42 protein-coding genes, 1 tRNA gene and 1 pseudogene are annotated in these 52751 nt (G+C 66.1%); 27 read left to right on the forward strand and 17 right to left on the reverse strand.

Annotated features, from left to right (window positions below; genetic code table 11):
* Nucleotides 1-1430: 1430 nt before the first annotated feature.
* The 3 genes from HLH27_RS15915 (at nucleotide 1431) to HLH27_RS15925 (ending at nucleotide 6108) form a co-directional block, all read left to right on the forward strand.
* The gene (locus tag HLH27_RS15915) at nucleotides 1431-2108 is read left to right on the forward strand and encodes a hypothetical protein (RefSeq protein ID WP_182951030.1); all 678 of its coding nucleotides are present in this window, start codon (nucleotides 1431-1433) and stop codon (nucleotides 2106-2108) included.
* Nucleotides 2109-2527: 419 nt separating this feature from the next.
* Nucleotides 2528-4462, forward strand: coding sequence for an ATP-dependent nuclease (locus HLH27_RS15920; protein WP_338029936.1), 1935 nt, complete (start codon nucleotides 2528-2530; stop codon nucleotides 4460-4462).
* Nucleotides 4459-6108: a UvrD-helicase domain-containing protein gene (locus HLH27_RS15925; RefSeq protein WP_182951032.1), complete on the forward strand. Its 1650-nt coding sequence runs from the start codon at nucleotides 4459-4461 to the stop codon at nucleotides 6106-6108. Before HLH27_RS15920 ends, HLH27_RS15925 begins: the two co-directional genes overlap by 4 nt.
* 367 nt (nucleotides 6109-6475) lie before the next feature.
* Here HLH27_RS15925 and HLH27_RS15930 read toward each other — a convergent pair whose 3' ends face one another.
* Both HLH27_RS15930 and HLH27_RS15935 read right to left on the reverse strand, forming a co-directional pair.
* The gene (locus HLH27_RS15930; protein WP_182951033.1) at nucleotides 6476-7018 is read right to left on the reverse strand and encodes a cupin domain-containing protein; all 543 of its coding nucleotides are present in this window, start codon (nucleotides 7016-7018) and stop codon (nucleotides 6476-6478) included.
* A gap of 190 nt (nucleotides 7019-7208) precedes the next feature.
* Nucleotides 7209-8120, reverse strand: a complete 912-nt coding sequence (locus tag HLH27_RS15935) for an AraC family transcriptional regulator (protein WP_182951034.1) — start codon at nucleotides 8118-8120, stop codon at nucleotides 7209-7211.
* Between the two features lie 68 nt (nucleotides 8121-8188).
* Between HLH27_RS15935 and HLH27_RS15940 the strand changes: the two genes are divergently transcribed.
* From HLH27_RS15940 to HLH27_RS15950, 3 genes are all read left to right on the forward strand, one after another.
* Nucleotides 8189-9043, forward strand: coding sequence for an oxidoreductase (locus HLH27_RS15940; protein WP_246375958.1), 855 nt, complete (start codon nucleotides 8189-8191; stop codon nucleotides 9041-9043).
* Nucleotides 9044-9244: 201 nt separating this feature from the next.
* The gene (locus HLH27_RS15945) at nucleotides 9245-11617 is read left to right on the forward strand and encodes a TonB-dependent siderophore receptor (RefSeq protein WP_182951035.1); all 2373 of its coding nucleotides are present in this window, start codon (nucleotides 9245-9247) and stop codon (nucleotides 11615-11617) included.
* Nucleotides 11618-12294: 677 nt separating this feature from the next.
* Entirely contained in the window at nucleotides 12295-13344 is a 1050-nt protein-coding gene (locus tag HLH27_RS15950) for an MIP/aquaporin family protein (protein ID WP_182951036.1), read from the forward strand.
* 48 nt (nucleotides 13345-13392) lie between these two features.
* Here the strand turns inward: HLH27_RS15950 and prpB are convergent, their stop codons facing one another.
* The 3 genes from prpB to HLH27_RS15965 form a co-directional block, all read right to left on the reverse strand.
* Nucleotides 13393-14313, reverse strand: a complete 921-nt coding sequence (gene prpB / locus HLH27_RS15955) for a methylisocitrate lyase (RefSeq protein ID WP_182951037.1) — start codon at nucleotides 14311-14313, stop codon at nucleotides 13393-13395.
* Entirely contained in the window at nucleotides 14310-15470 is a 1161-nt protein-coding gene (gene prpC, locus HLH27_RS15960; RefSeq protein WP_182951038.1) for a bifunctional 2-methylcitrate synthase/citrate synthase, read from the reverse strand. The genes prpB and prpC overlap by 4 nt, the downstream gene beginning before the upstream one ends.
* A gap of 146 nt (nucleotides 15471-15616) precedes the next feature.
* Entirely contained in the window at nucleotides 15617-17143 is a 1527-nt protein-coding gene (locus HLH27_RS15965) for an MmgE/PrpD family protein (RefSeq protein WP_182951039.1), read from the reverse strand.
* 119 nt (nucleotides 17144-17262) lie between these two features.
* Here HLH27_RS15965 and HLH27_RS15970 point away from each other — a divergent pair, with 119 nt between their 5' ends.
* From HLH27_RS15970 to panB, 3 genes are all read left to right on the forward strand, one after another.
* Nucleotides 17263-18684, forward strand: a complete 1422-nt coding sequence (locus HLH27_RS15970; protein ID WP_182951040.1) for a helix-turn-helix domain-containing protein — start codon at nucleotides 17263-17265, stop codon at nucleotides 18682-18684.
* Nucleotides 18685-18813: 129 nt separating this feature from the next.
* A complete protein-coding gene (locus HLH27_RS15975; protein ID WP_182951041.1) occupies nucleotides 18814-19374 on the forward strand; it encodes a GNAT family N-acetyltransferase in 561 nt (186 codons plus the stop codon).
* 39 nt (nucleotides 19375-19413) lie between these two features.
* Nucleotides 19414-20241 carry a 3-methyl-2-oxobutanoate hydroxymethyltransferase gene (gene panB, locus HLH27_RS15980; RefSeq protein ID WP_182951042.1) on the forward strand — a complete coding sequence of 276 codons (828 nt, stop codon included), beginning with the start codon at nucleotides 19414-19416 and terminating at the stop codon, nucleotides 20239-20241.
* A gap of 101 nt (nucleotides 20242-20342) precedes the next feature.
* On the opposite strand, the gene HLH27_RS15985 is transcribed toward panB, so the two are convergent.
* Nucleotides 20343-21242 (reverse strand): LysR substrate-binding domain-containing protein, encoded by a 900-nt coding sequence (locus tag HLH27_RS15985; protein ID WP_220790454.1) that lies wholly within the window; start codon nucleotides 21240-21242, stop codon nucleotides 20343-20345.
* A 95-nt stretch (nucleotides 21243-21337) separates the two neighbouring features.
* On the opposite strand from HLH27_RS15985, the gene phnX reads away from it, so the two are divergent.
* From phnX to HLH27_RS16000, 3 genes are all read left to right on the forward strand, one after another.
* Nucleotides 21338-22174 (forward strand): phosphonoacetaldehyde hydrolase, encoded by an 837-nt coding sequence (gene phnX / locus HLH27_RS15990; RefSeq protein ID WP_338029934.1) that lies wholly within the window; start codon nucleotides 21338-21340, stop codon nucleotides 22172-22174.
* Nucleotides 22171-23286, forward strand: coding sequence for a TIGR03364 family FAD-dependent oxidoreductase (locus HLH27_RS15995; protein ID WP_182951043.1), 1116 nt, complete (start codon nucleotides 22171-22173; stop codon nucleotides 23284-23286). Before phnX ends, HLH27_RS15995 begins: the two co-directional genes overlap by 4 nt.
* 156 nt (nucleotides 23287-23442) lie before the next feature.
* Complete coding sequence (locus HLH27_RS16000) at nucleotides 23443-24576, forward strand: acyltransferase family protein (protein ID WP_182951044.1); 1134 nt, start codon at nucleotides 23443-23445, stop codon at nucleotides 24574-24576.
* 40 nt (nucleotides 24577-24616) lie between these two features.
* Here the strand turns inward: HLH27_RS16000 and HLH27_RS16005 are convergent, their stop codons facing one another.
* Nucleotides 24617-26809, reverse strand: coding sequence for a TonB-dependent siderophore receptor (locus HLH27_RS16005; protein ID WP_246375959.1), 2193 nt, complete (start codon nucleotides 26807-26809; stop codon nucleotides 24617-24619).
* Nucleotides 26810-27173: 364 nt separating this feature from the next.
* Here HLH27_RS16005 and HLH27_RS16010 point away from each other — a divergent pair, with 364 nt between their 5' ends.
* Complete coding sequence (locus HLH27_RS16010) at nucleotides 27174-29429, forward strand: TonB-dependent receptor (protein ID WP_408870864.1); 2256 nt, start codon at nucleotides 27174-27176, stop codon at nucleotides 29427-29429.
* A gap of 42 nt (nucleotides 29430-29471) precedes the next feature.
* On the opposite strand, the gene HLH27_RS16015 is transcribed toward HLH27_RS16010, so the two are convergent.
* The 4 genes from HLH27_RS16015 to HLH27_RS16030 form a co-directional block, all read right to left on the reverse strand.
* Nucleotides 29472-29855, reverse strand: coding sequence for a hypothetical protein (locus HLH27_RS16015; protein ID WP_182951045.1), 384 nt, complete (start codon nucleotides 29853-29855; stop codon nucleotides 29472-29474).
* 122 nt (nucleotides 29856-29977) lie between these two features.
* Nucleotides 29978-30337 (reverse strand): hypothetical protein, encoded by a 360-nt coding sequence (locus tag HLH27_RS16020; RefSeq protein WP_182951046.1) that lies wholly within the window; start codon nucleotides 30335-30337, stop codon nucleotides 29978-29980.
* Nucleotides 30338-30374: 37 nt separating this feature from the next.
* The gene (locus HLH27_RS16025; RefSeq protein WP_182951047.1) at nucleotides 30375-30650 is read right to left on the reverse strand and encodes a hypothetical protein; all 276 of its coding nucleotides are present in this window, start codon (nucleotides 30648-30650) and stop codon (nucleotides 30375-30377) included.
* A gap of 33 nt (nucleotides 30651-30683) precedes the next feature.
* The gene (locus tag HLH27_RS16030; RefSeq protein ID WP_182951071.1) at nucleotides 30684-31169 is read right to left on the reverse strand and encodes a hypothetical protein; all 486 of its coding nucleotides are present in this window, start codon (nucleotides 31167-31169) and stop codon (nucleotides 30684-30686) included.
* A 330-nt stretch (nucleotides 31170-31499) separates the two neighbouring features.
* Here HLH27_RS16030 and HLH27_RS16040 point away from each other — a divergent pair, with 330 nt between their 5' ends.
* On the forward strand, nucleotides 31500-31736 hold the full coding sequence (locus tag HLH27_RS16040; RefSeq protein WP_182951048.1) for a helix-turn-helix transcriptional regulator: 237 nt from the start codon (nucleotides 31500-31502) through the stop codon (nucleotides 31734-31736).
* A 161-nt stretch (nucleotides 31737-31897) separates the two neighbouring features.
* On the opposite strand, the gene HLH27_RS16045 is transcribed toward HLH27_RS16040, so the two are convergent.
* Together HLH27_RS16045 and HLH27_RS16050 are read right to left on the reverse strand one after the other, a co-directional pair.
* Nucleotides 31898-31974, reverse strand: a tRNA-Arg gene (locus tag HLH27_RS16045).
* A gap of 53 nt (nucleotides 31975-32027) precedes the next feature.
* Entirely contained in the window at nucleotides 32028-33110 is a 1083-nt protein-coding gene (locus tag HLH27_RS16050) for an alpha/beta fold hydrolase (RefSeq protein ID WP_182951049.1), read from the reverse strand.
* Between the two features lie 58 nt (nucleotides 33111-33168).
* Here HLH27_RS16050 and HLH27_RS16055 point away from each other — a divergent pair, with 58 nt between their 5' ends.
* The 8 genes from HLH27_RS16055 (at nucleotide 33169) to HLH27_RS16090 (ending at nucleotide 42674) form a co-directional block, all read left to right on the forward strand.
* Nucleotides 33169-33399, forward strand: a complete 231-nt coding sequence (locus HLH27_RS16055; RefSeq protein WP_182951050.1) for a zinc-finger domain-containing protein — start codon at nucleotides 33169-33171, stop codon at nucleotides 33397-33399.
* An 11-nt stretch (nucleotides 33400-33410) separates the two neighbouring features.
* A complete protein-coding gene (gene polA, locus HLH27_RS16060) occupies nucleotides 33411-36230 on the forward strand; it encodes a DNA polymerase I (protein ID WP_182951051.1) in 2820 nt (939 codons plus the stop codon).
* Entirely contained in the window at nucleotides 36230-36841 is a 612-nt protein-coding gene (locus HLH27_RS16065; RefSeq protein WP_182951052.1) for an SCO family protein, read from the forward strand. Before polA ends, HLH27_RS16065 begins: the two co-directional genes overlap by 1 nt.
* Nucleotides 36842-36904: 63 nt before the next feature.
* Nucleotides 36905-38575, forward strand: a complete 1671-nt coding sequence (locus tag HLH27_RS16070; protein WP_182951068.1) for an ABC transporter substrate-binding protein — start codon at nucleotides 36905-36907, stop codon at nucleotides 38573-38575.
* Nucleotides 38576-38673: 98 nt separating this feature from the next.
* Nucleotides 38674-39708 carry an ABC transporter permease gene (locus HLH27_RS16075; RefSeq protein WP_182951053.1) on the forward strand — a complete coding sequence of 345 codons (1035 nt, stop codon included), beginning with the start codon at nucleotides 38674-38676 and terminating at the stop codon, nucleotides 39706-39708.
* Nucleotides 39708-40682 (forward strand): ABC transporter permease, encoded by a 975-nt coding sequence (locus HLH27_RS16080; protein ID WP_182951054.1) that lies wholly within the window; start codon nucleotides 39708-39710, stop codon nucleotides 40680-40682. Before HLH27_RS16075 ends, HLH27_RS16080 begins: the two co-directional genes overlap by 1 nt.
* Nucleotides 40672-41682, forward strand: coding sequence for an ABC transporter ATP-binding protein (locus tag HLH27_RS16085; protein ID WP_182951055.1), 1011 nt, complete (start codon nucleotides 40672-40674; stop codon nucleotides 41680-41682). The genes HLH27_RS16080 and HLH27_RS16085 overlap by 11 nt, the downstream gene beginning before the upstream one ends.
* Complete coding sequence (locus HLH27_RS16090) at nucleotides 41679-42674, forward strand: ABC transporter ATP-binding protein (RefSeq protein WP_182951056.1); 996 nt, start codon at nucleotides 41679-41681, stop codon at nucleotides 42672-42674. Before HLH27_RS16085 ends, HLH27_RS16090 begins: the two co-directional genes overlap by 4 nt.
* Here the strand turns inward: HLH27_RS16090 and HLH27_RS16095 are convergent.
* Nucleotides 42653-43495 carry a LytTR family DNA-binding domain-containing protein gene (locus HLH27_RS16095; RefSeq protein WP_220790456.1) on the reverse strand — a complete coding sequence of 281 codons (843 nt, stop codon included), beginning with the start codon at nucleotides 43493-43495 and terminating at the stop codon, nucleotides 42653-42655. The genes HLH27_RS16090 and HLH27_RS16095 overlap by 22 nt on opposite strands.
* A 147-nt stretch (nucleotides 43496-43642) precedes the next feature.
* Here HLH27_RS16095 and HLH27_RS16100 point away from each other — a divergent pair, with 147 nt between their 5' ends.
* A complete protein-coding gene (locus tag HLH27_RS16100) occupies nucleotides 43643-44614 on the forward strand; it encodes an alpha/beta hydrolase family protein (protein ID WP_182951057.1) in 972 nt (323 codons plus the stop codon).
* Between the two features lie 48 nt (nucleotides 44615-44662).
* Here HLH27_RS16100 and HLH27_RS16105 read toward each other — a convergent pair whose 3' ends face one another.
* Nucleotides 44663-45058: a DUF5367 family protein gene (locus tag HLH27_RS16105; RefSeq protein WP_246375960.1), complete on the reverse strand. Its 396-nt coding sequence runs from the start codon at nucleotides 45056-45058 to the stop codon at nucleotides 44663-44665.
* A 90-nt stretch (nucleotides 45059-45148) separates the two neighbouring features.
* On the opposite strand from HLH27_RS16105, the gene HLH27_RS16110 reads away from it, so the two are divergent.
* A complete protein-coding gene (locus HLH27_RS16110; RefSeq protein ID WP_182951059.1) occupies nucleotides 45149-45736 on the forward strand; it encodes a TetR/AcrR family transcriptional regulator in 588 nt (195 codons plus the stop codon).
* Nucleotides 45737-45770: 34 nt separating this feature from the next.
* On the opposite strand, the gene HLH27_RS16115 is transcribed toward HLH27_RS16110, so the two are convergent.
* The gene (locus HLH27_RS16115) at nucleotides 45771-48674 is read right to left on the reverse strand and encodes a ligand-binding sensor domain-containing diguanylate cyclase (RefSeq protein ID WP_246375965.1); all 2904 of its coding nucleotides are present in this window, start codon (nucleotides 48672-48674) and stop codon (nucleotides 45771-45773) included.
* Between the two features lie 172 nt (nucleotides 48675-48846).
* On the opposite strand from HLH27_RS16115, the gene HLH27_RS16120 reads away from it, so the two are divergent.
* From HLH27_RS16120 to HLH27_RS16130, 3 genes are all read left to right on the forward strand, one after another.
* Entirely contained in the window at nucleotides 48847-49938 is a 1092-nt protein-coding gene (locus HLH27_RS16120) for an alpha/beta hydrolase (RefSeq protein ID WP_246375961.1), read from the forward strand.
* A 355-nt stretch (nucleotides 49939-50293) separates the two neighbouring features.
* Nucleotides 50294-51400 carry a DNA polymerase IV gene (gene dinB, locus HLH27_RS16125; protein WP_182951061.1) on the forward strand — a complete coding sequence of 369 codons (1107 nt, stop codon included), beginning with the start codon at nucleotides 50294-50296 and terminating at the stop codon, nucleotides 51398-51400.
* A 102-nt stretch (nucleotides 51401-51502) separates the two neighbouring features.
* On the forward strand, nucleotides 51503-52429 hold the full coding sequence (locus tag HLH27_RS16130; protein WP_182951062.1) for a 2-hydroxyacid dehydrogenase: 927 nt from the start codon (nucleotides 51503-51505) through the stop codon (nucleotides 52427-52429).
* Nucleotides 52430-52582: 153 nt separating this feature from the next.
* Here the strand turns inward: HLH27_RS16130 and cpsB are convergent.
* A pseudogene (gene cpsB / locus HLH27_RS16135) lies at nucleotides 52583-52751 on the reverse strand (mannose-1-phosphate guanylyltransferase/mannose-6-phosphate isomerase); the annotation flags it as partial.

The raw sequence follows: 52751 nt of genomic DNA on the forward strand, positions 1-52751 counted from the left end.
AATGCCAGCCTGGCCGCTCGGTTCCGCTACGCTTCACCTCCCGGCCAGGCTGGCATCAGAAGCGCATATCAACTAACTATGAAACCGGACCAGTCATCGCAGGCAGCCCAATCGATGACGTAAACTTGAGTTAGGTTCTCGTTCGCCCAATTCTCAAGATCGGTAATTAAGGCCTTATTCTCCGCCTTCTTCTCCGCTTGAAGAAAGAAAAAACTGCTAGACATGCTGTGATTCCTTGTCGAGACGCCCGCTCGCCCTAAAGCGTGATCACCGATCCTAGCTGGTCGCCTCCCAGCATCAAGGGGGGGCGACACATTTGCGCTAGCGGTGCCCTTCGGCAGGTAAGAGGCGCATTGAGGCAAGCTGCCAGCCTTCAAACGGCCATTCCTGCCCGTCGGCTAGCGCCGGATGCTGTCTTTGAGAACAACCGGTGTACGGTTGAAAGCTGCCATTTCGATGCAGGCGCAAGAATGGCAGCAATGTACCGAAAGGCGGGCTTTAAAGGGCTATGGCATAGATGTTGTTCTCATCTGGTTCCGGCGCGGCCCGTCCGCCGAGATTCGAACCTCGACTGGATAGAATGCGTGCACAAGTCCGCTATCCGCCTTGTCAGGTAGAGCGTCGAATGATTCATGTCAGCTTTCGGGAAACTCTCCCAATCGCTTGGATGTCCGACATGAGGCGACTACGGCCTGTCTGCTGCCATTCACTGAGCGGACGGGCAATTGGCTATCGGGTAACCGTCATACCCGCGTAGGTGTCAGTAATGAGGCGACTGCCGCCTGTCTGCCAGACTTCCCAGGAACCGCTGGGCAGCGCCACGCTCACCCCTCCTACGGTTTGCTGGCTTGTCTGGGAGAAAGACGATACGCGAATCTTTGCACGGTGCCCGACCGCCCCTGGGGCGGAACATAGCCATAATACCGTCCATCGGTGCTAGGCAAGAAATTGAAAGCCTCGTGGCCCTCGCCACCGTCGGAAATCCAAGCATAGTTCCCGTCTACCGCATCTCCTTGATAATAGTCCGCCCATCCATGTTTTACCCAAATCACGTTCGCCAATTGATAGCTCCTAACCGCTCCTCAATTTATGTGCGAATTATGTGCGGAAGATTTTCTCAACACCAGAGATCAGATGCTGTCCAGAAACGGTTTCGGTTGCGGAAACGTCTGCAATCGCCGTTTGCCCCACAAAATCGACGTTCCGTTATCAGCCCAACTCGGTCAAGATACATCTTGCTGCTTATGCCCGTTCTGCGGAAAGCTCTTCATCGGTACGTATGTCCGCCAAGAGGCGACCGCTGCCAGTCCACTCTGTTTCCGTTGAACTGACCGGTGAAAATCTGGGGGAGATTCAGGTATATAAACAGCCAATAACGTGTTGCGGCATGGCTTTTCCATTTTCTATAGATAGAATGTAGAAATTAAAAAATGCGTGAAGAATCTGTGGTTACAATTCAATACGACCGATTATCAGGAGATTTTCAGTCGCCGGTTGGTGTCTTGTCTGAAGTGGACGAGAGCATATGTGTCCGGCTTAACCGCGAGTTGTCTGATATTCGCTCGTGGCTTCACGTAAAACGGAATCATGGACTATTTTCTCACCGGTTTTTGGTCGAACTGACTTTCAGCGCCCTGGACCAACGTTTTCCCTTACATGCGGTTTATGATGAGATTGGAAAACTCGAAGGGACTGACGAACAACCCAGTATGACCAAGAAGCCCCGACAGATGAGAAAACCTCTAAAGGGTCTTTGGCACAAGCACTATTTTGGTCCCAACTTCATGATGCGTAATTTAATTGATGAGACAGAAAGAATGGCAAAAGATGGCCGTTGGGATGCTATGTTTTCTCCTCACATCGGCAAATTCCTAAGTGAATTTATGCCGCAGGTATCACATGAAATGGTGATGGGAGCTTTTCAAACCCGAGCGTGTGAAAGAAGAGTCACGGGAGAATTTCTCGTCTATGAGCGAAGGCCTGATGGCTCAAATTATTATTTGACGCTCGGCATGCATGGTGATTGGGATGCCATTCGTACAAGAGTTGATGAATATAAGGAATTTGATGAGGGGACCCCGTGGCCTCATAACAATAGTCTCAAATAGGATCGACCACGCGAAAGCGCGTTTTATGTAAGCTTTTGGTGAACACTTGCCGAACCATCAATCAACACCCGTCAAGCCCAAATTTAGGATGTTGCCTCTTCATGAACTAGACAGCGATTAGAGAAGACCAACCTTCGCACGTCGCGCGTTTATGTTCGCTTACTGGAAACAAGAACCAGCCTGCTAGGTCTGAAAAGAGGGCGCAAACCGACAATTACGCGCAATAATGAGACAATCAGGTAAACTGGCAAATCTGGCCGACAGCGGTATGTCTGTTCTGCTTCATCCTACTCTATCTCGCTCTGGCTGGCGGAGGGGGGGCGCCGTTGATAGGTTGAACGAAGTGGATGCATTCGATGTGACCAAAGCTTGGGCGCTAGGATTGCGCGCATTGAATAAAGGGGATTGTCTTGAAGTTGGTGAAGTTAAGACTGTCGAATTTCCGCTGCTTCGGACCGGAAGCCACAGAGATTTCGCTCGCAGATACCACCTTCATCCTCGGCCCTAATGGCTCAGGCAAGACGGCGGTCCTTCAGGCGCTCGGAAGAATGTTCAGTCTCGACCCAGCGCAGCGTAAGATTCGGACGTCGGATTTCCACATCGCAGCGGATGAAGACCCGGAGAACGCTCCTTCGACGCGAGATCTGTGGATTGAGGCGGACTTTGAGTTCCCCGAGTTGGCCGATGCGGGTGAGGCGGAAGAAGGCACGATGCCCGCCGTCGCAGGCAACTTCTCCCATCTCCAGATGGAAACAGATGACGCGTCGGTTCGAATGCGCTTCCGCCTTCATGCCTGCCTCGACGAGGACGGGGACATCGAAGAGAGCTTCACCCATGTCACGCAGGTCGATGATGACGGAATTCCAACCGTCCAAGGCAGGGTTTCCAAGCAGGACCGCGCCGCAGTGCAGGTCCATTACCTGCCGGCCCGGCGCAATCCGGCAGACCATATCTCTTACGCCGCCAACGCTCTGCTCGGCCGTGCCCTTCGTGCCGCCAACTGGTCGGCGGAGCGCCAGACGATCTCGGCACTCACGGAGCAGATCAGCGCAGCGCTCGTCAGCAACGCGTCGGTTAAAGGGATCGGCGACGAGGTCACCAAGCTCTGGGAGTCGCTCCACAAGGGAAAGTTTTACGCCAACCCGACCTTGTCGTTCGCGCAGAGCGAAGTCGAAAATCTGCTGCGGCACCTCAGCCTGAGCTTCGCGCCCGGTCACGATACTCCGCAGGTCGATTTCTCCCGGCTGAGCGACGGGCAGCAATCCCTGCTGTACATTACGCTCGTCCTCGCGATGCGGGCCGTCGGCAGCGCGGTGCTTGCCGGCGACACCGATGCATTCGACATCGACAAGCTGCGCCCACCGCTTTTCACACTTGTCGCGGTCGAAGAGCCCGAGAACAGCCTTTCCCCGCACTATCTTGGCCGTGTCCTGCGGACGCTGAGCGAGTTCGCGGAAGACGGCGATGCACAAGCCGTCATCGCGACCCATGCTCCGTCGCTGCTGCGCCGCGTCGAACCGGAGAGCATCCGCTACCTGCGCCTCGACGAGGAGCGGCGCACCACGGTGTCACGGATCACGATGCCAAGCGGGGCCGATGCGAACAAATATGTTCGCGAAGCGATCCAGGCTTTCCCCGAACTCTACTTCGCGAGACTGCTGATCTTGGGCGAGGGAGACAGCGAGGAAGTGGTATTGCCGCGCCTGCTCGCTGCGCGCGGGATTTTGGCCGACGATGCTTCAATCTCGGTCGTTCCGCTGGGCGGACGCCATGTGAACCATTTCTGGCGCCTGCTGAGCGATCTGGGCATTCCCTTCGTAACGTTGCTGGATCTTGATCTCGCACGCCATCAGGGCGGTTGGGGCCGGATTAAATATGCGGCCAAGCAGCTGTTGCGATTCGAGGACGATCTCGTGAATTTCGACAGGGGGGATGCTGACGCCATTCCCAAATGGGATAGCGAGCAGGGGCTGATGATCAAGGACGATGGTTGGATCGCCAAGCTGGAAAAGAATGCGGTGTTCTTTTCCTCTCCGCTCGACCTCGACTTCATGATGATCGAGGCGTTTCCCGAAGCCTATGGCCTGACCGATGCCGAACTCGAGGATCCCGACGACGGCACGATCGACGCTGTGCTCGGCAAGTCCCACGACGCAATCGGTGGTCAATATGACGATGCCCAGCAGCAGCTGTTTGTGGCGTATCAGGAACGCTTCAAGCTCGGCAGCAAGCCGAGTTGGCACATCCAAGCGATGGCGAAGCTCAACGACGACGCGCTGCTCGAAGACATGCCCAAGGTTCTTGACCGGATGTTTGACCTTATCGAGGAGAAGCTCGCGGAATTGCCGGAATGATTTCCATTGCGCGCTGGGTGCCATCCGAAGGCCTGGTCCTGGAGCCGAACGCGCTGGAAGCGGCGAAGGAGACGGCCCGCAATCTCGCGCTTACTGCCGGCCCCGGTGCCGGCAAGACCGAGATGCTCGCCCAGCGCGCCGACTTCCTGCTGCGCACCGCGACCTGCCGCTATCCGCGCCGGATCCTCGCCATTTCTTTCAAGGTCGACGCGGCCCAGAATCTGCGAGCCCGAGTACGACGGCGCTGCGGCCCAGATCTCGCGGCGCGGCTGGACAGCTATACCTTTCACGCCTTCGCGAAGCGTCTGATCGACCAATTCCGCCCGGTGCTAAAGGGCGCGAACGCGCTCGACCAGGACTACTCAATCGGCCAGCGGCGCGTTCAGCGAACATCGATCACCTTTGCCGACATGGTGCCGCTCGCCCAGACGATCATCGAGAATAGTCGCATCGCCCGCGACGCCGTTAGGCAGACCTACAGCCATGTCTTTCTGGACGAGTTCCAAGACTGCACAGCCGATCAATATGCGCTCATTACCGCCTGCTTCGGCGGATCCAAATGTCTGCTGACCGCCGTCGGCGATACCAAACAGAGCATCATGGGCTGGGCCGGCGCGCTTGAAGGCATTTTCCAGACGTTCGCGGACGACTTTGCTGCACACCCGCTCAATCTCTACCAGAATTTCCGTTCCGCGCCGACTCTGCGCCGGATGCAGAATGCGATGGTGCGGGTGATGGACCCGCCTGCCGCCTTGGACGATGCCGACATCGTCGGGGACGAAGGGGCGATCGCTATCCTCAATTTTGCGGACGACGAAGAAGAGGCCGACGGCATCGCGGCCCGGGTTCAGCAACTCGCCGACAATGACGGCGTTTCCCTGTCGGAGATCGCCATCCTCGTCAGCAAGCAGCAGCAGCTATATTGCCAAAAGCTGATTGCGGCCTTCGACGCCCACGGCATTGCCTATCGGGAAGAGGACTCAACTCAAAATCTGGCTTCGGAGCCCGCGGCGCGCCTCATCGTGGACTTTCTCCTGGTCACGAGCAGCCCCCGGCAGCCGGGAGCGCATCGCCGCCTTCTGGATCTCGTCGTTTTCAACCAAGGGGTCGACGAGGAACGCGAGTATCAGCTTCGCTCGAAGTGGAACCGGCTGCTCGGCGAGACGCGCAAGGCAATCGCGACCGGCAAGATCAATCTGGCACACAAGCCGGATCTCGAAAAGCTGGTGGAGACACTGCTTGACACGGTCGGCAGCGAAGACATCGTAGCGATGTCCTCGGCATATGCGCAAGGGGACATGCTGGCGACCTGCATCGTCGAAACCGTGGATCGTGCGCACGAGTTGCTGTCCGGCGGAGCAGATCCAGCCACAGCGCTCTCGTCCTTTTCAGGAGACCGCGCAGTACGCATCATGTCGATCCACAAAAGCAAGGGACTCGAATTCGATACGGTGTTCATGCTTGGCGTCGAGGAGGAAACCTTCTGGGGAAAGCAGGCGGACGAGCGTTCGGCGTTCTTCGTCGGCATATCCCGCGCTAAGCTCCGCCTGTTCCTCACGGTCTGCGAGAAGCGCTCCAGACCCACGGGCGCTAGACGCTGGACCGTTACACGGCGACCCCATGAGGAGTTCCTAAGCTATGTTTGATCGCACGGCACGGGGGCTTGCGGCCTGCACAGTCGCCCCCCTGCGGACGTTCGCCAGTCTTTCTTGATGGATGGCAGCTTAGCGCGCGTTTGCTCGCCACAAGCTGACTGTTCGGAACGTTCGACAGCCCGACCTTGCAGAAAGGGCTTTAGCGAATCTATGGTTGAGCGTTGTCAGCGTAGCCGGACGCTCTACCTGTCGTAGTGCCGAACGGCAGGAATGTCCCAAACGCGTTCTATCGCGGTTCGCCTAACAACGTCGGCTTTCGGGCAACCGCCATCACCACTTTGATGTCTTACTTGAGGGCGGAAGCTGCCGTGACGTGGCCTGATCCGACCCCCAGCCCAGGGCAACCCCCGCACGCCGTTCAGACGGGTATGTCGCGGCCGTGTGTCAGAAGCGGCGTAGGTTGTGGCTGCCCTTCGTAATAATCGGCTTCGCGCAGGAAGCCGTGGCGATCGAGGCCATCGATCACGAGCGCGCCGCTGTCGGGATAGGTGCAGACGTCGGCGGGCGGCTCGGCGCCTATCGCGAGGTAGACCAGGTCGCCCGTGCTGTCCGGGGTCGCGGGGTTGGCGATCTGATGGGCGATTCCCGTGTCGGCCGGACAGGAAATGCAGTCTCCGGGGCCGATCTCATGTACGCGATCGCCATAGCGAAATAGACCTTGCCCTTCGAGCACGACGAAGATCTCGTCGGCCTGAAGATGCGTGTGCGCTGGACACGCGCTGTGGCCGGGGGGCACCCGCACGGCCCGCATGCCGAGACGGCCCATCCCGAAACGCCCAGGCCCCGCCTCCTTCATCGCAGGCGTCAGCGCGCGCCGGAAATGCGTCCAGGCGGCGGGCACGTCGGCGGCGATTTCCGGCGCCGTGTGCATGTTGACGATCGTCGGTGCTTTCTCGACCATGTTGTCCTCTCGTATCCGCGCCAGACAAGCGCGGGCTGCTCTTCCGGCATGGACGCCGCAATCACCATGTTTGATGTCTGCTGTCGGGTCGTGCAAGTCACCGCGCCCTATGCCGGGGATGACGGCGACTACCGTCTGTCTGCCAAGCGTCATCAAACAGGTAGGTGACCTGGGGAGCGGGATTTTCGCTTCAAGCTTGGGCCGTTTCCCCAAGATGCTCCCGCGTCCACTTGGCCTCTTCAATGGGGCTGCGACGGAAATGGCGCTTGAAGTCTCGGCTGAACTGGGCGGGGCTGGCATAGCCGACTTCGGCGGCAATAACGGCAAGCGATCCCTGACGCCGTGCGATCATCAGCCTGGCTTCGTGCAGCCGCAGGGCCTTGATATATTGGATCGGGGTATTCCCGGTAAGGAGCTTGAAGCCGGCGTGATAGGAAGGAACGCTCATACCGGCCGCTGCCGCAAGTTCCGGTACCGATAATCCTTCATTGTAGCGTTCGCGGATCAGTGACAGGCTTTGCACGATCCTGCCTGTCGTTTCATTGCGACGCAGCGCTGCCATCAGCGCGCCCCCCTGAGGGCCTGCCAGGACGCGATAATGCAACTCACGCAGCAGCCCCGGACCGAGAATGGCGAGTTCCTGTGGATGATGGAGCGCATGAAGCAGGCGTTGGAGCACATCGACAATGGTCGGTACCATCCGACTTGAAACCAGGCTTCTCGCCCGCACTCTTTCGGCATGATCGACCTGCTCCTCCAATGTAGCCGCTATTTCAGCGGCAAGATGCAGGTCGAAATCGAAGTAGATGGCGAGCAGAGGCTGACCGGGACTGGCCTGTGAGGCCATTCGAAAAGGCACCGGGACCGAAACGGCAAGATAATGGTCGGCGTCATATCGGTAGATTTCGCCATCGAGGAAGCCCTGCTTGGACCCTTGCAATACGAAGACCGCACCGGGGCGATAAAGGACCGGCACATCTTCGAGGACGGTCTCGGAACGCAGGATCCGAATATTCGGCAACGGCGTGGCGTTGTAGCCAGGTCGCGGTGCGAGTTCGGCGGCCAGCGCGAGAAGCGGAGAGGATATGGGTGGAGAATTCATAGGATCGAGCAAGAAGATTAGAGGAACTGCGATAGAGAACGTACCAAGGTGATATTATTGGTCAAGGCATGAATGCAAGCAAGCAGAGCACAGCCATGCCGAAACGGACTTTTTTCATCACAGGCGCCAATTCAGGGTTTGGGTTGGCCATTGCCCAGGCCGCCCTTGAAGCAGGTCATCGGGTGATTGGTACCGTCCGGTCGCAAACCGCAAGAGCGTCGTTGCTGGAGCGACTGCCAGATATCTGCGCAGTCCTTTGTGACGTCACCGAGTTCGACCGCATTCCCGCCATCGTCGCACAGGCAGAAGAAGATCACGGCCCGGTCGACGTGCTCATCAACAATGCCGGCTATGGACATGAAGGTATCCTGGAGGAATCTCCTCTCGCGGAAATGCGCCGCCAGTTCGACGTCAATGTCTTCGGTGCGGTTGCGGTTGCCAAGGCCTTCCTGCCGCGCTTTCGCGAACGTCGCAGGGGCTTCATCGTGAACGTGACATCGATGGGCGGCCTGATCACCATGCCCGGCATAGCGTATTACTGTGGCAGCAAATTCGCCTTGCAGGGTATTTCGGAGGTCATGCGCGCAGAAATGGCGCCTTTCGGAGTTCATGTCACGGCGTTGTGCCCCGGATCATTCCGCACGGACTGGGCCGGCCGTTCGATGGTCAGGACCGAGCGCTCGATTGCAGACTACGACGCTCTGTTCGATCCGATCCGCGCCGCGCGGCACGAGAAGGACGGCAAGCAGTTGGGCGATCCGGCGAAACTCGCCGCCGCAGTGCTTCAGCTTGTTGCGTCGGATGCGCCCCCACCGCAACTCCTCCTGGGCAGCGACGCTCTGCGGCTGGTTCGTGAACGTATCTCTCGCCTGGAAAGAGAAATTGCCGATTGGACGGAACTGACCCGATCGACGGACGGCTGATGCTTCCGGGGAACGGTGGATGCGAATCATGACCACCGCACGCCGCTCCTGGGGAACCACTGTATTATTCCGGCAACAGGTGGTGATTATATCCCGTCATATACAGGTCTATGTACGGCGATATATAGACAGGCCCGTCGCGGGGGTGGCAAAAAGGACACATATCCTGTTCCTTGTTCACACACCGGATGCGCCAGATCGATGCACCATCGCTTTTATCCCTTCTTCGTCGCCGGAACATTTGGCGCCCTTCTGCTGGCGGGTTCGGCGCTGGCCGCGCCGCCCGCGCCAGCCCCCGCGCAGCAGGGCAAGACGGGCAAGCAGGCCACTGCCAAGGCCGCCTCCAAGGCGGCACCCGCCGGAAAGCCGGCCCGGGCCGCGGCCGGCACCGCCCCCATCGCCGGCATACTGGATGGTTCGAACGGCGAGACCGTGACCGTCCATGGCCGTCATGCGGCGGACGGCACGGCCGCCAAATACATGAACAAGAGCGTCTATCTCGGCCCGCTGGGCAATCGGGACACGCTGGACACGCCCTATTCCGTCATGGGCGTCCCGCATGATGTCGTGGTCAACCAGCAGATCCGCAACATTAACGACATGGCGCAGTATCTGCCCTCGGTGCAGCTGGAAATCCGGGGCGATCCCAATACGTCCCGCCCGCAATCGCGCGGGTTCGAGGCCGATGTGGTCGCCAATTCCCGCCTCGACGGGCTGAACGTGGTCTCCACCACCCCCTATCCGGCGGAATGGATCGATAACCTGCAAGTCCTCAACGGGCTGGCCGGGGCGATGTACGGGCCGGAAAACCCGGCGGGCGTGTTCGAATATACGCTCAAGCGCCCGACCGACCGGCAGACCGAACGGCTTTCGGTCGGTGCGGATTCCATCGGCACCCCCATCGTCAACGGCGATATCTCCGGCCGCGTCGGCCGGAACGGCTGGTTCGGCTACCGGCTGAACATGCTGCATGCCAACGGCACGGGCTATGCGTCGGGAAGCTGGATCCGGCGCGAGATGGTCAGCGCCGATTTCGATATCCATCTGGACGACAAGACGGTTATCGAAATCGATGCCAGCCATTATACCTACGCCGCGCGCGGCCTGGCGCCCGGATTCGGCATTCCCGCCGGCACCGCCGCCAACCCGACCGGCATCGGCGGGCAACTGCCCGAGGCGCCGGACCTGGGCAAGCGCCTGGCACCGGGCTGGAGCGGCTACAACATGGAGACCAACACGTTCCTGGCCAAGATCCGGCACGAGATCAACGAGGACTGGAGCTTTACGCTGGGCGGACTGTACCAGGATGCGCAGCGCCAGTCCTTCGGCATCAGCGATACGCTGACCGCGACCGGGGGCACGGACGGATTCTATTCCTCGAAGGCCACGGCGACGACGACGGCCGACGATTTCCGCGTCGGCAGCAACATGGCGTATTTCAACGGCCGCGTCTTTACCGGGCCGATCCGCCACGACCTGGTCATCGGCACTAACGGCTACATGATGGGCAACTACAACCCGGTCAGCGCGGTCACGCCGGCGCAGAGCCTGGGGACGTACAACATGTATGGCGCCGCACCCACCAGCGGCACGCAGCCTTATTATCAGGGCCGCTATAAATCCAGCACCATCACCAGCCAGTCCTTCATCGTCGGCGACACGCTGACGATCGACAAGCACTGGTCGATCATGGGCACGCTGGCCTGGAGCTGGATCGACCAGGCCGGTGCGCTCAACGCCACCAGCGCCCTGAAGCAGACTTTCCAGGCCAATGCGGCATTCAGCCCGACGGCCAGCGTGATGTACAAGCCGACCGACAACCAGACCCTCTATTTCACCTATGGCCGGTCGGTGGAGGCAGGGCCCGTTACGCCCAACAGCCAGTATTACACCAACACCAATATCGCGCTGCCGATCGCACGCTCGGTCGAGTACGAAGTCGGCTACAAACTGCGTTACCAGAAGATGCAGTTCAACGTTGCCGGTTTCCGCATGACCTCGCCCTATGCGATGTATGTCAGCGCGGCGAACGGCACGTGCGCGGGTGGTTCGACCTGCCAGACCTACACATATGGCGGCACGCAGCGTAATTACGGCGTGGAAGCCCAGATTTCGGGCGAGGTGCTGCCCAACCTCTCCGTCCTGGCCGGCATGACCTGGCTGGATGCGGAGCTGGTCGACAGCAAGACCGCCGCCTATAACGACAAGGAAATCGTGGGTGCCGCACCCTTGCAGGCCAGCCTGCTGCTGGACTACCGCCTGCCGGCGTCCCTGGGCCGCTTCGCGTCGGGCTGGGCCTTCAATGCCGGGGTCCATTACATGGGCAACCGCGCGGCCAACGTGACCAACACGCTGCATACCGGATCGTACACGACGCTGGAACTGGGCTCGCGCTATGCCTTCCATGTCGCCCGGTTCCCGTGGGTCGCGCGCTTCGGCGTCAGCAACGTCACGAACGAGCGCTACTGGGCCTCGGTCTATACGGGTGCGCCCAGCGGCACGTCCGGCGCGGCATCGACCCTGTATGCGGGACTGCCGCGCGTCTACCACTTCACGCTGTCGGCGGAGTTCTGACGGCCCGGTTCCGGGCCACCGGACAGGCAGGGAAACGGGAAGGCCGGGGGAAACCCCGGCCTTTCCTGTATGCGGGGCACGCAATCCCGCACCGGGCGGTCTGCCCGGCGCGCATGGCAGACCGGTGATAAAGGGCCGGGAACAGGCCTCCCGTTATCGTATGCTTCGCCGCCAGGCCGGCATGAAGACCGTACGCGCATCGATGGCGCCTTGGTCTGTCTTTTTCCAGACCCGCGCATGGTGCCGTGCAGGAAACGGGGTTTCTCGTCCGCTTTCTCCGGCGGGGAATCTGTCGCGAACATTCCCGGAAGAGATAGAAGCGCTCTTCCCCCTGTTTTCGTTCGCATAAATTCGGGGGGTATGCCGTCCCCCCACGACGCTTCCGTGCTTTTGGGGCTGTGAATCAGGGGCCGAACGCGGAAATCCATGTCGATTTCTCATGAGTCGAGAACCATCTGCGGCATCGGATGGATCCAATAAATAAAAAATATATAGAATATGTATTAATGCAGGAAAGAAATCATATTAACGGGTTTCTGGAGATACAGGATCGCAGTCGCAAAAATGTTATATTGAATTTCCCCCATTCAATACCGAGATATGGTGAGGTGATTGTATGCGGGATCGCTAGATGACCATTTAGGCGTGAACAATGTTCGAGGATGGTGAGCCAGAAAATGTCACGAGACGACAGGAAGCATGGAGATTGGCATATCCATCTGCCCCATCTTCATTTGCCGCACTTTCATCTTCCCCATGTCCGATTGCCGCACATTCACTGGCCGCATTTTCATATCCATTTCCACGACCGGCCCCTGGCGGGTGAGCCGCATCCGGAGCGCCCGTTTCACTGGCGGCTGTATCTGTGCGAGATGGTGGCCACGGCGGTGTTGATGGTGATCGGCCTGGGCTGCGTCATCGTTCTTTCGGCACCCGGGACCCTGATGGGCAGGCTGCTGGCCTTCCATCCGGCCTTTCAGGCGGCCCTGTGCGGCCTGTGCTTCGGCATGGCGGGCACGGCCGCGGCGATGACGCCGTTCGGCAAGGTCAGCGGCGCGCACCTGAATCCGTCGGTCACGCTGGCCTTCATGCTGTCGAAGAAGATCGTGTGGATCGATGCCCTCGGCTATGTCGTATCGCAGGTCTTGGGCGCGGTTCTGGGAACGGCGGCTGTCTATGGGGCGGGGTACGTCTTCTCGTCGTGGAAGATCCATGCGCTGGCCACCCATTACGGCGCGACGGTGCCGTATACGGGCATTTCCGTCTGGTTTGCGCTGGGGTCGGAGATCCTGGTCACGGGGCTGCTCATCGCCACGCTGTACTGGCTGGCGGCGCATCCCAAGCATAAATGGCTTACGCCCTGGATCGGCGGCATCTTCTTTTTCGTGATGAACCCGCTCACGGCCTGGATTTCCGGCAACAGCGCCAATTTCGCGCGTTCGTTCGGGCCGGACCTGTTTGCCGGCAACTGGACCGGGCTGTGGATCTATCTGCTGGGCCCGTTCATCGGTTCCTGCCTGGCGGTGATGGCGATCAAGGCCGACCTGCTCGGCAAGATCCACCTCATGGAAGCGCGCCTGATCAATTTCGGGCATCACGGCCGGGTGCCGCATATGGAGGACCCGCATTTCGTTCACGCGGCCCCCGAGCATTACGAGGAATACAAGCAGCATCTGGAAACAATCCAGATGCTGCAAAAAGCCCCCGAAAAAGCCGCCAGCTCGTAAGAGCTGCCGGCTTCAGTGAATGGGGGTGCAGGGCAGCGCCCTGCGCCCTCACACCGGTTCGCTGACCACAGGCAGGACCGTCTCCACGATCGACTGGTCCAGCGCCTCGTATTCATGATAGCGCAGGGTGCGATACAGGGCTTCGCGGGTCTGCATATGGGGCAGCATGGCCTCGGTGCTGCCGTCGCGGCGCAGGGTGGCGTAGAGGTCTTCCTGCGCCTTGTTGGCGGCGCGCAGCGAACTGACGGGCCAGATGACCATGCTGTAGCCCATCTCCTCGAACTCGCGGGCTGTGAAGAAGGGGGTGCGGCCGAATTCCGTCATGTTGGCCAGCAGCTTGACGCCCGGCATGCGGCGGGCGAACTCGCGGAACATCTCGGCGGTGGTCAGGGCCTCGGGGAAGATCGCGTCGGCCCCGGCCTCGATATAGAGCCTGGCACGGGCGACGGCACCGTCGATCCCTTCGCTGGCGGCGGCATCGGTGCGGGCGATGACGACCAGGTCGCGCGCGGCCTTGCGGGCGGCGCCGACCTTCAGGGCCATGTCGTGCGGGGTGGCGAGTTTCTTGTTGTTCAGGTGCCCGCATTTCTTGGGCAGGATCTGGTCTTCCAGATGCACGGCGGCGGCACCGGCATCCTCGAAGGTGCGGACCATGTTCATCACGTTCAGCACTTCGCCATAGCCGGTATCGCCGTCGACCAGCAGCGGCAGGCCGGTGGCGTTGACGATCTGGCGGATGAAGAACGTCACCTGCTCGATGGTGATGATGCCCAGGTCCGGCAGGCCCATGCTGGCCGTCATGGCCGCGCCCGAAAGGTAGAGCGCGTCGAACCCCGCATCCTTCGCCTGGAGCGCGGCCTGGCCGTTATGGGCACCGGGCAGTTGCAGGATGCCGGGCGACTGGAGCAGCGCGCGGAAGCGCCGCCCCGCCGGTACGCCGTCAGTGGCGCCGCCTGTCAGGTAGATCATGCTGCTTTCTCCAGTCCGCCCCGCTGGTGCAGGGGCGTGAAGGGCCGCTTGTCGGGGCCGATATAGTCCGCCGAGGGGCGGATGATCTTGCCGTTCTCGCGCTGTTCGATGACGTGGGCGCTCCAGCCGGTCAGGCGCGCGATCACGAAGATCGGCGTGAACATGGCGGTGGGGATGCGCATCATGTTGTAGGAAACGGCGCTGAACCAATCGAGGTTGGCGAACATGTTCCGGTTGTCGGCCATCACCCGCTCCACCCGTTCCGCGACGTTGTAGAGCCGCATGGAGCCGCAGCGCGCCGACAGCCGTTCCGCCCATTGCTTGATCACGGCGTTGCGCGGATCGGCGATGGTATAGACCGGATGGCCGAATCCGATCACGACCTCGCGGTTTTCCAGCCGGCGCAGGATGTCCGCCTGGGCCTCGTCGGGCGTCTGGTACCGCTGCTGGATTTCCAGCGCCACCTCGTTGGCGCCGCCGTGGCGCGCGCCGCGCAGCGCGCCGATGCCGGCGGTCACGGCCGAATACATGTCCGACCCCGTGCCCGCCACCACGCGGCAGGCGAAGGTCGAGGCGTTGAATTCGTGCTCCGCGTACAGGATCAGCGAGGCATGCATGGCCCGCACCCAGTCGGCGGGCGGCGCATGGCCGTGCAGCATGTGCAGGAAATGGCCGCCGATGGTCTCGTCATCGGTCTCGACATCGATGCGCTTGCCGTTGGTCGAGAAATGATACCAGTACAGCAGCACCGACCCCATCGAGGCCAGCAGCCGGTCCGCGATCTCGCGCGCGCCGACCGGGTTCATGTCCCGTCGTTCGGGCAGGATGCAGCCCAGGGCGGAAACGCCGGTGCGCATCACGTCCATCGGGTGGGCGGCGGCCGGAATATCCTCCAGCAGGCGGCGCAGGCGCACGGGCAGGCCGCGCAGCGACCGCAGGCGCTCCTTGTATTCCGCCAGTTCGGCGGCGTCGGGCAGATGGCCGTGGATCAGCAGGTGGGCGACTTCCTCGAACTCGCAGGATTCCGCCAGGTCCTTGATGTCGTATCCGCGATACTGCAACTCGTTGCCGGCATGGCCGACGGAACTCAGCGCGGTCTCGCCGGCGGCGATGCCGGACAGGGCGACCGATTTCTTGGGCTTGGACGCTTGGGTCATGTCACGTCTCCTTTTTTTGGTGCCGCTTCGCAGGGCTCTGCCCTGCACCGGAAGGGGACAGTTGTCCCCTTCACCCCTGTTCGTTAAGGAGGTGCAGGAGGCGAGCCTCCTGCCGGGGTGTCGAGGCAGAGCCCCGACGAAAGGCCTCACGCCGAAAAATTGAAAATCCCTGTCTTGTCCGTAGCTTTCAGCGCATCGACGGGCAGCGTGATTTCAAGCTGGCGCAGTTCGTCGGCGCGCAGGGTGGGTAGGCGCTGTGCTACGTCCAGGAAGCGCTCGATTTCGGCGGGGGTCAGGATGCCTTCGGTCAGGACACGGAATTTCCGGATGTAATCGGGCCGGGTCCAGGGCGTGGCGCCCAGCGGGTGGGCGTTGGCCACCGCCAGTTCGCCATCCAGCGTGGTGCCGTCATTGAAGGTGATGGCGATGCGGCCGCCGAAGGCCTTGATCGCCGGATCGTCGGCGTGATAGCGCGCCGTCCATTTCGGGTCTTCCACCGTATGGATCTTGCGCCACAGCCGCACCGTGTCGGCCCGCTGCGCACGCTCGGGCAGGTAGGAGCGCACATGGTGCCAGGCGCCATCCTGCAAGGCCACGGCGACGATATACATGATCGAATGGTCCAGCGTCTCGCGCGAGGCCTGGGGGTCGAATTTCTGCGGGTCGTTGGAGCCGGTGCCGATCACGTAATGGGTGTGGTGGCTGGTCTCGATCAGGATATCCTTCACATCGTCCCAGTCGCGGCCCGAGGCCCGGACGTCGGCGCCGAGGCGGAAGGCGAGGTCGATCAGCGCCTGGCTCTGATATTCCGCCGAATGTTCCTTGGTGTAGCTGTCCAGGATCGCGCGCTTGGCCTCGCCGGCCTCGGGCAGGGCGACGCGGTAATGGGCGTCCTTGCCGTCCAGCATCCAGGCGATCACGCCATCCTCGCCCTCATAGATCGGGCTGGGCGAGGTCTCGCCCAGCATGGCGCGGTCGACGGCCTCGACCGCCATCTTGCCGGCATGGGCGGGGGCGTAGGCTTTCCAGGACGAGATCTCGCCCTTGCGGCTCTGCCGGGTCGCGGTGGTGACATGCAGCGCGTGCTGGATCGACTGGTAGATGGTCTCGGCAGGCAGGCCCAGCAGGGTGCCGATGCCGGCCGCGACCGAGGGGCCCAGATGCGCGACATGGTCGATCTTGTGCCTGTGCAGGCAGATCGCGCGCACCAGGTCGATCTGGATTTCGTAGCCGGTCGCGATCCCGCGCACCAGTTCGGCGCCCGAACGGCCGCATTGCTGGGCCACGGCGAGGAGGGCGGGGATATTGTCGCCCGGATGGGAATATTCGGCGGCCAGGAACGTGTCGTGGAAATCCAGCTCGCGCACCGCCGTGCCGTTGGCCCAGGCCGCCCATTCGGCATGTACGCGCACATCCGGCCCGCAGCCGAACAGGGTGGCGCCGCCGGGGCGGGCATGGGCCAGGGCCTCGGCACGGGCGCTGACCACCGTATGGCGGTTGACCGAGGCGATGGCGACCGACGCGTTGTCGATCACGCGATTGACGATCATCTCGGTAACGTCGGGGACGATGGCGACCGGGTCGGCGGCGACCTGCGCGATCTGCCAGGCCAGCTGCGCGTCGCGCGCCAGCCGGTCGCTCTCGGGGTGGACGGTAATGTCGTAATGCCGCATGGCATGGTTCCTCTTCTGGGGTCCTTGCTGCGGAGTATTGCCATTCTCGCGCATTCGGGAATGGCGATCCGGGCAAAATGGTGCCACGGTCGGGCACCGGTTTTGCGAAGGATGCGAAGATGGCGACGGCGGGCGAGAAGATCTTCGCGGGGTCGAGAATTCGCGATCTGCGCAACAGGAATGGCAAATCGCAGCAGGGTCTGGCGACGGCGCTGGGGCTTTCCGCCAGCTATCTCAACCAGATCGAGAACGACCAGCGGCCGCTGACACCCGGAATCCTGTTAAAACTTTGCACGCTGTTCGGGGTCGAGCCGACCTGGTTCAGCGACAGTTTCGACATCCAGCGCATGCAGGTACTGCGCGAGATCCTGGGCGACCCGCTGTTCAGTACCATGCCCGCGCCGCGCCAGTTGCAGGAGGCGGTACGCGGCGCGCCGTGGCTGTGCGACCAGTTCGTGACCCTCTATCGCGCCTTCCGGACCCTGCGCGAGGAAGGGGGGCAGGCCGGCACCGCCACCCCCGCGCCGCAGCCGGGCACCGGGTCGTACGACGCGGTGGGCGACTGGGTGCAGGCCGAGCGCAATTATTTCGACGAGATCGACCGGGCGGCAGAGGCGCTGTACGAATCCGCGCGGCTGGACGAGGGCGGTCCGGCCGAGACGCTGGGCCGCTATCTGCGCGACCGCCACGATATCCGGATCGTGACCGATGCCACGCTGGACAGCCAGGGGGTGATGTGGCGGTTCGACCGCCGCGCGCGCCGTCTGTCGCTGACCGGCGGCGTGCCGCCCGAAAGCAGCGCCTTCTGGCTGGCACAGGTGATCGGGCGGCTGGAATACGGGCAGGTCCTGGCCCGCCCGGTGCGCCGGTCGGGCCTGGCCAGCGCCGATGCGCGGGCGCTGGCCACCGTGGGGATGAGCAATTATTTCGCCGGCGCCCTGCTGCTGCCCTACGGGCGCTTCCTGCGCGCGGCGCGGCAGACGCGGCACGATCTGGACCTGTTGCAGCGCCAGTTCGGCGTCAGTTTCGAACAGGTGTGCCATCGGCTCTCGACCATGCAGCGGCCGGGGGCGGAGGGGATTCCCTTCTATTTCATCAAGACCGATATCGCCGGCAATGTGCTGAAAAGCTACAGCGCCACCCGCTTCAGCCGCGCCCGGTTCGGCGGGCTGTGCGCGCAGTGGAACGTGTTCGAATGTTTTTCGGCGCCGGGCAAGCTGCATGTCCAGATGTCGCGCACCACCGACGACGCGGTTTATATCAGCGTCGCGCGGACGGTAGGGCACTCGCCGGTCTCCTATTTCGACCGGCCCCGCCTGGTGGCGATCGTGCTGGGCTGTGCGGTGTCGCATGCGCCGGAACTGGTCTATTCGGCCGGGCTGGACCTGGCGGACGACCGGATGGTGATCCCGATCGGCCCCGGTTGCCGCGCCTGCACCCGCACCGATTGCCGCCACCGGGCCATCCCGGCCACCGGCTTCGGCATCGATGCCGGCAGCGAGGAACGCGGCGTCGTGCCCTATCACATGGTCGCGCCCTGATGCCCGTTCCCGCCCGCCTCGGGGGCCGTCGCCTGCCCAAACAGTCATTAGGTGGATTGACCCCGCCGCACGTCCGTTCCATGCACGGCGGCATGAAGAGGGACCAGACCGGGACGGGGAGAGCGGACGATGGGAAATGACTGGCAGATCCGGCCGGCCCGACAGGACGAGGCCGCCCTGTTGCCGGCGGTGGAGGACGCGTCGGGCGTGCTGTTTCGCACCATCCCCGACCTGGCCTGGATTGCGGATGACGACGTGATGCCGGCCGAGGCGCATCTGGCGGCCATCGCGGCCGGAACCTGCTGGGTGGCGGCCGAGGGCGGCACTGTCGCCGGCTTCCTGTCCGCCCGCGCGGCGACCGAGGACGGGGCCGGTGCCGATGCCGGACGGACGGTGCTGCATGTGTGGGAGATGTCGGTGGCGCCCGCGCATCAGGGCAGGGGGCTGGGCCGGGCATTGCTGGAACATGCGGCCGCCCATGCGGCGGCACGGGGCATGGCGGCCGTGACCCTGACGACTTTTCGCGACGTGGCGTGGAATGCGCCGTTCTATGCGCGCACCGGCTTCGCCGTCCTGCCCGATGCGGCGCTGACGCCGCGCCTGCGGGGCGTCCTGGTGGCCGAAATCGCGCACGGGCTGCCGGCGGCGCGACGGTGCGCCATGCGGCGGCCGGTTCCATCGGTCTCCTGATTTTTCGTTCGTTAACCAGGATATTTCACGGATCATATCATGCGCATCACCGTTTTCGACATACAGGCCATGAAGGATGCCGGGCAGCGCATCGCCATGCTGACGGCCTACGACCACCCCTCCGCCGCGCTGGCCGAGCGGGCGGAGGTGCCGATGCTGCTGGTGGGGGACTCGCTGGGGATGGTGGTCCATGGGGCCGACACCACCCTGCCGGTCACGCTGGACGACATGATCCGCCACGCCCGGGCGGTGGTGCGCGGCAGCAGCCGGGCGCTGGTGGTGGCCGACCTGCCGTTCCTGACCTATGCGACCGAGGCCGACGCCATCGCCTCGGCCCGGCGGGTGATGCAGGAGGCCGGGGTCCAGGCGCTGAAGCTGGAAGGCGGTATCTCCATCGCCGCGACGGTGCGGCGGCTGACCGAGCTGGGCGTGCCGGTGATGGGCCATCTGGGCCTGACGCCGCAGGCGCAGCACACGCTGGGCCTGCGGGTGCAGGCGCGGCAGGCCGAGGCGGCGCGGCGGCTGGTGGAAGACGCACTGGCATTGCAGGATGCGGGCGCGTTCGGCCTGGTGCTGGAACTGGTGCCGGCACCGCTGGCGGCGGCGGTGACGCAGCGGCTGCGCATTCCGGTCATCGGCATCGGTGCGGGTGCTGGCTGCGACGGGCAGGTGCAGGTCTGGCACGATCTGCTGGGCCTGTTTCCGGGCAAATCGCCCCGCCACGCACGGCGCTATGCCGATATCGGCACGGCGATCGAGGATGCGCTGCGCGCCTATGTGGGCGACGTGCAGTCCGGCGCCTTTCCCACGGCGGCGCAGAGCAGCAGCATGGACCCCGAGGAACTGGCCCGCGCCCTCGGCGGCTGACAGGCTGTTTGCAAAGCCGCCCTGCCGGCAGGCCGACGCCTCGCAACCCAATCATTTGATAACGAATGGGTTTCCAAAGGGCGACTGCCCTTTGGCGGGTTTCAGGGCAGCGCCCTGACCTTCTCCCGGTCCAGCGTCCGCGCGACGCTGAACAGTTCCCCGATCAGCCGCGATCCCGCCTGCGCGCGCGGGGCCAGCAGCGAGATGACCATGCGCACGCTGCAATCGGCGATCGGCAGCGTGTGCACGCCCCGCCGCCCACCATATTCGCTGGCCGCGATCACGCCCGCGCCCAGCCCGGCGGCGACGGCCTCCACCATCGCCTCGCGCCCGTCCACCGTCAGGGTGGGTGTGCAGCTGATGGCGTGGCGTTGCAGCTCGCCGGCCAGCAGGCGCTGGGTGGCGGAGCGCGATTCGCGAAAGATCAGCCCCTCGTCGGCCAGCATGGCAAAGGAGACGCTCCTGCGGGCGGCAAGGCCGGATTGTTCATGGACCAGCGCGATCAGCGTGTCCGCGCGCAGGGTCTGCGCATGCAGGCGGGCATCGACCGCGGCCGCCGCCGTGACCGCGACATCGACCGAGGCCGCATGCAGCCGTTCGAGGCAGGTATCGGCATTGGCGATGGCCAGGCTGATGCTCACATGGGGGTAACGCGCCCGAAAGGCCGCGATCAGCGCCACCGCAAGGTCCGGCGCATCGCACACCATGGACAGGGTGCCGAATTCCAGCGCCGCCGCCTGCGACAGCAGGGCCGTCGCCTGGCGCTCGGCATCGAAGATCGGCTGGATGACGGCCAGCAGCCGGCGGCCCAGCTCGGTCGGCTCCACCGTCCGTCCGCGCCGGTGAAACAGCACGCAGCCATAATCCTGCTCCAGGCGCCGCACCTGGTCGGAAATCGCGGGCTGGGTCAGGCCCAGCGCCGAGGCGGCGGCGGAAAAGCCGCCATGGGTCGCGACCGCCTGCACCGCCCGCAACTGCACGTACTGCATGCCGTCCGCCATCCATAAATTCAATCGATACGCCGATAATTATTATCGATTTTATTGCGTCATTGCCAGTGCGTTATGGTCCCCGCGTCGCAGGCGGAGCAGGGCGCGTGGCAGGGCATCATTCCATCGAGGCGGTGATCTTCGACTGGGCCGGGACGTTGGTCGATTTCGGGTCGTTCGCGCCCATGGCGGCATTTGTCGAAACCTTTGCCGGCTTCGGCCTCGCGATCGATATCGAGGAAGCTCGGCGCCCGATGGGCCTGGCCAAGCGCCCGCATGTCGCCGCCCTGCTCAACCAGCCGCGCATCGCCGCCGCGTGGCAGGATCTCTACGGCCATGCCCCGGGCGACGTGGCCATCGACCGGGTGTACGAAGCCTTCGTTCCCCGCAACGTCGCGGTGGCGGCGCGCCATGCGGTGCCGATCCCCGGTGCTGCGGCGTGCGTCGCATCCCTGCGCGGGCGGGGCCTGCGGATCGGATCGACCACTGGCTATACGCGTGAGATCATGGAGGAAATCCTGCCGGCCGCCCGCGCGCAGGGGGTGGAGGTGGATTGCCTGGTCTGCGCCGGCGAGACCCCCACCGGCCGCCCCGGCCCGCTGATGCTGTGGCGGAACATGATCGCGCTGAATGTCTGGCCCGCCTGGCGGGCGGTGAAGGTCGATGACACGATCGTCGGCGTCGCCGAGGGGCGCAATGCCGGGGCATGGAGCGTGGGCGTCGCGGTCTCGGGTAATGTGTTCGGCTGCACCCCGGCGCAGATCGCGGCCATGCCGGCCGAGGAATTCGCCGCCCGGCGCGACCGCGCCCGCGCCGAACTGCTGGCGGCCGGCGCGCACGCGGTCATCGACAGCGTGGCCGACCTGCCGGCGATGGTGGAGCATCTGGATGCACGGCTGGCCGCCGGCGAGCGCCCGGATACCGAATTGCGCACCTTCCCATGACCGCCGGATACGATTTGGCCGTCGTCGGTGCCGGGATCTGTGGCCTGGCCCATGCGCTGATCGCCGCCCGCCGGGGGCGGCGGGTGATCGTCATCGATCGCGACCTGGCCGCCAACGGGGCCTCGATCCGCAATTTCGGCTTCATCACCGTCACCGGGCAGGAACGCGGCCGGTCCTGGGCGCACGCGCGGCGCAGCCGCGACATCTGGGCCGAAATCGCGCCCGAAGCCGGCATCCCGGTGGTGCAGCGCGGATTGCTGGTGCTGGGGCGCCGGCCGGAGACCATGGCGGTGCTGGAGGCCTTCCGGCAGGACGAAATGGGTGCCGCCTGCACCCTGCTGGGCCGCGAGGCGCTGTCCTCCTGGCCGGGCCTGCGCGGCGACGCCATGCTGGGCGCGCTCTATTCGCCCCATGAGGTGCGGGTGGAATCGCACGAGGCCATTCCGCGTCTGGCGCGCTGGTTGCAGGACCGGCACGGGGTGACGTTCCTGCGCGGGGCCAGCGTCTTTTCCGTAGCCCCGCCGCGGCTGGAAACCAGTCGCGGCACGATCCATGCCGACGCGGCCATCGTCTGTCCGGGCGACGATTTCCACACCCTGTTCCCCGACCGCATCCGCCCCCACGGGCTGACGCGCTGCAAATTGCAGATGATGCGCCTGGCCCCCGGCGGGGTCGATGCCGCGCAACCGGCGATCATGTCCGACCTCGGGGTGGGGCGGTATCGCGGCTACCACCATCTGCCCGGCCACGCCGCGCTGATGGCACGGCTGGAGGCCGAGCAGCCGGCCCATCTGGCGGCCGGCATCCACCTGATCGCGGTGCGCGCCGCCGACGGCAGCCAGATCGTGGGCGATTCCCACGTCTATGCGGATCAACCCAACCCGTTCACGGACGAACGGGTAGACAAGCTGATCCTGTCCGAACACGCTGCCGTCCACCGCACGACCCCACCGGTCATCTCGCGCTGGACCGGCACCTACGCCAGCGGCCCCGAAACCATGCTGATGGAACGCATATCCGACAGCACCCGGCTGGTCATCGTCAGCAGCGGCACCGGCGCCAGCACCTCATTCGGAATCGCGGAGGAAACGCTGGCCGATCTGTGGGGGTGAGGGGATAACGCGCCCCTATTGCATATCCAGGCCGTTGCGGGCGAAGTCCATACGCGATGGATCGTCCGGTTTCGTTTGCGACGAAGACGGATCGCAATCTTGGCGTGGCCTCAACGTCGGCATCCATCGTGGCATTCGACCAGCGTCGAGGATAACGTGACTGAAACACAAGCCCCGCGTCTTCCAGGATTGGATGTATTGCGTGCCGCGGCGATTGTCTGGGTCCTGTTCTACCACGCCAGCCTGTTCGATTTTATTCCGGACTCCTGGTGGATTGTCGGGTTCGGATGGTTCGGGGTCGATCTCTTCTTCGCCCTGAGCGGCTTTCTGATTGCCGGGCAATTACTGAGGCCCGTTGTCCGAGGCCGAAGCCCCGATTACGGGCGCTTCTTTTTTCGACGTCTGCTGAGAACGCTGCCCGCCTTCTTTGTTATCGTCATGGTCTATCTCCTGTTTCCGGCCCTGCGTGAGACACCCGTACTGCCGCCGGTATGGGAATTTTTCACGTTTACGGAAAATCTTCTCGTTCACATCCCCCCGCAAAAGGCCCTTTCACAGATCTGGTCGCTGTGCGTGGAGGAGCAATTCTATCTGGTTCTCCCCCTTGCCGTTGCATGCCTCTCCCTGAAACCGACGCCAATGCGCACCGGCGCCGCCATTCTTGGAACCCTGCTGATGGGCATCCTGATCCGGGGAGCAATCTGGTTCGACATTCACGACCATTTCTTTCCTGCCTATCAGGAGCTGATTTATTATCCCACCTGGGCACGCCTCGACGATTTGCTGCTCGGGGTCGGTGCCGTGACAATCCGCGTATTCAGGCCGCGCTGGTGGGGCCGGATCGTGAAATATCCGGATCGTCTGCTCGGAGCCGGCCTTCTGGGCATCGTATGCGCGATGGCGGCCCTTGCTTATGCCTTCACGAATTTGTGGACAGTCATGCTGGCACCAGTGCTTGTCGGCGCCAGCATGATGCTTCTTGTGACGGCGGGCAGTACCGATCGTTCCGTCATCGCGCGCCTGTCGTGCAAGCCTGTCCGCGCATTGGCCGCGGGGGCCTACAGCCTCTATCTCAGCCACAAGATAGCGTTCCACATCGTCAGGGATGCCCTTGCGCCTGCGATGCGGCTGTCGCCCCTGGCCACGATCCTGCTGGCGTTCCCGGTGGCGCTGGTTCTCGGAGCCTGCCTCTACTGTTGTGTCGAACGACCGTTTCTGAAATTGCGGACCCGATTGGGCGGCCCGGCGCGGACCCCACTCATGGCCGATATGGCCGCCGAAATGAGGTGAGTCCCCAAGAGACAGAAAAAGAACAGAGGCAGGTGCGGCCTTACCACCGATAGGCGAGGGTGACGAACACCGCGCGGCCGGGCGCCCAGGCGCACGCGACGGAGCGGGTGCAGATCGCGACATAGTGGCGGTCGGCGATGTTGGTACCGTTGAACTGGATGGATGTGCGTCGGTAATCGACATGGGCGACCAGGTCCCACACCACCTGGCTGGGCACCGCGAAGGTTTCGGGCAGCGCCCCGGCCGTATTGCCGGTATAGCGCACGCCGCCGCCGATGCCGGTGACGAGATCCTGCGCAAGACGGAAATCACGCTTCAGGAACAGCGAGGCCATGTGCGACGGCACGGCGACGGGCCGCTGCCCGACCTGCGCGGTCGTGGTCGATTTCGTGATTCGCGGGTCCTGATAGGTGAAGGAGGCGAGGAAATCGATCTTCCCCGGCAGGCGGCCGACGCCTTCGGCCTCGAACCCCTTCGTTCGCTGTTCGCCGGCCTGGATCTGGTAGGTCGAATCGGCCGGGTCGGTGGTGAGGATGTTGGTTTCCACCAGATCGAAGAAATCGGCCGTCAGCATGAAATCCTCTCCCCACGGCGTTCCGTGGGGCGGCTTGTATTTCAGGCCCGCCTCGACCTGCCGCCCCCGCGTCGGCAGGAACGGGGTGTTGAGCCGCGTCGTGCCCACCTGCGGCTGGAACGAGGTGGAATAGGCGGCATAGGGCGCCAGGCCGATCGGGGAGGTATAGAGCAGCCCGGCGCGCCCGGTGAAGGCATTGTTCGCCTGTGGCGTGCGCAATTTGGTCAGGTTGTCGACGGTCAGGCTGTCCGTGAAATCGCCGCGTCCGGACAGGGTCAGGTGAAAATCGTGCCAGTCGGCCTGCTCCTGCGCGTACAGGCCGGTCTGGCTTTCGGTCTCGTTGGTGTTGGTGGTCGTGGCATAGGTCGGCCAGGTGATGGGGCGATAGACGGGGTCGTACAGGTCCAGCGAGGGCGCGGCCCGCTGCCCCCGCCGGTTGGCCAGGAAATCGCTGCGGAAATCGACGCCGGTCAGCAGTTCATGCCTTACCGGGCCGGTGTGGAAGATCAGGTCGGACCGGGTGTCGAGCGTGACATTGTTGTAGTTGGCCGATTGCAGCAGCGCCTGCCGCGTGATGGTGCGCTGGTCGCTTTGCAGGGCCGAGGTGGTCACGAAACGGTAGGCCAGGTCGAGATGCGCGTAGCGCATGTTCTGCGTGACGGTCCAGTTGGGCGCAAGGTGGCGCGTGAAACTGTAGCCGATGGCCGCCTGCCGTTTGGAATAGACATCGTAATCGGCATCGCTGCTGAGGAAATCACGGGCGATGCGGCCATATTTCGTGGCGGTGATGGTGCCCGCGGCGGGCAGGAACTGCGCGGTCGACCCCGCATCGAGCTGTTCGAAACTGGCCAGCAGCGTCAGGTCTGTTTTGGCGTCCGGCTTCCAGCTCAGCGACGGCGCGACATAGATTTCGTTGTTCTTGATGTTCTTCGCATAGGTATCGGATTTGCGGATCAGCCCGTTGAAGCGCCATAGCAGCGTCTTGGACGCATCGAGCGCACCGCCCAGATCGGCGGCACCCTGCACCCGGCCGTAGGAGCCGGTCTGGAAATCGATCTCGTCCTTCTGGTCAGCGCGCGGCCGCTTGCTGACGGCATTGATGATGCCGCCCAGTTGCCCGGAACCGTACAGGGCCGATGTCGCGCCGCGCAGGACATCGATTTCCTCCAGCCCCCAGGGCTCGATGCTGAACGACTGGGACGACGCGGCATCGGGCGTGCGCGTGCCGTCCAGATAGATATCGGGCGAAAACCCGCGAATGGTCCCCAAATACCCGCGCGGATCGTCCTTCGACCCATAGTCGGAAACGCCCGCCGAATAGCGCACGGCCTCGGAGACCGAGCGGGAATTCAGCACCGCCATGCGTTCCTGCGTAATGACCGTGATGTTCTGCGGGGTCTGCTCGATGGGCGTCGCGGTCTTGGTCGCGGCGGTCCCGGTGCGGGCCAGCAGCGTGCGGCGCGTGCCCGAAACGTCGATCCTCTCGGGTGTCGCGGTGTGCCCGGCGGGCGCAGCGGGCTTCGTGGCATGCGCCTGGTCGCGCGCCGTGCCGTGCGGCGGCGCCTTGTCGGGCGTGGACGCGGCAGCGGAGCCCACGAGCAACAGCAGGCCGGAGGCAAGGCAAACAGGCTGTCCGGCGCGGAAACGGGAAGGGGGCATGGTCCACCATCGATGTTGGCGGACCTGATTTAGTCTTGATGAGAATAACTATCAATAACATTATGAGGGGGTACCGACCGGAGGGCGCCAGTATAAATCCTTTACGGACGGCAAGCTTTGCGGATCGGCGAACCGGCAGGGACCGGCGCGCGTTGTGGCGGATCGGGATCACCTGCGCGCGCAATGTCCTGCTCCGGTCGGCGGGGGATCGAAGCTTGTTGCTCTCGCCCGCGTGATGCGTCATAGGCCTGCCGCTATGAACGATCATGAACCACGCCCGACGGGAGGCCGCATGACCATGGACCGTACACCGCAGCGGAACACGGGCAAGCGGCGGATCGCGGCCGGTTCCGCCGGACTCTGCATGGGCGTGGCCCTGTTGGCGGCCGGCCCCGCGCGGGCCGAGTCGACGGGCCGCGCGACGCACGCCGCGCCGCGCCGGCCGGCAGCCGCGAAGCCGGCGCCGCACCCGGCCCCCCCTGCGCCGGAGGCGGTCGAGGTCAGCGGCATCCGCCGCGCCTTCACCCATGGCGCGGCCCAGCACCTGCCCGACGCCGATACGCGCGTGACGGCGGAACGGCTGACCGAGCGGGGCGTGGTGGATCTGCGCGGGCTGGAATATGTGGCGCCGAACCTGACGGTGCAGACCATCAACGGCACGGCCTCGACCAATTTCTACCTGCGCGGCCTGGGCTTCAACGACTTTACCCAGAACAATATGGGCCCGGTCGTGACCTATGTGGACGACGTGGCCTATCCCTATTCGACCATGGCTTCCGGGCTGATGTTCGACATGGCGGACGTGACCGTCACCCCCGGCCCGGTCGGCACCGAGCATGGCCAGTCGACCACCGGCGGCGAGGTGAAGCTGCGGACGAACGACCCCACCGACACATTCCATTACGGCGCCAGCCAGGACATCGCCTCCTACGCTCGCAGCCGCAGCAATGCCTATGTCTCGGGGCCGATCGCCGACGGGCTCAGCTTCCGCCTCGCCGGGCAGGTGAACCAGGGCGGCGGCTGGCAGACCAATCCGCTGACCGGCGCCCATCTGGGCGACGCCAATAGCTGGGCGCTGCGGGCCAAGCTGAAATGGACGCCGGACGCGCGGACCACCATCATGCTGTCGGGCCATGTGGTGCGCGACGAGAGCGAGGTGGTGGGCGCGGTGCCGATCGCGCGCCTGATCGGCTCGGCGCCGATCCCCTCCGTGGGGTGGACGCAGACGGAATGGTCGGCAAAACAGCCGTTTACGAGGTTGATCGGGCGCCAGGACGGGCTGAAGCCCAGCGAGGATAACTGGTTCTGGGGCGCCGACCTGCATATCGCCCACGATTTCGGCCCCGTCACCGTCACCGCCGTCAGCGCCTTCGAGACCGAGCGCGAGGGCGAATATACCGACCAGGACGCGACGGCCGCGGCCCAGGCGGATGCCTATCGCACCATCGCGGCCAACAGCTTCACGCAGGAACTGCGCGTGGCGAACAGCCATGCCGAGGACCGGCTGCAATGGGTGGTCGGCGCCTATTACCAGCGGTCGCGCATGAACCAGAATTTCTATTTCGACTACACGGACTATCTGCCGGCCCGTGGCTACATGCAGGTCTCGACCTTCGGCCTGAACCAGGAGGCGACGTCGGAATTCGGTCATGTCAGCTACCGCCTGCCGCGCAATGTGACGCTGTTCGTCGGCCTGCTGCACGAAATCGACGACCGGGGGCTGACCGGCCTGACATCGCAGATCTATGGCGGGCGCACGCTGAACTTTCATGGCGAGAACACGGCGGCGGCGCAGTTCGCGGGCCAGGTCGGCGTGTCGTGGCAGGCGACGCGGAATGTCCTGCTCTATTACAAGATGAGCAAGGGCTTCAAACCCGGCGGCTTCACCGCCAACAACACGCAGGTCCAGGGGCAGCTCGATCCGTTCCGGCCGGAAACCGTACTGACTTACGAGCTGGGGCTGAAGAGCGACCCGATCCCCAACGTGCTGCGGATCAATGCTGCTGCCTTCTACAACGATTTCCACAACCAGCAGATTCTCGGCACCATCCTGCTGCCCAATTACGGGCCGCTGAGCCAATTGACCAACGTGCCGAAATCCGAAAGCTGGGGCTTCGAGGGCACGATCGACCTGCATCCGTTCCGCCATGTGTTCGTCACCCAGAATATCGGCTGGCAGCGCGGCATCTTCCAGAATTTCCCCACCGTCAACCGCGCGAAAACCAACGCCTATTACGCGCAGACGGGCGTGTGGAAGGCGATCAACGACAATTTCTCGGGCGTGGATAACGGCCAGCCGAAACTGACGCTGAACGGGCAGCTCGACTGGCGCCAGGCCGTCAGCCACGATTACGCGGTCGAATTCGGGCCCAACTGGGTCTATCGCGGCGCGCAGGCCATGACGCCGGGCGGCACGGGCTTCTATCGCCTGCCGCCCTATTTCCTGCTGGGCGCGCATGTCACTCTGCGGCCGGCGTCGGACCGCTGGCAGGTCACGATCTATGCGTCGAACATCCTGAATCGCCAATATTATACGTCCGGCGGCCAGGCGACGACGACCTATCTTTACATCCCCGGCGCGCCCCGGTTCATCGGCGGCCGGGTGTCCTGCGGTTTCTGACAGGCTGGCCGCCGGTCGCGCCGACGGCCAGCAGGCTGTCGGTCAGAAAATGTCCTTCATCAGGTCGTCACCGATCCCGAATCCGGCGCCCGCCGCCATGGCCTGCCCGAAGCCGGACCCCAGCAGATTGCCCAGGAAGCCGCCGGATTGCCGGGGCTGGGGCGCTGCCTCCGGCTGGGGCGGCGGCGGCGCGGTTTCGTTGGCCATGGCGGCGTGCAGCGCCTGAAGCAGCGCCGTGACCTGCTGCTGTTCGGCCTGGAACGACAGGGCGACCTCACGCAGGTCCAGCATCCATTCGCGGGCCTGGGAATCGCCGCCATTCACGGCGGCCTGCAACTTGCCGCCCAGCGTCTGAAGCGCCTGGGCCGATTGCTGGGCCTGCGATTGCAGCTGGGTATAGGCCTGGTCGATGGTCTGGATATCCATGGTCAAATCCTGTCCGGGAATGTCACGGCCGATATCCTAGAGGGGTTGCGCGGCCCTGTCAGGCCGCGCCCCATGCGCATCCGCCATACCGTCACCACGCCGCAAGGCGCGCATGCCCCGCCTCAGGGCCGGGCGGCGGTCTCCCGCGAGAGCCGGACCAGAAACACCACCGTACCGGCATAGAAGATGAGAGACGCCGGAACGACACGGCTGACGATTTCATGAAACATCGCGACGACAAAAACGAATTCAAGCAGAATCGCGCCGACCAGTTGCAGCCGTGGCAGAAGGAATAGCAGCGCGGCGAGAATTTCCGTGCCTGCGAGGGCATCGATGAAATGGACGCTCACTCCCGAAACTTTGGCGTGCGCGGCCGCGCCGACGTCCAGGATCGCATGAATGCTCGCCCAGACGATACAGGCGACAAAAAGCGCCCGATAGGCCCACTGGGCCCTTTGAATGTTCATATGGGCACCCCGCATGATTTATCCCGTTCCCGCCCACCATGTTCCCCGAAATCTATTTTCGTGCGGTGCGGGCGTCGTCCAGCCGGTGCGCATCCGCCGCGGTCAGCTCAAGATCGTAGAGGCCGCGCAAGGTCTTGATGCGCTCGAGCGTTTGCGCGCCGAACGGGGCCTTGCCTTCGAACGCGTGCAGCAAGACGCCTTCCAGCAGGTCTCCCAGGCTCATATCGAGATACTCGGCGAGTCCCTTCGTGACCTTCAGGATACGCTTTTCGATCCGCACGCCCGTCTGAACGCGCTCGACCGTGTGCCGTGTCGTGTCTTCACTCATCGCCATCTCCCGCAGTCTTTCTCTCGGATGTCGTCACATCGTCGCCGACGCCGCCACGGCGTCCACATCGAACGCACGCAGATCGGGGGCAACCCAATCCTGCCGTGCCTCTTTCGAAAAAAGCAGTTCACGGCTCCAGAAACGCAGCAGGACATCCTGCCTCGCGGCCGGCGAGGCAAGAACGGCCCGGCAGGAAGCGACGCAATCCCCACGCTCTCCCCGGAACACGATCGCCTCGACGATCGCGACGAACGCCATGGTGATGGTGTGGTGATAACCCCGGGTCTCGTCGTTTACGCCACCCGCCGCCACATTGTAGCGGCGAATCAGATCGGGCAGGTCCGCGCGCCAGTCACGCGTCGGATATTTCACGAGCAGATAGACCATCATGATCAGATGTTCACGATGGTGGTAACGGTCGGAGGGGAAAGTCCCGTCCAGAAACCCTTCTCCGACCTCCGCGATCTCCCCCGCGTCAGGACAGGTGTCGGTGATCATTTTGCCTTCGCTCGTCTTCATGCAGCGGCATAGAGCCCGTAATGGGCCCAGCGCGATACCTTGGTACCAAGGTAGCGGTTATTTTGCAAGATCCGATCCGACGGGGGGCATGTTTCGCCGGTATCTCGAGGTATCACGGGAAAAATGCCGCTGTACCAAGCGCAGGATCGAAAGTCCGGCCGCTTTGCCGCCAGGCTGCACGGCTCTACCGGTCGATCTCGAATCCCTGAGCGGGGACCGGGCCGGTCGGTATTCGATCCGGGTCAACGATCGGTTCCGCACCTGCTTCGTCTGGAAGGACGACGGGCCGCATCCGGTCGAAATCGTCGATTATCACGGAGGAGCATGACCATGGCGGATGGGACCAACGAGATCCGGCTGGACAACGTCACCATGGGCGCTGTCCTGCGCGAGGAATTCCTGGCGCCTCTGGGCCTGTCGGCCCGCGCGCTGGCGGCCGAGACGGCCATCCTGCCGGGCGAGCGGTCCGGAACGACCGCCGAGTTCTGGATGAACCTTCAGGTGGCCCACGATCTGGAGGCCGCCCGTAGGCAACTGGCCCGGTCGCGCGCGCACCGGCACGCCTGACGGGACCGTTCACTTTCCTCGTAAAACAGTCTGATTCCCTGGCGGAAGCGGCACATCTTGCCGAGATTGCCACGTCTCGATTGGACGAAATTGGCAAACCCAGGAAAGATAATAGCAAACTTTCATCTAACCAGATGATTTTGCATGCAAGTTTTAGAGAATGGCGGACCCGAAAGGATTCGAACCTTCGACCTTCGCCTTCGGAGGGCGACGCTCTATCCAGCTGAGCTACGGGTCCGGAGACGCCTCCATACCCCGAACCGTTTCGGGGCGCCAGCCCCTGCCGGGCAATTATTTGCCGGGCAGGTCGTCCAGCGGCGCCAGGATGGGCGGTGGGCTGTCGCTGCCGTCCGGGGGCAGGGCGCGCCACACGGCGGCGGCCACGTCGCCGCCCGAGGGCAGGGGGCGGTCGGGGTCGGCGACCCATTGCGCGATGTCCTGGATCGTGGCCTGCCGGCTGCGGCCGCGCAGCAGCAGGTGATAGCCCTGCGGGATATAATCGCGGCGCACGCCGGGCGGCAGGCGGCGCCACAGGGCGGCCATGGCGGGCGGGGGGACCAGCTGGTCGTGGCCGCCATAGATCACCAGCGCCGGCCCGCGCAGGCGCGGGGCATCGTCGGCGGCCCGGTGCATCAGGCCGGCCAGTCCGGCGACGGCCTGCATGCGCGTGGCACGCAGCGTCAGCGGGTCGAAATAGAGGCGCCGCATCGCCGCCATGTCGTCGCCCGCCACGACATGGACCGGCAGTTCGTGGCCCGTCAGCCGCCAGTCCGGCGCGGCGGCGGCCAGCAGGCGCAGCACGGTTTCGGGGCCCGCGCCCAGCTTCCACACCGCCGGGGCCAGCAGGATGGTGCCCACCACCGGCGGGGCGTCGGGGCGGGCCATCAGGCACGTCAGCACCGCGCCGCCCATGCTCTCGCCCAGCAGATATAGCGGCACGCCGGGGTGGCGGCGGGCGACCAGCAGCGCCTCGTCACGCGCATCGGCCACCATGCGTTCGGCCCCGGCCCACCGGCCGCGATCGGCCATGCCGCCGAAGCCGCGCTGGTCGGGGGCGTAGAGGGTGATGCCCTGCGCGGCCAGGGCGGGGGCCGCGAATTCCCACGCGTCGCGGCTGTCGTCGAATCCATGCAGTGCCAGCATGACGGCCCGGACCTGTCCGCGTGCGGGCCAGATCCGGGTCGGCACCCCGGTGCCGTCGGGCAGGCGCAGGATCGTGTCGGGCGGCACCAGACGGCCATCCGCCGCCCAGGCGGCGGGCGGGCGCGGCAGCGGCGGGTCCTGCATCGCGCACCCTGCAAGCAGCAGGAGCGGGGCCAGATAGCGCAGGCGTGACAGGCGGAGGTTTGAAAGCACGGTGATCCTGCGTATCATCCCCCATCCATCCTGGCCACCGGCCGACACGGCCATCATCACGAGGCGGAGCGAACATATGCAGGTCCAGACCCTTCCGGCCCAATCCGGCGATCCGGCACCCCATCCGCGCCTGGGCCATGTCGAGACGGTGATCGTGCAGTCGCGGGTCCTGTCCTGCGACGGCGGGCTGGGCGCGCTGGGCCATCCGCGCGTGTGGCTGCGCATCGCGGGCCACCAGACCTTCTGCCCCTATTGCTCGCGCCTGTTCGTGCTGAGCCCCGATGCCGGGGAAGACAGCGCGCACTGATCCGCCCTCCGATGTCTGACGACGCCCCGATTCACCTGATCCTCGTTGACGGATCGGGGTTCATCTTCCGCGCCTTCCACGCCCTGCCGCCGATGACCGCGCCCGACGGGACGCCGGTCAACGCCGTGTTCGGCTTTACCAACATGCTGGCGCGCCTGTTGCGCGACCATGTGGGCACGCATCTGGCGGTCATCTTCGATGCGGGCCGGCTGACCTTCCGCAACGAACTCTACGACCAGTACAAAGCCCACCGGCCCGAACCGCCCGAGGACCTGCGCCCGCAATTCGCCCTGGTGCGCGACGCGACCGCCGCCTTCGGCGTGCCGGGAATCGAGGAAGCGGGGTGGGAGGCCGACGACCTGATCGCGGCCTATGCCCGCCGCGTGACCGATGCGGGCGGCCGCTGCACCATCGTCTCGTCCGACAAGGACCTGATGCAGCTGATCCGCCCGGGCGTGGAAATGCAGGACCCGATCCGCCAGAAACCCATCGGCCCGGCCGAGGTCGAGGCGAAGTTCGGCGTGACGCCCGACAAGGTGATCGACGTGCAGGCGCTGATCGGCGATTCGGTCGACAACGTGCCGGGCGTGCCGGGCATCGGCCCCAAGACCGCCTCGGCCCTGATCGCGGAATTCGGCTCGCTGGATGCGATCCTCGATGCCGCACCGGCGATGAAGGCCTCCAAACGGCGCGACAATCTGATCGAGCACGCCGAGCGCGCCCGCCTGTCGCGCGAACTGGTGACGCTGCGCGAGGACGCGCCGTGCCCGCTGCCGCTGGAAGAGCTGGTCTGCCGCGCGCCCGACGAGGCGCAGTTGAGCGGCTGGCTGGCGCGGATGGGCTTCCGCTCGCTGGTGCACCGGATGGGGCTGAAGGACACGGCGGCAGCCGTCGGCGTCGCCAGCCACGCCGCGCCTCCCGCCGCCCACGCCGACGCACCGCCGGCCGAGGCCCCGCCCCCCCCCGATCGCGCCCCGTTCGGCCCCTACGAGACCGTGCGCACGGCCGAGGCGCTGGAATCCTGGGTTGCGGAAGCCCGGCGCGTCGGCTTCTGCGCCGTCGATACCGAGACCGACGGGCTGGACCCGCTGCATGCCGGGCTGGTCGGGATTTCGCTGGCGGTGGCCCCGGGCCGGTCCTGCTATATTCCGCTGGCGCATGAGGGCGCGCCGGCCCAGGCGCAGCTCCTGCCCGAGGACGGGGTGGACGAAGACCCTGTCGGCCTCCAGCTGCCCGTCGCGGCCGCACTGGAGATCCTGGGCCCGCTGTTCGTCGACCCCGCGGTGCTCAAGATCTTCCAGAACGCCAAGTTCGACCTGCTGGTGCTGACCCGCGCCGGCGCGCCGCAGCCGACCCCGATCGACGACACGATGCTGATCGCCTACGCCCAGTATGCCGGGCGGCACGGCCAGGGCATGGACGAATTGTCGCGGCTCTATCTGGGCCATACGCCGATCTCGTACGACGAGGTGACGGGCACCGGGCGCAACCGCATCCCGTTCGCGCGGGTCGACGTGGCGCGGGCCACGGCCTATGCGGCCGAGGATACCGACGTGACGCTGCGCCTGTGGCTGGCGCTGCACCCGACCCTGCGGCCCAACCGGGCGCTGGCGCTGTACGAGGAGCTGGAACGCCCGCTGGTGGCCGTGCTGGCCGACATGGAACGGGCCGGGATCGCGGTCGACGTGACCGAATTGCGGCGCCTGTCAGCCGATTTCGCGGCCCGCATGGGCGAGATGGAGGGCGAGATCCACCGCCTGGCCGGCCGGTCGTTCAATGTCGGCTCGCCCAAGCAACTGGGCGAGATCCTGTTCGACGAAATGGGCCTGGCCGGCGGCAAGCGGATGAAATCGGGCGCCTGGGGCACCGATTCGTCGGTGTTGCAGGACTTGGCCGACCAGGGGCACGAACTGCCGGGGCGCATCCTCGCCTGGCGGCAACTGGCCAAGCTGAAATCGACCTATGCCGACGCGCTGGTGGGCCAGGCCGATCCGGGGACGGAGCGGGTGCATACCTCGTTCCAGATGGCCATTACCTCGACCGGCCGCCTGTCGTCCAACGAGCCGAACCTGCAGAACATCCCCATCCGCACCGAGGAAGGCGGCCGCATCCGCCGTGCCTTCGTCGCGGCACCGGGCTACCTGCTGCTGTCGGCGGACTATTCGCAGATCGAATTGCGCCTGCTGGCCCATGTGGCGAAGATTCCCGCCCTGCGCGAGGCCTTCGCGCTGGGGCAGGACATCCACGCCCGCACGGCGTCCGAAGTGTTCGGCCTGCCGATCGAGGGCATGGACCCGCTGACGCGCCGCCGGGCCAAGGCGATCAATTTCGGCATCATCTACGGCATCAGCGCCTTCGGGCTGGGCCGGCAGCTCGGCATTCCGCCGGGCGAGGCCCGGTCGTATATCGACGCCTATTTCGCCCGCTACCCGGAAATCCGCGACTATATGGACCGGATGAAGGAGGAGGCGAAGGCGAACGGCTACGTCACCACCCCCTTCGGCCGGCGCTGCTGGGTGCCCGGCATCGGCGACCGCAACGCTGCCCGCCGCGCCTATGCCGAACGCCAGGCGATCAACGCGCCGTTGCAGGGCGGGGCTGCGGACATCATCAAGCGCGCGATGGTGCGCCTGCCGCATGCGCTGGCCAATGCCGGGCTTGACGGACGGCTGCTGCTTCAGGTCCATGACGAACTCGTGTTCGAGGTACGGCAGGGCCAGGAGGCCGATCTGTCGGCCCTCGTGAAACAGATCATGGAATCCGCCGCCGATCTGTCGGTGAAGCTGGTGGTGGAAACCGGGACCGGAACGAACTGGGCGGACGCACATTGATGCAGGAACGGGACAAGCGCCGGCTGGCGATCGGGGCGATCATCGCCGTGCTTTCGGCGGTGGGGGGATATGCGGGCTACTGGGCGATGGATCGCGCCGGGCCGCTCCTGTCCACCCACGGCAACGAGATCGGCGGATCGTTCCGGCTGGTCAGCGCGGCCGAGGGCGAGGTGTCGGACAGCAATTTCCGGGGCCGCTGGATGCTGGTCTATTTCGGCTACACCCATTGCCCCGACACGCAATGCGGGGTGACGATGCGGGCGATGGCCGGCGCGATGGACCTGCTGGGCCCGCGCTACCGCACCGTGGCGCCGCTGTTCATTTCGCTGGACCCGATGCGCGACACCGCCGAGGCGATGCGCGCCTATACGCTGCGCTTCGGGCCGCGCATCTTCGCCATGACCGGGGCGCCGACCATGCTCAAGGCCGTCACCGCCGAATATCATGCGCCCTATGTGCGTCACGAGGGCAAGGACGGCGATTACAGCATGGAGCCGTCGCCGCGCATCGTCATCATGTCGCCCGAAGGGCGCTATGCGGGCACGATCCAGTCCGACGCCTCGGCCCAGGAAATAGCGGACCGGCTGAACGGCCTGATGGCGGCGCGATAGGTGCGGGGCCGACGGTTCAGCCGGCCGCTTCTGTTCGCCGGGCTGCTGGCGGCGCTGGCGGCCATGCCCCGCCACGCCGCCCGCGCGCAGGATTCCGCACCGGCCGGCAGCGCCCGGCCGGTGGGCGACGGGCAGACGCTGGGCAGCCCGCATCGCGGCGGCACGCTGCGGCTGACGGCATCGTCCTCGGGCGGGACGCTGGACCCGCAGATCAATTATACCTCGGAATATGCCCAGCTTTTCACGGTCCTGTATGACGGGCTGCTGAATTTCCGCAAGGCGGACGACCGCACCAGCGACGACGTGGTGCCCGACCTGGCGGAGGCGGTGCCGCAGCCCGAGGATGGCGGCCGCACCTGGCGCTTCACCCTGCGGCAGGGCGTGCGCTTCTCGACCGGGCAGGTGGTCACGGTGGCCGATGTCGCGGCCTCGATCCGCCGCCTGTTCCGGGTCGGCAGTCCCACGGCGGGGTCGTTCTACGGCGCCATCGTCGGCGCCGATGCCTGCCTGCGCGACCCGGCGCACTGCACGCTGGCGGGCGGGCTGGAGGTCGATCCGGCGACGCGGGCCGTGGTCTTCCACCTCAGCCAGCCCGACGCCGAATTCCCGCAGAAACTGGCCTTCCCGCACGCTTCGATCCTGCCGGCCGACATGCCGGACCACGATCTGGGCAATGTGCCGGCCCCGACCACCGGCCCCTACCGGTTCGTCAGCTACGACCCGGACCGCGGCGCGGTGCTGGAGCGCAATCCGTTCTTCCATGTCTGGAGCGCCGACGCACAGCCCGACGGCTATGTCGATTACATCCATTACGATTTCGGCCTGCCCGACGAGGCAGCGGTGACGGCGGTGGAAAACGGCCAGTACGACTGGATGTTCGACATGAAGCCGCTGGACCGGCTGGGCGAGCTGGGCGCGCGCCACACGCGGCAGGTTCACCTCCGCGCGCTCTACGGCATCTATTACGTGCCGATGAACGTGAACATTCCGCCCTTCAACAACCGCCTGGCGCGGCAGGCGGTCAACCGGGCGCTGGACCGGCGCGCGATGACCATCCTGTATGGCGGGGCCGCCGTGGCCGGTCCGCTCTGCACCATGGTGCCGCCCGGAATCCCCGGCGCGCTGGACGATTGCGCCTATACGACGGGGGCCGACCCCGACCACCCTGCACCCTCATGGCAGGGGGCGGACCTGGAGGGCGCGCGCCGACTGGTCGCCGCCAGCGGCACCGCCGGGCAGAAGGTGACGGTGGTGGTGCAGAACACGGCGGTCGAGATGAGCATGGGCGTATGGCTGCGCAACATGTTGCAGGCCATCGGCTACGACGCCAGCGTCAAGCCCCTGTCGCACGCGGTGCAGCTTGGCTACATCCAGAATACGTCCAACCATGTGCAGATCAGCCTGACCGACTGGTTCGCCGACTACCCCTCGGCCTCGAATTTTCTCGACGACCTGTTCGGGTGCGAGAATTTCCATCCCGGCACCGACAATTCGATCAACATCGCCGGCTATTGCAACAAGGACGCGCAGGCGGCGATGGACGCGGCGAAGCAGGAAACCGATCCGGCGCGCGCGGCACAGCTGTGGGCGCAGGCGGGGCGCATCATCGCCCGCGACTCCCCGGCCGCGCCGGTCATTCGCATCAATTATATCGATCTGGTATCGTCACGGATGGGGAATTATTTCTACACGGACCTGTACCACCTGATCTTCTCGCAGGTCTGGGTCCGGTAGGGCACGGCGCCCGGAGACACCTGTCCGGCCCGGCTTTTTCGAACACCGCCCGCTTACCCGCCCACATTCCCGGACAGGCCCCCCGAGGAGGTTTCCCCATGACTGCGCAGACCGTGACGGCCGCCCCGTCGTCCCCTTCCGCGTCCCGCCCCCCCGGGCCGTGGCGCCGTGCCGGGCGCAGGCTGGCGCGCGACCGCGCATCCATGGCGGCGCTGGCGGTGCTGCTGGCGGTGACGGCGGCGTGCCTGCTGGCGCCGTTCTACGCGCGCGACGTCGCGCATACCGATCCGTTCACCTCCAACGTCGCGGGTTCGGTGACGATCGACGGGCGCAGCGTCGACATCATGCAGCCCAACGACAATCCGCTGCATCTGGGCCTGTCGCCCATCGGCCCGACCTGGCACGCGTCCGCCGACCTGCTGGGCGCGGACAGCCAGGGGCGGGACCTGGCGGCGCGGCTGCTGTATGGCGGCCGCACCTCGCTGCTGATTTCCTTCTGCGCCGCCGCGCTGTGCATCGTGCTGGCGGCGATGGTGGGCATCGTCGCGGGCTATGTCGGGGGCGTCGTCGATGCGGTGCTGTCGCGCATCATGGACATCATGTGGGCGGTGCCGGTCTATCTGTTCGCGATCTCGCTTTCCATCGTCACCGTCAGCCAGGGATTGAAGCTGGGGCCGGTCACGATCGCCAGCGACAACCTGCTGATCCCCATCTGCATCATCGCGCTGGTCTACGTGCCCTATGCGGCGCGGCCAGTGCGCGGGCGGGTGATGACGCTGCGCCGGGCGGAATTCGTGACGGCAGCGCGCGCGCTGGGGGTGCCGGACTATCGCATCGTGCTGCGCGACATCCTGCCCAACGTCACCGGCACGCTGGTGGTGCTGGCGCCGCTGATGATGGCGCTGGCGATGATGGCGGAATCGGCGCTGTCGTTCCTGTCGATCGGCGTGCAGGCACCCGGCGCGTCGTGGGGCACGATCATCGAGGACGGCGAGGGGCTGATCTATACCCGCCCGATGGTGGCCATCGCGCCCGGGCTTGCGATCGTCGTCGTGGTGCTGGCGCTCAACGTGCTGGGCGACGGCATGCGCGACGCGCTGGACGTGCGCGACAGCGGGCGGGAGCGCGCGTGATGGCCCTGACCGTCCTGCGGCGCCTGGGCCAGACGCTGTTCGTGCTGGTCGGGATCTCGGTCCTGGTGTTCCTGGTGTTTTTCGCCACCCCGGGCGCGGACCCCACGGCGCGCATCGCCGGGCGCAACGCCTCGCCCGAGACGATGGCGCGCGTGCGCGTCGAATACGGGTTCGACCGGCCATTGCCGGTGCAATATGCGCGGATGATGGAAAAACTGTTCGTCACGCGCGACCTGACCTCCTACGTCAATCGCGGGCAGAAAGTGGTGCCGGAGATCCTGGAGGCCGCGCCGGTCACGCTGTCGCTGGTCTCGGGCGCGGCGGCGATCTGGGTGGTGCTGTCGGTGGCCATGGGCGTGACGGCGGCCGCCCTGCGCGGCGGCTGGGTGGATCGCGGCCTGATGATGCTGGGGCTGGTCGGGATCTCGATCCCGGTCTTCTGGCTGGGGCAGGTGGTGAACCTGGTGACGCAGAGCCGCTATCACGACAGCTGGCTGTTTTCCTGGGTGCCGGGCCTGGGCTACGTGCCGCTGACCGAGGACCCGCTGGGCTGGTTCCGCGCGCTGGTCCTGCCGTGGCTGACGCTGGCGGTGCTGTTCGTGGGCATCTACAGCCGCGTGCTGCGCGCCGACCTGGTGGCGGTACAGAGCGAGGATTTCATGCGCACCGCCCGCGCCAAGGGGCTGTCGCCGGCGCGGGTGCTGCTGGTCCATGGGCTGCGCACGTCGATGATCACCTTCGTCTCGCTGTTCGGGCTGGATTTCGCGCAGCTGGTCGGCGGCGGCGCGCTGCTGACCGAGGTCGTGTTCGGCCTGCAAGGGGTAGGGCGGCTGACCTATCAGGCCCTGTCCAACCTCGACCTGCCGCTGATCATGGCCACGGTGATGTATTCGGCGGTGTTCGTCGTGATCGCCAATGCCGTGGTCGACATGCTGTATCTGATTCTGGACCCGAGGGTGCGCGATGGACGGTGACATGCTGCTGGCGGTGCGTGACCTGACGGTGGCGCTGCCCGTCGGCGGGCGGCTGGTGCCGATCGTCGAATCCGTATCCTTCACGCTGGGCACGCGCGAAATCCTGGGCATCGTGGGCGAGTCCGGGTCGGGTAAGAGCGTGACCTCGCTGGCGATCATGGGGCTGATCGACGTGCCGGGCGCGCGCATCACCGGCTCGGTCCGTTTTCGCGGGCGCGAACTGGTGGGCCTGCCGCCACGCGCTTATCGCGCCCTGCGCGGGCGCGAGATCGCGATGATCTTCCAGGACCCGATGACCGCCTTCACTCCCGTCTATACGGTCGGGCGGCAGATCGACGAACAGATCCGCGCGCACCAGAAGATCTCGCGCGCCGATGCTCGCGCACGCACGGTGCGCCTGCTGGGCGACATGGGCGTGCCGGATCCCGAGCGCGTGGCCGGCCGCTACCCGCACCAGCTCTCCGGCGGCCTGCGCCAGCGCGCGATGATCGCGATGGCGCTGTCCTGCAATCCGGCGCTGCTGATCGCCGACGAACCGACGACCGCGCTGGACGTGACGGTGCAGGCCCAGATCCTCGACCTGCTGCGCGTGCTGCGGCGCGACTACGGCTCGTCGGTGCTGCTGATCACCCACGATATGGGCGTGGTGGCGGAAACCTGCGACCGGACCCTGGTGCTGTATAGCGGGCTGGTGGCCGAGCGCGGGCCGACCGGCGCCCTCTTCGCGCAGCCGGCCCACCCCTACACGGCGGCGCTGCTGGATTCGATCCCGCCGCTGCACGGCCTGCGCCCGGCGCGCCTGCCCTCCATCCCCGGCAGCCCGCCGGCCCCCGCCGAGCGCCCGGCCGGCTGCCCCTTCGGGCCGCGCTGCACCCATGTCCACGCCGCCTGCGCCACCCGGCCGCCTCTGGTGGCCTGCGGGGAACAGCATGTCGCCTGCGTGCTGCCGACCGAGGGCCACCCGCTGCCGCCGCGTCGGGTGCCGGAGATGAGCGCATGACCGGCCTGCCAGACCATTCGCCATCCCCGCTGATCGCGGCACAGGATTTACGCATGACCTACCGCGTCGGGCGCGGGCAGGTGCTGCGCGCGCTCGACGGCGTGTCGCTGTCGGTGCGGCCCGGCGAGGTGCTGGGGCTGGTGGGCGAGTCCGGCTGCGGCAAGTCGACGCTCGGCCGCTGCCTGCTGCGGCTGGTGCAGCCCAGCGCGGGCCGCGTCGTCTTCGACGGCACCGACATCACCACGCTGCCCGAACGGCGCCTGCGCCCGCTGCGGCAGGACATGCAGATGGTGTTTCAGGATTCCTACGCGGCGCTGAACCCGCGCCGCCGGATCGGCGACCTGGTGGCCGAGCCGCTGCGCGTGCATCCCGCCCCCGGCGGCGGCCGGCGCAGCCGGGCCGATATCGCCGCCCGGCTGGCGGAACTGATGGACCTGGTGGGCCTGCCGCAGCAGGCGCTGGCCCGCTACCCGCACGAATTTTCCGGCGGCCAGCGCCAGCGCATCAACATCGCCCGCGCGCTGGCCCTGTCCCCCCGGCTGGTGGTGGCCGACGAGCCGGTGGCGGCGCTGGACGTGTCGATCCAGGCGCAGATCGTGAACCTGTTCATGGACCTGCGCGACCAATTGGGGCTGACCTACATCTTCGTCGCCCACGACCTCGCGGTGGTGCGGCAGATCTCGACCCGGGTCGCGGTCATGTATCTGGGCGCGATCGTGGAACTGGGCGAGGCCGACGCCGTGCTGCACCGCCCGGCCCACCCCTACACCGCCGCCCTGATCGCCGCGGTGCCCGAACCGGTGGTGCGCACCGGGGACCTGCCGCCCCCGCTGCGCGGCGACGTGCCCAGCCCCATCGCCCCGCCGCCCGGCTGCCGGTTCCACACACGCTGCCCGGTGGTCCGCGACCGCTGCCGCGTCGATCCGCCGGCGCTGCGCACCCTGCCGGACGGGCGCGAGGCCGCGTGTCACTATCCGCTGGTGGGCGAGTAGGGATCCGCGCCGGCCCGGTCGGCCTCGCTGGCTTCGGCAAGCCATCCCGCCGCGCGCAGGACCGCGACATTGGCGCGCGACACCGGCGCCGTGACGCCGTTTGCCAATGTCAGCCGCATCGCGCGGGCCGGCCCATCCACCTGCCGGACGGCATGGCGCGCCACCCACCAGGAGCGATGGACGCGCAGGCCATCGAGTGGCGCGACGGCCTCGATCGCGCGTGTCATCGGCATGAGATGCAGGGCCGATCCCGCACGCGTATGAACGCGCACATAGTGATCTTCCATCTGCAAGGCCAGAACCCCCGGACCCAGGCGGATCGTCTGTTCGGAGGATGGCGGCGCCGGTTCGTCGGGAGTGTGGGGCGCGGCAGGGGAGGCGGTGGCGATCGCCGGCCGGCGCAGGCGCGCGCCTGCCAGGGTGCCGGCCAGGGTCGAGGGCAGACCGATTTCCAGCACCTGCGCGTACCAGCCCATCCAGCCGGGCAGGACGGGTCGCAATGTCGGCCACAGCAGCAGCGCGCCGCTGCGGGTCAGATAGGCCAGCGGCACGCTGGCGATCAGGACCGAGCCCGCCAGCACGCACCAGAAGGCCGGGCTCCCCGCCGGCGCGATCCGGCGGCTGGCGGCGACGGCGGCGCCATAGAGGCCCAGGCCCACCCACGCCGCCCCGATCCAGTAGCCGATCCGTGTCAGGGTGCCGTGATTGAGGTAGCTGCCGAACGGCCCCACCACGCCGAGAAAACAGCCCAGGGCAAAGGCCGCGCACACCATCTGCGCGAAAGGCGCTTTCGCAAGCGCCCTGGCCCTCATCGCGGTCATCGGCGGATTGTCCTCCCCTTTCCCCGGCGTCAACCCGTTCGCCCGGCTGCGCGCCCGTTCGCCCATTGGCGAATGTCGGGTGGCCCCGGCGCGGGCGACCCGTTTTCATGCCGGTCGTTCCCACTGTTTTCAACCGGATTGCTGACGATGTTCAACAGGCTCCTGATCGGCGCGCTTGCCGCCTTGTGTCTTCCACTGCTGGCGCCGGCGCGTGCAGCGCCACCGTCCGCCGTCGGATTTCAATACGCGCGGATGCCCGACGGCACCGAAATCGGTATCTGGTATCCCGCCGTCGGACCGGCGCAGCATCAGACGCTGGGGCTATACGAACAGGATTGTGTCGTCGGGGCGGAACCCGTCGGGTCGGCGCATCCACTTGTCGTCCTGTCGCATGGCAACGGCGGATCGTTCGCCGGCCATCTCGATACGGCGCAGGCGCTGGCCCGGGCCGGCTTCATCGTCGCGGGCCTGACGCATCCCGGTGACAATTGGCGGGACCAGAGCGCGGCGACCCGTATCGAGCAGCGTCCGGCGGCGCTGAGCGCGCTCGTCACCTACATGCTGGAAACCTGGCCGTCGCGGAAACGGATCGATTCCGCACGCATCGGCGCGTTCGGCTTTTCCGCCGGCGGTTTCACGGTTCTGGCGGCGGCCGGGGCACGGCCCGACCTCGGCACGGTCGCGCCGCATTGCCGGGAACATCCCGGTTTCTACGACTGCGCCCTGCTGCGCGCCCATCCGAGAAGCGATGCCGGGCGTGCATGGGCCGGCCGCCGCGACGATCGGATCAAGGCGATCGTCGTGGCGGCGCCGGCGCTGGGTTTCGCGTTCGACCGGGCAGGGCTGGCACCCGTCACGATACCGGTGCAACTCTGGAAGGCAGGCGAGGATACGATCCTTCCCGCGCCGTATTACGCGGATGTCGTGCGGGACAATCTGCCGCGGGCACCCGATTTCCATCTTGTGCCCGATGCCGGGCATTTCGATTTCCTGGCGCCCTGCATCGCGGCGGCGCGCGCCAACCCGATCTGTACCAGCCGGGCCGGTTTCGACAGGGGCGCCTTTCATGTCCTGTTCGACGACGCGGTCGTCCGGTTCTTTCAGAACCATCTTGGCTGAACGCCGGAATGGACATGCGCGCGGGCCAAAGCCCGCGCGCATTCACGATCAGGCCCGCGCGGCCTGCCGTTCGCGCCACAGGCCCAGCAGCAGCGCCCCCCAGGCGCTGACGCCATAGCCCCACAGCAGCCACGCCGAGGCCAGGCGGCAGGTCTGGTCGTCGGGTGCGTAGAGTGTGGGGAACCAGCGCAGGGCGACGGCATCGTACAGCATGGCGTCGGCCATGACGAACAGGCAGCCGGACAGGATCTGGTTGCCTTCCAGCCGCGCCAGGCGGCAAACAAGCCAGACGCTGAGCAGCGCGACCGGGATACTGGTCACGAAGCCGATATCGCCGCGCAGACCATGCAGGCTGCCGGGCAGGGTATGGACGAACAGGGTGGCCAGAGCCCAGAAGAGGAACGCCACGACGGAGCAGATGATGATCTGATTCAAGCGGAGCATTGCTGTCTCACCTTCCATGAAGCGACTGCTACATTATCGCCTTGTAGCACCCGCTTCAATGTCGAATCGTATTCTTTCCGAGAGAATGTCATGACCGAAGATTCCGCCGATCCCGCCCCCGCCGACCGGGCCGGGCGGCGCGATGCCCTGGCGGAGGCGGTGGCCGAGCTGGTCCTGCGCGAGGGGCTGGGCACGATGGGGCTGCGCGGCCTGGCCCGGCGGCTGGGCACCAGCGACCGGATGCTGATCTATTATTTCGGCAGCAAGGACGCGCTGGTAACGGGCGTGCTGGCGCGCATCGGCGAGAAACTGTCGGTGCTGCTCCAGGCCTACAGCGCGGGGCCGCCGGTATCGCCGGGTGCATTCCTGGGCCAGGTGCTGGCACTGGGGCGCGACCCGGTGGTGATGCCGTTCATGCGGGTATGGACCGACGTGATCGCCCGCGCCGCAGCGGGCGAGGCGCCCTACGACACGGTGGCGAAGGCGGTGGTGGCCGACTGGACGGCATGGATCGGCACCAGGCTGGTCCCCGATCCGGACCGGCCGTGCCCGCCCGCCGCCCTGCTGTCGATCGTCGAGGGGGTGACGCTGCTGGAAATGGCCTGCCCGGGCAGCACGGCGGCGGCAGGCCCGTGGCTGGCCGAGGCTCTGACGCGCGCGGGCGGCCCGTCGGCCTGAAGCAAGGATCGCCGCGACGCCCCGCCCCCTTGCGTCACGCGGCCAGGATCACCCGGTCGCGTCCCTCGGCCTTGGCACGATAGAGCGCCCTGTCGGCGCGCGCGATCAGGCTCTGCCACGTGTCGTTCTCGCCGGCCGTGGCAATGCCGGCGCTGACCGTGACCACCAGCTCCGGCATGCCGGCGGGGGTGCGCGTACCGCCCAGCGAGCGGCAGAGCGCCTGCATGCGGTCGGCCGTCGCACCCTCGCCGGTCAGCACGACCAGGAATTCCTCGCCGCCATAGCGGCCGGCCTCGTCGTTCGCGGTCATGCCCTGCCGCAGCCGCCGGCCGATTTCGGTCAGCACGTCGTCGCCGGTCAGATGCCCCCACCCGTCATTGATCTGCTTGAAATGATCGACATCGATCAGCCCCACCATCAGGGGCGTGGTGGCGGGCAGCTCGGCCAGGCAGGATTGCAGGCAGGACTGGATCGCGCCCCGGTTCAGCAGCCCCGTCAGGCTGTCCAGCCGCGACTGTTCCATCAGCGCCTGGTGGGCGGCGCGGATTTCCCGGGTCTGGCGGTCGACGATCGCCTGTAATTTCCGGCGCTGCTTCAGCAGCAGCCCGACCCGGATACGCCAGGCCCCATACCCCGCCAGCAGCAGGCAGAGGGCGATCAGGCACCGCACCGCCCAACTGTCCCACCAGGGATAGGCCATGGTGATGCTGGCGGTCACGATCGCGGATTGCTGGTGGCGGTCCGGATCGAAGGCCATCAGCATGAAATGGTGGGTGCCGGGCGGCACCGAGGGATAGCGCACCGATCCGTCGGCGGTCTCGTTCCAGCCTTCGTCCACGCCTTCCAGCCGGTAGCGGAAGCGTATGCGCGGCGCGTCGCGGTAATCCAGCGTGCCGAACGTCACGCGCAGCGGCGCGCGGGTAAAGGCGATCCGCTCGCCATGATAGGGGCGATGGCCCAGCTCCATGGTGGTGATGACCGGCTGCGGCGAAATACCGGCCAGCAGCGCCTCCGGCTGAAGCAGATGCGACACGCCCCGGCTGGTGCCGATCCAGATCGATCCGTCCGTGTCCTCCAGCAGGCTCTGCTGGTCCAGGTCGTTCGAGGCCAGGCCGTCGGCCTCGGTAATCGTGACCCAGCGCCGGCCGTCGAAGACGTTCAGCCCGCGATCCGAACCGGCCCAGACACGCCCCAGCCGGTCGATCATCAGGCTGTACAGGATATCGTTGCCGATGGTGGCCGGGTCGTGGAACGTCACGTTGGCGATCCGGTCGCCGTCATGCGTCACCCGGTAGAGGCCGCCCTGGCCGCCGATCCACAACCGATGGTCGTTCTCGATCGCGATCACGTAGGGGGCGAAGGTCGCGAGCGGCCATTCGGGCAGCACGACGGTCGTGGTGCCGTCGGGGTGCCGCGCCACCAGGCGCCGCCGCTCCAGCAGCCACAGCGTGCCGCCGCTGTCGATGCGCCCCGCGACATACGACCCGCTCAGGCCCGGAACGGCCACGGGGTCCCGGTCGCGCCGGGCGGCGTCGGCCAGCCATGCGCCATGGTCCGACAGCAGCCAGATATCGTCGCCGGTGCCGACCAGGACCTGGTTGACCCGCTTGACGGGATAATCGTGCCGCCAGTCCGTCTGCGCGTCGTGCAGCGTCACGCCTTCCGGCCCGGCCTGCCAGATGCCGCCATGCCGGTCGGCGGCGATGAAGAAGCCGGGCTGGTCGATGGTGCGCACCACCCTGTTGGTGGCGGTATCCAGCGCGCTGAGGCCGGTATCGGTATCGATCCACAGCGGGCCGTCGGGCTGGCGGGCCATCTGCCAGATGACATCGCTCGGCAGCCCGTCGCGGCGTCCGAACGTCTCCAGGATTCCAAACCCGTCGGCGCGCGCCAGCCCGTATCCCATCCGGCCGATCCACAGCGCCCCCTGCTGGTCGAACAGCAGCGCGGTCAGCGGCGCGTTGGACCGCTCGCCGTCCAGGGCCATGGTCTTCCATGTGCCGTGGGCGCGGATGGCCAGCTCGTCGTCGTCGGCCTGTGTCACCAGCGCCCCCTGGGGGGACCAGGACAGGGTCAGCAGATGCTGGTAATTTTCATATTGGTGGCCGGCATGCGGAATCGCCTCGACCTGCGCGGCCGCGGGGTCGCGCGGGACCGTGACCAGTTCGTGCAGGGTCCGCGCCAGCACCGTGCCGTCCCGGTCCTGGACGATCGCCTCCATCCGGCGCGGCTCGGCCAGGGGCGGCAGGGTGGGGCAGCGCAGCGCGGCCCCCGATACGGCGCACAGGCGCCCGTCATTGGTGCCGATCCACAGCGTGTCGCCGTCGGCATGCAGGGCCGACACGTCGGTCAGCGGGTCGCCCTGCATGCCCAGTGTCGCGGCCAGCAGGCCGATATGCTCGCCGGTGGCATCCTTGTGGATGAACAGCAGCCGGTCGCTGTCGGTCAGGACCAGCCCGTCATGCCAGGGCATGATCTTGCGGTGGCTGTCATGCCCCAGCGGCCGCCCGCCCTCGATCGGCCGGAAACGCAGCTGGCCGGGGGTGGTGGCGGTGGCCCCGTCGTACGCGACATAGACCATGTCGGCATAGGCCAGGATCAGGTCCCCATGGCCGGTCAGCGCGGCGCCGACCCCCACGCCGCCGGCCGGCAGCCCCTGCGCCGGGCCGAAGGGCACGAATTGCCGGCCGTCGAAAAAGAAAAATCCATGCTGGGTCGCCGCGACGATATGCCCTGTCGGCAACTGCATCGCGGATATGACGGAAATATTCGTCAGGCCGCTCGCGGCATCGTAAAGCGTGGTGGGGACCGTCTGGCTGCGGGCAGGGGGGGAAATGCCGGCTGCCAACGCCACGAGACACGGAATGAAGGCCAGCCGGATCAGGATCTTGCGACGGCGAAATAACGGACGACGCGCTTTTTCCGAAGGGCCATGCATGGTGAACAAATGATCGGGGTCCTGGGCAGGTAACGATTCCGTATTGCCATCGGAGCATGCGCGGGGCGGATGGAGATGAGGGCAATATTCGTTATTATAAAACAATACTCTATTTTCTCAAACGAATTTCGGTATAGGACGGCCGGATCGGGATGCGGAGGGGAAGCGGGCGATGACGTGGCGACGGACCCTTCTGCCGGCTGGAATGCTGTCTCTGGCGGCCGGGCTGGCCATCGCGCTGGCCATCGGGCTGGGGCCGCGCGTGCGGCCGTGGACCGGGGCGGTCGCCCTGCCCACAATGCCCTCCGACCCCGCCGCGCTCGAGGCCGCGATCGCGGCCGGCGAGGCAGCGGCCGGCCCCCTGCGGCCCGGCACCGCGGCCCGGATCGTGTGGGCCGATCCGGCGCACCCCGCGCGCACCGCCTGCGCCATCGTCTACCTGCATGGTTTCACCGCCAGCCAGGGCGAGGGGGCGCCGGTCCATGCGGACCTCGCACGCCTGTTCGGCTGCAATCTCTACCTGGCCCGCCTGCCGGGCCACGGGTTGCAGGCGCCCGACGCCATGCGCGGCCTCACTGCCGCGCACCTGGCGCAGGGGGCGGCACGGGCGCTGGCCATCGGCGATGCGATCGGCGGGCGGGTGGTGGTCATCGGCACCTCCACCGGCGGCGCCCTGGCGCTGGACCTCGCGGCCCGCTTTCCGCAGGCGCTCTCCGGCCTGGTCCTGTGGTCGCCGCTGGTGCGCGAACGCGGCAACCAGCTCGACCCGCTGTTCTGGCCGTGGGGATTGCAACTGATGTGGCTGGTCCACAACCATGGCCACGACGTCACGCACGCCCCCGCGCTGGGGCCGATCTGGACGGGCGACGTGCATGTCGACGGCTATGTGGCCCTGGCCGAACTGACGCGCGGACGGATGGTCGAACCGGTGTTTCGCCAGGTCGCGGCGCCGGTCTTCCTGGGCTATTACGACCGCGACCCGGCACATACCGACCCGACGGTCGAGGTCCCGGCGATGATGCGGATGTTCGGGCAACTGGCCACGCCGGCCGCGCTGCGGCGGCAGGTGGATTTTCCGCAGGCCGACAGCCACGTCATCGCCTCGCCGCTGCGCTCCCGCACCCCCGATGCCGTGTGCCGCGCCACGCGCGACTATCTGCACGATGTGCTGGGCCTGCCCTACGCGCCGGATGGCGACCCGGCGGTGTGCGATACGGTGCGCCCGCTTGCGGGCCAGGACGGTGCCAGCGTGCCGCATAGGTGAATTTCGGTGCATGAAATTCTGCTAAAATATTGATTTTTATAAAGTTAAGAATCTGAAATCTGCAAGATTCCCCGCCCCGGGCACTAGTCAGGGGGAAGCCGGGGCGGATAAAATGCTGCAGGCACCGGGGCATGCGCGCCCCGGCTGTCGCATGCAAGGAAATGAGACCGATGGCTGAATGTCCGACGAAATGTAAGATCAAGTCCCCCTGCGTGAAGGGAATCCTGGCCGTGGGTCTGGTTGCGGCACTGGCCTTCGTGGTCAAGAAAGTGTTTTGCAACAAGCACTGAGCCTGACAATTCCGTCCCGGCCGCGTGCCGGGGCGGCTCCTTCCCGCCCGCGCGGATAGGCGGCCATGGCGCGACAGGAAGAGGATAAGTCCGTCATCCGGCGCATCATCCATGTCGACATGGATGCCTTCTACGCGTCGGTCGAACAGCGCGACGACCCGGCCCTGCGCGGCCGCCCGGTGGCCGTCGGCGGCAGCCGGCAGCGCGGCGTGGTCGCCGCCGCCAGTTACGAGGCCCGGCAATATGGCGTGCGCTCGGCCATGCCGTCGGTCACGGCGCGCCGCAAATGTCCCGACCTGGTCTTCGTGCCGCCGCGCTTCGACGTCTATCGGGCGGTTTCGGCGGGCATCCACGCCATTTTTGCCCGCTATACGGCGCTGATCCAGCCGCTGTCGCTCGACGAAGCCTATCTCGATGTCACCGTCTCGCTGGCCGCCCACGCCTCCGCCACCGCGATCGCCCAGGACATCCGGGCCGCGATCCGCGCCGAGACCGGGCTGACGGCATCGGCCGGCGTTTCCTACAACAAGTTCCTGGCCAAGCTGGCATCGGACTATCGCAAGCCCGACGGGCTGTATGTCATCACCCCGCGCATGGGTCCGCGCTTTGTCGAATCCCTGCCGGTCGAGCGGTTCCACGGCATCGGCCCCGCCACGGCGGCGCGCATGCACGCGCTGGGCATCCGCACGGGCCTGGACCTGCGCGGGTGGGACATGGAACGCCTGTCGCGCCATTTCGGCCGCGCCGCCGCCTTCTATCACGGCATCGCGCGCGGGCTGGACGACCGGCCGGTCGAACCCGACCGCAAGCGCAAATCCATCGGCGCCGAACGCACGCTGGAGCAGGATATCCATCATTGGGAACAGGCGCTGGCGGTGCTGGAACCGCTGGTCGACCGGGTGTGGGAGGCCAGCGGCAAGCGCGGGCTCGGCGGCCGGACGGTAACGGTCAAGGTCCGCTACGCCGATTTCCGGCATACCGGCCGGGCCCGCTCGCTCGCCGCCCCGCTGGCCTCTCGCGCCGCGTTGCACGAAATGGCGATGGGCCTGATGCGCCCGTTCTTCCCGCCCGAAATGGGCGTGCGCCTGCTGGGGGTCACGCTCTCCAACCTCGATGACGGCGGCACGCCAGCCGCCGGCACGCAATTCGCCCTGGCGCTGGACCCACCCTGACGGCGACGCGGGGGGCGCTTGCCGAGGCGGCGAGGGCTGGCCCATAACATCATGGTTTCCGGCGCCGATATCCTGGCCGGACTCATCGCGGGATGGCATGAAATGGCGTTGCTTGTCAGAACTTCATCCGACCGGGCAGCGGCCTGGCGCACGGCGCTGCATCGGGCGGCCCCCGACCTCGACATCCGGCTGTGGCCCGAATGCGGCGACCCGGCCGAGATCACCGCGCTGCTGACTTGGAAGGCGCCGCCCGACCTGGCGCAGCGTTTTCCCAACCTGCGGGTCGTCTTCTCGGAAGGGGCGGGGGTGGACCAGTTCCTGTCGCTGGACCTGCCGGACCCGGTCAGCCTGGTGCGGATCGTCGATCCGGCACTGACCGGGATGATGGTGGAATACGGCACCTGGGCGACCCTGGCGCTGCATCGGCAGATCCCGGCCTATCGCCGGGCACAGGCCGCGCACGAATGGGCACGCCTGCCGCATACGCTGGCCCGCGACCGGCGGATCGGCGTGCTGGGGCTGGGGGTGCTGGGCCGCGCCCTGCTGGAGCGCCTGCATCAGTTCGGGTTCGATTGCGCGGGCTGGAGCCGGGGCGCCCATGCGCTCGATGGCGTCACATGCTTTGCCGGGGCCGAGGCACTCCAGCCCTTCCTGGCACGGACCGATATCCTGGTCTGCCTGCTGCCCCTGACGGACGAGACACGAGGCATCCTCTGCACCGCCCATTTCAACGCCATGCCGCGCGGGGCAGGGCTGGTCAATTGCGGGCGCGGCGGCCACCTGGTGGAGCCCGACCTGCTCGATGCCCTGGCATCCGGCCAGTTGTCGCACGCGATCCTGGACGTGACGGCGCGGGAGCCCCTGCCGGCCGACCACCCGTTCTGGGACCATCCCGGCGTCACCCTCACGCCCCATGTGGCCAGCGACACCACCCCGGCCAGCGCCGCCGCGCAGGTGATCGAGAACCTGCACCGGCTGCAAAGGGGCGAAACCCCGACCGGCCTGGTCGATCGCCGGCGCGGCTACTGAAAAACGCTTTGAGCCCCGGGCCGGAACGTACGCCCTCTCTTCGGCCATATGTTTTCAGGCCGTTCTTGCGGAGCCTGACCGGAAATGTGGGCTGGTGAGCGAGAGCGGCCCGCAGGGGATGCGCGCCGGATCGCCACCGGCGCGCATTTACGGTCAGGCCCGGTTGTAGGTGTCCTCGAAGCGGACGATATCGTCCTCGCCCAGATAGGACCCGGTCTGGATCTCGATCAGCACCAGCGGGATGCGGCCCGGATTTTCCATCCGGTGGGTGCATTCCTGCGGCAGGTAGATGCTCTCGTTCTCATGGACGGTGATCTGCTCG

It is taken from the genome of Gluconacetobacter takamatsuzukensis, from assembly GCF_014174275.1.
Lineage (GTDB): Bacteria > Pseudomonadota > Alphaproteobacteria > Acetobacterales > Acetobacteraceae > Gluconacetobacter > Gluconacetobacter takamatsuzukensis.

Excerpts from the sequence above, each read along its gene's own strand:
- HLH27_RS15915 (WP_182951030.1), top strand. The coding sequence starts at position 1,431 with ATGCGTGAAGAATCTGTGGTTACAATTCAATACGACCGATTATCAGGA.
- HLH27_RS15925 (WP_182951032.1), top strand. The coding sequence starts at position 4,459 with ATGATTTCCATTGCGCGCTGGGTGCCATCCGAAGGCCTGGTCCTGGAG.
- HLH27_RS15930 (WP_182951033.1), bottom strand. The coding sequence starts at position 7,018 with ATGGTCGAGAAAGCACCGACGATCGTCAACATGCACACGGCGCCGGAA.
- HLH27_RS15935 (WP_182951034.1), bottom strand. The coding sequence starts at position 8,120 with ATGAATTCTCCACCCATATCCTCTCCGCTTCTCGCGCTGGCCGCCGAA.
- HLH27_RS15940 (WP_246375958.1), top strand. The coding sequence starts at position 8,189 with ATGAATGCAAGCAAGCAGAGCACAGCCATGCCGAAACGGACTTTTTTC.
- HLH27_RS15945 (WP_182951035.1), top strand. The coding sequence starts at position 9,245 with ATGCACCATCGCTTTTATCCCTTCTTCGTCGCCGGAACATTTGGCGCC.
- HLH27_RS15950 (WP_182951036.1), top strand. The coding sequence starts at position 12,295 with ATGTCACGAGACGACAGGAAGCATGGAGATTGGCATATCCATCTGCCC.
- prpB (WP_182951037.1), bottom strand. The coding sequence starts at position 14,313 with ATGATCTACCTGACAGGCGGCGCCACTGACGGCGTACCGGCGGGGCGG.
- prpC (WP_182951038.1), bottom strand. The coding sequence starts at position 15,470 with ATGACCCAAGCGTCCAAGCCCAAGAAATCGGTCGCCCTGTCCGGCATC.
- HLH27_RS15965 (WP_182951039.1), bottom strand. The coding sequence starts at position 17,143 with ATGCGGCATTACGACATTACCGTCCACCCCGAGAGCGACCGGCTGGCG.
- HLH27_RS15970 (WP_182951040.1), top strand. The coding sequence starts at position 17,263 with ATGGCGACGGCGGGCGAGAAGATCTTCGCGGGGTCGAGAATTCGCGAT.
- HLH27_RS15975 (WP_182951041.1), top strand. The coding sequence starts at position 18,814 with ATGGGAAATGACTGGCAGATCCGGCCGGCCCGACAGGACGAGGCCGCC.
- panB (WP_182951042.1), top strand. The coding sequence starts at position 19,414 with ATGCGCATCACCGTTTTCGACATACAGGCCATGAAGGATGCCGGGCAG.
- HLH27_RS15985 (WP_220790454.1), bottom strand. The coding sequence starts at position 21,242 with ATGGCGGACGGCATGCAGTACGTGCAGTTGCGGGCGGTGCAGGCGGTC.
- HLH27_RS15995 (WP_182951043.1), top strand. The coding sequence starts at position 22,171 with ATGACCGCCGGATACGATTTGGCCGTCGTCGGTGCCGGGATCTGTGGC.
- HLH27_RS16005 (WP_246375959.1), bottom strand. The coding sequence starts at position 26,809 with ATGCCCCCTTCCCGTTTCCGCGCCGGACAGCCTGTTTGCCTTGCCTCC.
- HLH27_RS16010 (WP_408870864.1), top strand. The coding sequence starts at position 27,174 with ATGGGCGTGGCCCTGTTGGCGGCCGGCCCCGCGCGGGCCGAGTCGACG.
- HLH27_RS16015 (WP_182951045.1), bottom strand. The coding sequence starts at position 29,855 with ATGGATATCCAGACCATCGACCAGGCCTATACCCAGCTGCAATCGCAG.
- HLH27_RS16020 (WP_182951046.1), bottom strand. The coding sequence starts at position 30,337 with ATGCGGGGTGCCCATATGAACATTCAAAGGGCCCAGTGGGCCTATCGG.
- HLH27_RS16025 (WP_182951047.1), bottom strand. The coding sequence starts at position 30,650 with ATGAGTGAAGACACGACACGGCACACGGTCGAGCGCGTTCAGACGGGC.
- HLH27_RS16030 (WP_182951071.1), bottom strand. The coding sequence starts at position 31,169 with ATGAAGACGAGCGAAGGCAAAATGATCACCGACACCTGTCCTGACGCG.
- HLH27_RS16040 (WP_182951048.1), top strand. The coding sequence starts at position 31,500 with ATGGCGGATGGGACCAACGAGATCCGGCTGGACAACGTCACCATGGGC.
- HLH27_RS16050 (WP_182951049.1), bottom strand. The coding sequence starts at position 33,110 with ATGATACGCAGGATCACCGTGCTTTCAAACCTCCGCCTGTCACGCCTG.
- HLH27_RS16055 (WP_182951050.1), top strand. The coding sequence starts at position 33,169 with ATGCAGGTCCAGACCCTTCCGGCCCAATCCGGCGATCCGGCACCCCAT.
- polA (WP_182951051.1), top strand. The coding sequence starts at position 33,411 with ATGTCTGACGACGCCCCGATTCACCTGATCCTCGTTGACGGATCGGGG.
- HLH27_RS16065 (WP_182951052.1), top strand. The coding sequence starts at position 36,230 with ATGCAGGAACGGGACAAGCGCCGGCTGGCGATCGGGGCGATCATCGCC.
- HLH27_RS16070 (WP_182951068.1), top strand. The coding sequence starts at position 36,905 with ATGCCCCGCCACGCCGCCCGCGCGCAGGATTCCGCACCGGCCGGCAGC.
- HLH27_RS16075 (WP_182951053.1), top strand. The coding sequence starts at position 38,674 with ATGACTGCGCAGACCGTGACGGCCGCCCCGTCGTCCCCTTCCGCGTCC.
- HLH27_RS16080 (WP_182951054.1), top strand. The coding sequence starts at position 39,708 with ATGGCCCTGACCGTCCTGCGGCGCCTGGGCCAGACGCTGTTCGTGCTG.
- HLH27_RS16085 (WP_182951055.1), top strand. The coding sequence starts at position 40,672 with ATGGACGGTGACATGCTGCTGGCGGTGCGTGACCTGACGGTGGCGCTG.
- HLH27_RS16090 (WP_182951056.1), top strand. The coding sequence starts at position 41,679 with ATGACCGGCCTGCCAGACCATTCGCCATCCCCGCTGATCGCGGCACAG.
- HLH27_RS16095 (WP_220790456.1), bottom strand. The coding sequence starts at position 43,495 with ATGACCGCGATGAGGGCCAGGGCGCTTGCGAAAGCGCCTTTCGCGCAG.
- HLH27_RS16100 (WP_182951057.1), top strand. The coding sequence starts at position 43,643 with ATGTTCAACAGGCTCCTGATCGGCGCGCTTGCCGCCTTGTGTCTTCCA.
- HLH27_RS16105 (WP_246375960.1), bottom strand. The coding sequence starts at position 45,058 with ATGCTCCGCTTGAATCAGATCATCATCTGCTCCGTCGTGGCGTTCCTC.
- HLH27_RS16110 (WP_182951059.1), top strand. The coding sequence starts at position 45,149 with ATGACCGAAGATTCCGCCGATCCCGCCCCCGCCGACCGGGCCGGGCGG.
- HLH27_RS16115 (WP_246375965.1), bottom strand. The coding sequence starts at position 48,674 with ATGCATGGCCCTTCGGAAAAAGCGCGTCGTCCGTTATTTCGCCGTCGC.
- HLH27_RS16120 (WP_246375961.1), top strand. The coding sequence starts at position 48,847 with ATGACGTGGCGACGGACCCTTCTGCCGGCTGGAATGCTGTCTCTGGCG.
- dinB (WP_182951061.1), top strand. The coding sequence starts at position 50,294 with ATGGCGCGACAGGAAGAGGATAAGTCCGTCATCCGGCGCATCATCCAT.
- HLH27_RS16130 (WP_182951062.1), top strand. The coding sequence starts at position 51,503 with ATGGCGTTGCTTGTCAGAACTTCATCCGACCGGGCAGCGGCCTGGCGC.